Genomic DNA, 56,975 nt, shown 5'->3' with positions numbered 1-56,975 from the left:
CCGCGGTAGAGCGCGAGCAGTTCCCGCACGATGATCGGCACCGACCAGCCGTCGCGGACCGCGTGGTGACCGGTGATCGCCAGTCGCCACCGCCCCTGCCCCTGCCCCAGGCTGATCAGCGTGAATCGGATCAGTGGCGGCCGGCCCAGGTCGAAGCGCCGGTCCCATTCCGCGGCCAGGACCACGTCCGGTGCGCCGGTGTGCACGGTGAAGTCCAGCGGCGGGTCGGCGAGCACGACCTGCACCGTGACGCCGTCGACGGTGCGCCGGAATCCGGAGCGCAGCGCGGTGTGCCGCCGTACCACCTCGGCCGCGGCCGTCCGCAGCCGTGGCACGTCCAGGTCCCCTTCGAGGTCGGCGACCAACTGGGTCAGGTACGGGTCCCGCTCGCCCTCCCGCTGCGCGCTGTGGAAGACCAGGCCCTCTTGCAGCGGTGCGAGCGGCAGCAGCGCCGCGACGTCACCGTCCGCCTCCAACTCGTCGATCTCCGCCTGGGTCAGCGGAACCAGCAGGTCGGACGGGGTATGCCCGGCCCGCGGCGGGGCGCTGGCGAGCGCCCGCAGCGCGGTGAACCAGTGGTCGGCGAGTCGTTCCATCCGCTCGCTGTCCAGCGCCGCGCCGTCCCAGGTCCAGGTCGCGACGAGTTCGGGGCCGTCCGGCCCCTCGTGGGTGGCGGCGTTGAGCTCGACCAGATGGCCGAGGACGCGTTCCGGATCGTCGGGCGCGCCCGGATGCGTGTCCAGGGCGAACTCTCCGGCGCCGCCGCTGGTGAGCCGGCCGAGGTAGTTGAACGCGAGCCCGGGATGGCCGCGACCGGCGAACTCCGGCGCGGTGACCGGGTCGAGGTAGCGGGTCACCCCGTACGCGAGGTCCTGTTCGCCGGCCGCCCTCAGCTGCTCCTTGACCGCCTTGAGCAGTCCGTGGCCGCCACGCCCGGTGAGCACCTCGGTGGCGCGTACCGCGCCCAGGCGCAGCCGGACCGGTTGGACACCGGTGAACCAGCCGACCGTACGGGACAGGTCGGTGCCCGGCACCAGCCAGTCGGCGCGGCCGTGCCGCTCGGTGTCGACCAGCACGCCGTCGTCGTCGCCGCGCCAGGCGGAGACCGCCACTGCCAGCGCGGTCAGCAGCACGTCGTCGACATCGCCGTGCACCGCGGCCGGAATCGTGGTGAGCAGGGGCACGGTGGTGGCGGTGGCCAGCCTGCGGGTGAGCCGGCCGGCGCCGGCCACGGTGCCCGGGTCGGCACCGTCCGGATCGACGGCGAGCCCCGGCTCGTCGTCCAGCAACGCCAGCCAGGGCGTGGCGCCCGCGGCCGGCAGCCGCGTCGAGCGCGCCGCCCAGGTGCGGAACGAGGTGGACGCCGGGTCGAGCGGAGCGCCCGGGTCCCGCCAGGCCGCCGCCAGGTCGGACAGGATGATTCGCCAGGACACGCCGTCGACGGCCAGGTGGTGAACGACCAGCAGAAGTCGTCCCGGAGCGTCGTCGGCATCGAACCAGACCGCCCGGACGATCACGCCGGATGCCGGGTCCAACTCGTCGCGAGCGGCCTCGCCGGCCGCGGTGAGCTCGGCGTCGGTGCCCGGGCCGGCGATCCGGCGCAGGCAGGTCGTGGCGTCGACCGAGCCGGGCGGGGTGATCTCCAGCTCGGTGTCGTCGATCAGCCGCAGGCGCAGCGCGTGGTGATGGTCCAACGTGGCCTGCAAAGCGGTGGTCAGCCGGGCCTCGTCGGTCGGCGGAACGGTCACCACGACGGACTGGTGGTAGCGACTGGTCCGGCCGCCACGCTCGGCCAGCCGCCGCATGATCGGGGTGGCCGGCATCCGCCCGAAGGCGGCGGCCACGGGTTCGGTGACCGGGGCGGCCGCGTCCGCGGCGACGGCGAGCAGGGCAGCCGCCGTACGGTGCTCGAACACCTGCCGGGCGGTGAAGTGCAGACCGGCCGTACGGGCTCGGCCGACCAGCTGCATCGACATGATGCTGTCCCCGCCCAGCGTGAAGAAGTCCTGGTCGGGTCCGACGTCGTCACGGCCGAGGACCTCGCCGATCAGCCGGCACAGGCGCTGCTCGTCGGGGGTGGCCGGGGCCCGCCCGGCCACCGCCGCGGTGAAGTCGGGCGCGGGCAGGGCGGCCCGGTCGACCTTGCCGTTCGCGGTGGTCGGCAGTTCGGTGAGGGAGACCAGAGCCGACGGCACGAAGTGTTCCGGGAGGGTGGCACGCAGAGTGGCCAGAACCGTGTCGTGCTCGGCGACGCCCACCAGGTAACCCACCAGCCGGCCGTCCCGGACGGCGGCGACCGCGCGGACCACGCCGGGCTGACGGCCGAGCGCGGCCTCGACCTCCCCGAGCTCGATGCGGTGCCCGCGGATCTTGATCTGCTCGTCCGAGCGGCCGAGGTAGACCAGGGTGCCCTCCGGCGTCCAGCGAACCAGGTCGCCGGTGCGGTACATCCGGGTGCCGGGCGCGTCGTACGGGCTGGGCACGAACCGCTCGGCGGTGGCGCGCGGCGCGTTCAGGTAGCCGCGGGCCACCCCGGCGCCGGCCACGTACAGTTCACCGACACCACCGACCGGGACTGGGCACAAACCGCTGTCCAGCACGTACGCGCGGGTGTGCGGGAACGGACGGCCGATCGGCAACGGCCCGGCCGGCAGCTGTTCGCCCGGCTCCACCCGGTGGTCGATGCAGTTCACCGTGGTCTCGGTCGGGCCGTACGAGTTGATCACGGTGACGTCCGGGTGGGCCTTCCGCCACTCGTGCAGCCCCTCGGCGGTGAGCTGCTCGCCGCCGAGCATCAGCAGCCCGGTGGGCGAGACGTCGATCCTCTGGTTGACCAGGACCGGCAGGTGGCTCGGCGTGCCCTTGAGGAAGGTCGGCCGCTCCACCGCGTCGGCGAGCTCGTCGAGCTGCGCGCAGCCACCGGTCACCAACGGGCCGAACAGTCCGGTGACGGTCAGGTCGAAGGCCGGCGAGGAGTGCACCAGGCTGGTGCCACCCACCTCCGGGTACGCCTCGCGGCTGCGCAGCAGGTGGGCGGCGAGCGCGCCGTGCGGCACGACCACACCCTTCGGCACACCGGTGGAGCCGGAGGTGAAGATCACGTAGGCGGCCTGCTCGGGGTGCGGGGCCGGGACGGGTGTGTCCGAACCGCCGGTGGCCAGGCCGGGCAGGTCCGCGGGACGGATCACCAGGGCCGGGCGGGCCTCGGTGAGGATCCGATCGATGCGGTCGGCCGGATAGTCCGGGTCGAGAGGCAGGTACGCGGCTCCCGCTCGGTGCACCGCCAGCAGCGTGGCGACCAGGTCGATGCCGCGCGGCAGCAGGACCGCCACCAGCGACTCCGGTCCGGCGCCGCGAGCCCGCAGTCCGGTGGCCAACTCCCGGACCCGGGCGTCGAGCTGCCGGTAGGTGAGCACGGCGCCACCGGCGCCGACCGCGGGACGGTCCGGGCCGGCGGCGACCTGCTCCGCGAAGAGCTGCGGCAGACTGGTGCGCGGCCGCTCCGGGCGGGTGCCGTTCCAGCGGGTCAGCACTCGGTCGCGGTCCTCGTCGCCGATCAGGTCGAGCCGGCCGACGGCGCGGTCCAGCCTCGTGCTGAAGGCCCGCAGGGCCCGCAGGAACAGCTCGGCGACTCGGGCCGCGGTGTCCCCGTCGATCTGTGCGGGCTGGTGGTGCAGCCGGAACCGCAGCCGCTCGCCGGGCATCGCCATCAAGCCGAGCGCGTAGTGGCTGGCATCGGTGACCCGGGCGTCGGTCAGGCGAAGCCCGGTGGTGGCGGCCAGGTCGTCGAGGGCGTCGTGGTCGAACGGGAAGTTCTCGAAGATGACCGCGGTGTCGAAGAGCTCGCCGAGGCCGCGGTCGCGCTGAATGGTGGTGAGCGCGACGTGCTGGTGGTCCAGCAGCCCGGCCTGCTCCACGGCCAGGCGGCCGAGCAGGGCGGTGACCGGCTCGGCCGGGTCCAGGCGGACGGCCAGCGGTACCGTGTTGATGAACAGACCGACCATGTCCTCGGCGCCGGCCAGATCGGCCGGCCGCCCGGCGACCGTGATGCCGAAGACCACGTCGTCGCGGCCGGTCAGCCGGCTCAGGGTGAGCGCCCACGCCGCCTGCACCAAGTTGTTGAGCGGGACCCGGGCCTCGTGCGCGCTCCGGACCAGTGCGCGCGTCTCGGCGACGGTCAGTGCCCGGTCGAGGCGGATCGGCTCACTGTCGACCACCGGGGTGACGCCGGTCCCGAGCAGTGTGGGCCGTTCCACGCCGGCCAAGGCCCGCTGCCACACCCGGGCCGAGCCCTCGTCCCGGGCCGCCAGCCAGTCGAGGTAATCGCGGTAGGGCCGGCGGGCCGGCAGCTCGGTCGCGCCGCCGTAGAGCTGGAGCAGCTCGCGGACCAGGATCGGCAGGGACCAGCCGTCGGCCACCAGGTGGTGCAGGGTGAGGACGATCGCCCGCTCGGCCAGGGCGACCCGGATCAGCGGCGGGTTCGCCAGGTCGAAGCGCTCGGCCCGATCGTGGTCGAGGAACGCGTCCAGGTCGGTGATCTCGCGCCACGGCAGACTGGCGGTCTCGTGCACCACCTGGGCCGGCTCGGGCAGCCCGGTGGAGACGAAACCGGTGCGCAGCACGGCGTGCCGGTCCAGCAGCGACGAGCAGGCGGCTCGCAGCCGCGCCGCATCGATCGGCCCGGCGACGTGGAGCACGATCTGGATCAGGTACGGGTCGCGCGTGCCGCCGTCGTAGGAGCTGTGGAACAACAGCCCCTGCTGGATCGGTGCGAGCGGCAGCACGTCGGCGACCCCGGGCCGGGCGAGCAGCTCGGCGTGCTCGGCGAGCGGGGTGGCCACCACGGTCGACTCCGGCGCCGTCCCGCGGTCACGGGTGAACGGGGCCAGCGCGGCCACCGTACGGCGTTCGAAGACGTCCCGGATGGCGAACGTGACACCCCGGACCCGGGCCCGGCTGAGCAGCCGGAAGCAGAGCACGCTGTCGCCGCCGAGCGTGAAGAAGTCGTCGTCGACGCCGACCCGCGGCAGGCCGAGCACCTCGGCGTAGAGCTCGCAGAGCAGCTGTTCGCGCGGATCGCGCGGGGCACGCCCGGCCGGTTCGGCGCGCTGCGGCGGTGCGGGCAGCGCTCGCTTGTCGACCTTGCGGTTCGGGGTCAGCGGGATCTCGTCCAGCGGCACCACCACCGCGGGCACCATGTATTCCGGCAGGGTGGCCGCGGCGTGCTCGCGCAGCACCCCCGGGTCGATCTCCACGTGAGCGCCCACGACGTAGGCGACGAGCTTGCGGTCACCGGGCCGGTCCTCGCGGACCACCGCGACCGCGCGGGTCACGTCCGGGTGGGTCGCCAGGGCGGCGGCCACCTCGCCCAGCTCGATCCGGAAGCCGCGCAGCTTGACCTGGTCGTCGACCCGGCCCAGGAAATCTAGGCGGCCGTCGGGACGACGCTGCACCAGGTCTCCGGTGCGGTACATGCGAGCGCCGGGCGGGCCGCCCGGGGCGGCGACGAACCGTTCCGCGGTGAGCGCGGCCCGGCCGTGGTAACCACGGGCCACACCGTTACCGCCGAGGTAGAGCTCACCGGGCACCCCGGCCGGGACGGGGCGCAGCGCGGTGTCGAGCACCCAGGCGACAGTGTTGAGCACTGGCGTGCCGATGTCCGGCCGGTGGTCGGTGACGACGCCGAGGGTCGACCAGACAGTGGTCTCGGTGGGCCCGTACATGTTGAGCACCACGTCGGCCGCGCCGGCCAGCACGGCCGCCAGATCGGGTGGCAGCGCCTCGCCGCCGACCAGGACCCGCAGCCCTTGCAGAGCCGCCGGGTCCTCCTCGGCCACGGCCCGCCACAGATTGGGGGTGGCCTGCACGACCAGAGCCGATCCGGAGCTGCGCGGCTGGCGCAGAGCCGCGCAGAGCGCGACCGGGTCAGTCACGACGTCGCGGGGCGCGAGGAGCACGGTGGCGCCGACCAGCAACGGCAGGAACAGCTCGAGGACCGCGATGTCGAAACCGATGGTGGTGACCGCGAGCAGGTGGTCGCCGGCGGTGAGACCGGTCCGGTCGATCATCGCGATCAGGAAGTTGTCCATCGCCGCGCGCGGGACGACCACACCCTTCGGCTTTCCGGTCGAGCCGGAGGTGTAGATCATGTACGCCGCGGCTCCGCCCGGCACGTCCACCCGTACCGGGGCGGCGTCGGTGACCGTGGTGTCCTCGACGTAGAACCGGGTGATCGGATGGTCCAGCTCGACGCTTCGGTTGGTCAGCAGCAGGACCGGTCCGGCATCGGAGATCATGTAGTCGACGCGGTCGGCCGGGAATCCGGTGTCGATCGGGACATAGGCGGCGCCGCACCGCAGCACCGCCAGCACGGACACCAGCAGGTCGGCCGTGCGGGGCAGGGCGACCGCGACGAACTGGCCGGGCTCGACGCCGGCCGACAACAAGCGCGAGGCCAGCGCGTTCGCACGCTCGTCCAGTTCCCGATACGTGAGCGTGGCGTCCGTGGCGACCAGCGCGATCCCGTCCGGGGTCCGCCGGGCCTGCTCGGCGAACCACCGCACGGTGTCGCCGACCGGCAGCTCCCCGGCCGGTCCGGTGAGCGCCGCCGGGCCGGTCTCGAGCGCGACCGCGCCGAGGGTTCGGCCCGGGTCCTCGGCGACGGCACGCAGCAGGGTGAGCATCCAGGCCAGGGCGTGCCCGGCCAGCGGCTCGGTGACCGGCTGGTGGTCCAGGCGCAGGCGCAGCTCGTCCCCGGGGAAGGCGTAGAGGGCGAGCGGGTAGTGCGTGGCATCGTCCACACCGGCGTCGAGAACCCGTAGCTCGTGGCCGGCGGCCGCCACAGCGGTGGGGTCGGCCGGGAAGTTCTCGAAGATCAGGATGGTGTCGAACAGATCGGCGCCGCCGGAAGTGGCCCGCTGCACGTCGATCAACGGCAGGTACTGGTGTTCCAACAGGTCGGCCTGCCGGTCCTGGATGTCCCGGGCGAGGCTCTCCAGGGTGTGCTCGGGCCCGACGGTGGCGCGCAGCGGCACTGTGTTGATGAACAGCCCGGCCATCTCCTCGACACCGATCAGCTCGGCCGGGCGGCCCGCGACGGTGACGCCGAAGACCACGTCTCCTCGTCCGGTGAGCCGGCCGACCACGGCGGCCCAAGCGGCCTGCACGAACGCGTTCACGGTGACACCGGCGGCGCGGGCGCGGGCGGCCAGGCGGGCGGTCTGCGCGGAATCCAGGTTTGCGGTCAGCCGCTCCGGGCGCTCCGGGGTGTGTGGCGCGGCGACCCGGGTCGGCTCGGCGCCGGACAGCGCGGCCGTCCAGGCGTCCAGTGATGCCCGCCGATCCCGGCCGGCCAGCCAGGCCAGGTAGTCCCGGTACGGCCGTGGCCCGGCGGCGGGCAGCTCACCGTGGTACGCCTGAAGCAGCTCGCGCAGCAGCACCGGCACCGACCAGCCGTCGAGGACCATGTGGTGACAGGTGATCGTCAACCGGCGACCTCCATCCGGCAACGCCTCCAGTGCGGCCCGCAGCAGCGGCGCGACGGTCACGTCGATCGGCCCGCCGGGCTCGTCGTCCCAGGGCACCTCCGGAGCTGTGTGCACGGCCAGCACGGGCCGGCTCAGACCCTCATGGCGTACCGCCGATCGCAGCACCGGATGCCGGGCGAGGACCGCGGCCAGTGCCCGGCGCAGCGCGGCCGGATCGACATCGCCGGCCAGATCGAGGTGGACGCGCATCACGTAGACGTCGCCCTCGGCGTACGCGCTGCGTGCCAGCAACCCCTCCTGCAGCGGCGTCAGCGGCAGCACCTCCGCGACGCCCGGTTCCGTCAGCACCGCTTCCAGTTCGCCGGCGGGCAACGGCGCGGGCAACTCGGTCTCCGCGGTGTGCACCGCGGTGCAGACGCCGACCAGCCGGGCCACCGTACGCAGCCGGAACAGCTGCCGGATGGGCACGTCCACACCGGCCCGGTGCGCGGCGGCGACCACCCGGGTGGCCAGCAGGGAGTGACCACCGAGCGCGAAGAAGTCGTCGTCGATGCCGACCAGGCCGCTCTCCAGCACCTCGGCGAAGATCCGGCAGAGGAGCGACTCCAACTCGGTACGCGGCGCCCGGCTGCCGGCCGTCCCGGTGTGCACGGGCGCGGGCAGGGCACGCCGATCGAGCTTGCCGTTCGGGGTCAGCGGCAGCGCGTCGAGGGCGACGATCGCCGCCGGGACCATGTATTCGGGCAGCCGGTCGGCCACGTGGCGGGCCAGGTCCGCCTCGGCGCCGACGACGTAGGCGACGATCCGCTTGTCACCGGGCGAGTCCTCGCGCACGATCACGGCAGCGCGCTCCACAGCCGGGTGAGCGGCGAGCACGGCCTCGATCTCGCCGAGCTCGATCCGGTGGCCGCGGACCTTGACCTGGTGGTCGACACGGGAGATGAAGAACAACCGGTTGTCGTAGCCGACCCGTACCAGGTCGCCGGTGCGGTAGAGGCGACCAGTTCCGTAGGGGTTGGCCACGAACCGCTCGGCGGTCAGCGCCGGCCGGCCCAGGTAGCCGCGGCCCACGTTGCCACCGCCGATGTAGAGCTCGCCGGCGTGGCCGGGCGGCACCGGTTGCAGCGCCGCGTCGAGCACGTGGACCTGGGTGTTGAGGATCGGCTCCCCCAGGTCGGCGGCGCCGCCGCGAACCGCGCCGGCGGTGGCCCAGACCGTGGTCTCCGTCGGGCCGTAGACATTCGTGACCTCATCCGCCGCGGCGACCAACCGAGTGGCCAGGTCGTCGGGCAGCGCCTCACCGCCGGCCAGCACGCGCACGCCGGCCAGATCGTCGCCGCCGGCCAGGAACATGTCCCACAGGCTCGGCGTGGCCTGCATGACGGTCACCCGCTCACGGGCGATGAGGGCACGCAGCTCGCTGGTGTCGAGAACCTGGTCACGGGTCGCGATGGCGGTCGAGGCCCCCGACAGCAGCGGCAGGAACAGCTCCAGTACGGCGATGTCGAAACTGATCGTGGTGAGCGCCAGGACCACGTCGTCGGTGGTCAGCGGGACGCGGACGACCATCGCTTGCAGGAAGTTGGCCAGGTTGGACCGGCTGATCGCGACACCCTTGGGCCGCCCGGTGGAGCCGGAGGTGTAGATGACGTAGGCCAGGCTCTCCGGCGCCTGCGGCATGCCCGGGTTCCCGGCCGGACCGGCCGGCACTTCGGACAGCAGCATCACCGGGGTGTCACCGGCCGCCGCCGGGCGGGTCGCGTCGTCGGTCAGCAGCAGGGCCGGCGCGGCGTCGGCCAGCACACCGGTGATCCGGTCGGCCGGGTGGTCCGGATCGAGCGGCAGATAGGCGGCGCCTGTCTTGAGCACACCGAGCAGGGCGGCCAGCAGGTCAGCGGATCGGGACAGGGCGACGGCCACCAGACGCTCCGGGCCGGCGCCGTGCCGCAGCAGGGCGTGCGCGATCCGGTTGGCCCGCTCGTTGAGAGCGGCGTAGGTCAGGGTCCGCTCACCACGCACCGCGGGCGCGTCCGGGTCGGCCGCAGCCTGCCGCTCGAAGCGTTCGACCAGGCCGGCCGGCACCGGACCGGACGGGCCACGGCCGAGCCGGAGCAGAACGCTACGGGTGTCGTCGGGGAGCAGATCGGCGGCACCGATGGGCGCGTCCGGCCGGGCGGCCAGCGAGGCGAGCAGGGTGAGGAAGCGGCGCTGGTGCGCCATCACGTCGGTGTAGCGGTAGGAACGCGGGTTGCCGGCGAGCTCCAGCTGCACGTCGTGCGTCGCCGGGTCGCCGAAGCTCTGCAGCATCAGGTCGTTGACCGGCCCGTTGGCCAGCTGGACGCCGGTCGCCACGGTGTCGCCGAAGCGAACCTGGGCGCCGAATGCCAGCGCGTTCACGAGCAGGCCGGACACGGCGCCGGTGGTGCCGGCCCGGCGCAGCTCGGTGTGCAGTTCCTCACGGCGGAACCGCTGCGCGCGCAACGCCTCGCCGAGTCGCTCGCGGACCTGCCTCACCACGTCGGCGAAGCTGTCCTGGGCGGTGACCTTCAGGCGCAGCGACACGTCGTTGGCGAGCATCGCCGGAGTGCGCAGCGCCGCCGGGGTGCGACGGGCAGCGACCGGCATGCCGATCACGATGTCCGACTCGGAGAGCAGACGATGCTGGTAGACCGCGGTCGCGGCGGTCATGACGACGGGCCAGCGCTCCATCGCATTAAGCGCGGCAACCAGGGGCGCGTCGAGCGTGGCCCGGCTGCGCAGGGCGTCCGGCGCCGGGTCCGCGGGACGCTCGGCGAGCGCCTGGCCGGCGGTCTCCTCCGCGAACGTGTCCAGCCAGTAGCGCCGATCCCGGTGGTACTGCTCCGACCCCGGATATGCGGCATCCTCGCCGGTGACGGTGCCGAGGCTGTCCCACTTCGGCTCGCCGATGCCGGAGCCGGACGCCAGCGCCGTGTAGATCTCGGCGAGTCGTGCCACGTACTGGCTCTGCCCGTAGCCGTCCAGCAGGATGTGGTGGTAGCGCAGGTAGAACAGCCAGCGAGTGTCGCTGACGCGCAGCAGCGCGTGGTGGAAGAGTGAGCCGGTGGTCAGGTCGGCTACGGTGGCGCGGTCGTGATCCATCCAGTCGATCACCGCGGCGGCCGGATCCGGCTCGTCCCGCAGATCCAGCACCTCCAGACCGGCCTCGACCCGCGGGCGGATCAGCTGGTGCACCTCACCGTCGTCGCCGAAGACCGCGCGCAACGCCTCGGTCTCCCCGACTGCCCGGTCAACCGCGGTGGCCAGCAGGCGCTCGTCGATCGGCCCGTCGCCGTCGTAGCGCGCGGCGCACTGATACATCGGACTGTCCGGCTGCAGCCGCTGACTCACCCAGACGCCGAGCTGGGCGGCGGTGACGGGCAGCCGGACGGCTTGCAGGTTGGGGACCTCGGTGACTGCCAATCGACTCACACTCCATGGGAGGGTTCACGGCTACTCCCCAGAAGGTCGGTCGTCGCACTACTCGGGGCCTATATGGCCGTCACATAGAGCAGGCATAGACGGTCACCTCAGCGTCGACCGAAATCCGCCCGATGTCTGTGAGGTTCTGTTGCCTGCGACCATCGATATCGTCTGCCCGGCCTTCAACCGGTCCGTGGCCATCAAGAACACCATCGATAGCGTCGTGGCGCAGACCATGACGGACTGGCGGCTGCTCGTCGTTTCCGACGGCAGCACCGACGACACCGACGAGGTGGTCCTCTCCTACGCCGACTCCCGCGTGCGGTTGATCCGCGCCGAGCGGCACGGCCACCCCGGCGGCCCCCGCAACATCGGCCTGGCCGCCGCGACCGCGCCCTATATTGCCTATCTGGACAGTGACGACCGCTGGCTGCCGGAACATCTGGCGGTGTTGCGCCGGGAGTTCTACCGTGGCGCGCGGCTGGTGGTCACCGCCAGCATCGGCATGAACAGCCAGGATGAGGAGCAGTATCGCTCCGATCTGCTGAACCACGTGTGGCACCCGGATCTGCAACTGCTCTGGGCGCTGTACGAGCCTTCCCGCGTCGGGCACGTGCGCGGGCTGGCCGAGGCGGCCGGCGGCTGGACCACCGAGCACACCGGCATGGAGGACTGGGATCTCTGGCTGCGGATGGCGGACCAGGGAGAACGCTTCACCACGGTGTCCGACCGGACGGTGCTGATGTACCTGTCCGACTCGTCCCGGCGCAAGACCATGGAGGTCCAACACCGCATCGAGCTGGGCCGCACCGCTGAACCGGAGGCGCTGCTCGCCAAGGTGCGCTCCCCGGAGGTCCAGGACGAGCTACGGGCCGCGTTCGGCGAGCAGATGCTGCGCTTCTACGAGTCCAAGGCGCAGGCCGGCGAACTGGTCTTCCCCACCGAGGTCTCCGCCGGTGAGGTGCTGGCCCGGGTGACCGAGTTCGTCCGCGAGCCGGCGACACCGATGTACCGCGAGCTCAGCGTTGACCCGGACGGCACCGTCTATCTGCCGCTCCAGGTCAGCAGCGGCGCCCACGCCGCACGATTGCGAACCTTCTTGCAGGTCCACGACAGCGGCCGGCACCACGTCGTGCGCCGCCTGATCGACGGAGGCAACCGATGACCAGCACCAGCCCGCTGCGCGCCCCGATCACGCACACCGTCGCCTCATCCGACTTCCGCGCCACGCTCGGGCACTACTGCACCGGCGTCGCCGTGATCGCCGGCTACCACCAGGGCCCGGCCGGTTTCGCCTGCCAATCCTTCGCCGCGCTCTCACTGGACCCGCCGCTGGTGACGTTCTCGGTGGCCAACACCTCGCGCAGCTGGCCGCGGATTGCCCGCTCCGGCGCGTTCTGCGCCAGCATCCTCGGCGGGCACCAGATCGACGAGTGTCGCATCTTCGGTACCTCCGAGGCCGACAAGTTCGGCACCACCGACTGGACTCTGGCCACCATCACCGGCTCACCCCGGCTGACCGACGCCATCGCCTGGGTCGACTGCGAGGTGACCAACCTGCTGCCCGGCGGCGACCACACCATCGTCGTCGGCCGGGTGGTCGCCGTGGACCACACCGGCAGCGACGACCCGCTGGTCTACTACCGCGGCGGCTTCCACACCGACATCAGCCGATGATCCTGCGGACCAGCCACATCCAGGCCATGTCCACCGCCGTCGAGGCCCGCAACGGACAGATCCGAGCTGGCGGCAGCGACCCAGCCCCGGTCATGGTGTGGCGGCCCGGACAGGCCGGCAGTCCCTCGACTACGCCCAACGCCACGACGCCGTGCTGTACCCGTTGTTCGAACTGATCCTGCGCCGCAGCGAAGCCGCCTGACCGCGGGCACGCAAAAGCTCCGCGGTGCGCGGACAGCCCGCCGTGCATCCAGCGCGGCGGGCTCTCCGGTAAAGCGCCGAACGGGATCAGCGGCCCGAGCAGTTCGGAGACGTCAGGCCGGCGGCGCGGTGGCGACCGTCTCGCACCCGGCCATCACGTGCTGAGCGTTCTGCGGGAGATAACAGCTGTCGCCCGGAGTGTCGGTGTCGTTGGGGCCACCGTTCACGATTTCCCGGTAGCCCGTGTCAGAGCCGGCCGGTTCCGCCCAGAGACTGTCGTCGCCCTCGTCGCCGGAGAGGTAATCATCGCCGACGCCGGCGAACACGGTGTCGTTGCCGGCACCGCCGTAGACGGTGTCGTTGCCCGAGCCGGTTCGGATGACGTTCGCCGCAGCGTCGCCCCGGATGAAGTCGTTCCCCCTACCGCCGATGATGTTCTCGGTCTTGAAGATCAGTTCGTACTCGGTCTGCCCACCGGTGCCGGCATCGCTGACCCGGGCATAACCGGCATCCGAGTAGTAGTCCAGTTCGATCCGCAGCCCGTAAGCGGCGGTCAGGTAGCCGTAGTCGGCAACGTCGGTCCCGTCACCGCCGTCGAGGGTGTCGCTGTCCGTCCCGCCGATCAGGGTGTCGTCACCCGACTCACCGCTGATGACGTCCTTACCCGCGCCGCCGTTGAGCCGATCGTCGCCGTTGGCCCCGTGAAGCTTGTCGGCGTCCCGCCCGCCGCTGAGGCTGTCGTTGCCGTCACCGCCGTCGAGGGTGTCCGTCCCGTAGTCGTCGGTCAGGATGTCGTTGCCGGCCGCACCGATGAGGGTGTCGTTGCCGTCACCGCCGGACAGCAGGTCGTTACCGCTGTGCCCGCTGAGTGTGTCCACGCCGGACCGGCCGTAGAGCTTGTCGTTGCCGGTGTCGCCACCGAGGACATCCCTGTTTGCACCACCGGTGAGGGTGTCGTTGCCGGGTCCGCCGCTGACGGTCGAGGCGATCGGCTTCGCGGTGGCGGTCTTGTTGATGAAGGTGTCGTTGCCGTCCCTCAGGGACACCTTGATGAGCTTGATGTTCTTGGTAGCGGTGCACTTGACTCGAGTCTTGTCGCCGGAGACCCGCTTGCATCCGGCACCCGGCTTGAGAGCGACCCGGTCGTCGATGACGATCGTCTTGCCGGACCCGGTGACGACGACGGCGTTGGTGACGCCGGCCCCGGCCGTGAACGTCACCGTGGTGCCGGAGACCTTCGCGGTACCGGTCGTCGCAGCGAAAGCGAACCCGCTCGTCGACGCCACCGCCCCCGTTACCACAGTGGCCATCACACCGGCCCTGAGCAGCCAGAACTTACGAGTCATCGTTCTCCCCGTTTCGCAACGATCCCGTCGCGTCGAAACGATACCGTTTCACTCGCGTCGCGGGAAGGCCGCCGAGAAGTGGGCGCTCGAGTACAGCCAGAACACCACCCGCCGGTTGCGGGACATGGCGGACTGGACCGGCCGGTGGCCGGCGTACCGGCGCGAGTCCGGGAATGCCTCACACTTCGAGACAGCGAAGACCCTCATCCATTGAGCCTGGCGACTCCTGCAGCTTCAACTACGCCTGCCGCCCCGCCTACAGTTTTCCAAATATGTCAGTTCGGTGAGGATTCCGTGGTCACCGTAGTAGTCAGCACCGAATTGCCCCGCTGGACGGCGTTGACCTGCACGACCGTACGGCCGTCGGCGTCGGCCAGCCCCGGGACGGCGGTGATGTAACAGGGCTGGTCAAGCTCGACGTACCGAACAAACTGCGTGTCGAACGCGCTCGTGAGCACAGGACCGGGCAGGCACGCCTGGGCGGCCTGGGCGGCGGCTTCGAGCAAGACCATGCCGGGCACGTGATCGTGCGGGTGGTCGAAGAGCACGCCGTTGCCGGTGTCCACGCGCAGCTGCCAGTGCCCCGGGCGCTCGGTCGGCGAGAGCACCACATTGGCGGGGTCCCGCCGGCCCACAAGCGCGGGCGAGACCGGCGGGGTGAGCGGGAGCGCGCGGGCGAACGCTTCGGGCGCGGAGGCGTACTGGCCGCGCAGCCGGTTGTAGATCGCCGGTGGATAGGCGCTCCAGTGCAGCTCGGCGCCACCGACGGCCTGGCCGGACTTCAATGCGTAGACGTGCGAGACCAGGTGGGCCGATCCCATGCGTCGCCGGGTGACCGACGGGTGGCTGACCACCATGATTATCTCGGTGTCACAGTCCTGAACCTCCAGCAAGGAGGGGACGATCCAGGATCGGATTTGCTCCCAGCCCAGGCGGTGGCCGAGCGGGATCTGGTGGACCTGATTGCTGACCAGGGCCAGCGCCTGGCGCAGGCTCTCGGTGAATAGTAAAGGTGTGTAGTGGCTGCCCTCGCGGTAGAAGGTGTGGTGTTTCGGCCAACGCACGTTGACCTGCTGAACGAGGCCGGGTAACTCGGTCCAGCCGGCAACGAGTACCTCCCCCGGCCGATCCTTGCGGACCAGGCTCCGGATGTCGGTGGATATCTCGGCGGTCCTCGATGTCATGACTACTCCGCCAGTGGGACGACAGGCTCGGGGCATACGGAGCCTGGAGCCCCCGTCCCCTCACCTATAACATAATCAATATATTTCTTTTGGTGAACCGCCTTGGGGATGAATGAGGGATGTGAATGGCTGAACGGGTTGTGAAGCAAGCACGGGCCGAGCGGACCTCCGCAGCAGTGTTGCTGGCGGCTGCCGAGGTGTTCGCCGAGTACGGATTCACCGCCGCCACAGTCATGAAGATCGCCGACCGGGCTGGGGTGACGCTCGGCGCGGTCTACTTCCACTACCGCTCCAAGGAGGACCTGGCCCGGGCGATCGTGACCCGGCAGCCGGATTTCGTCGTCCCGCCGGACTCGTCGAAGGGGCTGCGCCGGGCGATCGACCTGACCCGCACCTGGGCGCGGCAGCTGGCGTCCGATCCGATGCTGCGCGCCGGTGGCCGGCTCGTATGGGAGCAGGACCGTTTCATGCATGACGCAGAGAACTCCCACCAGCAGTGGACCCGCCTGATCACGACCGACCTGCAGGGCGCGCAGGACACCGGCGAGCTGCGCCCGGGCGTGGATGTCTCGGCGATGGCCCGACTGGTGGTCAACGCCTGCACCGGGGCACAGATGCACTCCTATGTGGAGAGTCGCCACATGGACCTACCGTCCCGAGTCGAGGAGATCTGGCGCTGCCTGCTGCCCGGGCTGGCGGCCACCGGCGGGACCGAGGCGCTGGAACCGCGATGAGGCTGGCCGACAAGACGATCATGATCACCGGCGCGTCCAGCGGCATCGGTGCCGCAGCGGCCCGATACTTCGCCGCATGCGGCGCCGCCGTGGTCCTGATGGCGCGCCGCAGGGATCGGCTTGAACAGATCGTTGCGGAGATCCGTGACGCCGGCGGCCGGGCCGAGGCGGCACCGGGTGATGTCACTGATACGGCGGCGGTCGCGCGGGCGGTCGCGGTGGCCGTGGACGGTTTCGGCCGGCTGGACGGCGCGTTCAACAACGCCGGCTGGGGCACGGCCGGTCAGATGCTGCACGAGACCGACGATGCGGTGTTCGAGCGGATCATGGACGTCAACGTGCGCGGCGTCTGGAACTGTCTCAAGCACCAACTGCCGGCGATGACGGCGCAGGGCACGGGTGGTTCGGTGGTCAACACGTCCAGCACCGCCGGACTGTTCGCGACCGGCGCGCTCGCTCCATACGTCACGGCCAAGCACGCGGTGCTCGGCCTCACCCGGGCTGCCGCCGCGGAGTACGGCCGCCACGGCATCCGGATCAACGCACTGATGGTCGGCACGACCCGGACGGAGCTGATGGAGGCGGCCCTCCGCGTCAGGCCGCCCGACCGGCAGTCCGGCTCCCGGGGAATCCAGCGGCGGATGGCCGAGCCGATCGAGATCGCGCGGGCCGCGGCCTGGCTGCTCAGCGACGAGGCGTCGTTCGTGACCGGCGGCGCCGTCCCGGTCGACGGGGGTGCCAGCGCGGTTTGATCGCCACGGTGGGCGCGGATGCCGGCCACACCGCAGACGAACACTCGCTTTACATCTATCAACCAGCGTCGTACGTCATTGACCGAAAAAGATAGTCGTCACTATTATTTGCTGCTTAGCGTGATCGCTCGGTGATCGGCAGTGACAAGGGACGGAGAGAGTAGTCGTGTCACGGGGAGTAGTGCGCATCCTTGTCGTCGAGGGCGGCTCGACGCAGACCGAGGAGAGGCGACGGGATCTACGTCGGCAGGGGTACGCGGTGAGCAGCGTCGACACCGGGGCCAAGGCCTTACAAGCGCACCGGATATCCGATCTTGTTCTACTCGACCTCGACCTTCCCGACATCGACGGGCTGGAGGTGTGCCGCTCGATCCGGGCTGCCGGTAACAAGCCGATCATCTCCGTTTCCTCCGGTGATACCGAGACCGACCGCATCCTCGCCCTCAACGCCGGCGCCGACGACTGCCTGGTCGCGGGCTGCGGCTCGCGGGAGATGCTGGCTCGGATCGAGGCGGTGTTGCGCCGGGCGCTGCCGTGCCGCCAGCCCGACCGGATAATCAGCCTCGGCTCGTTGAGCCTGGACGGGCAGTCCCACGAGGCACGCCTGCGGGGCCACCCGGTCAAGCTGACCGGCAAGGAGTTCGAGCTGCTGCACAAGCTGGCCTCGCATCCCGACGAGGCACTGTCGCGCAAGCAGTTGATGGCCAGCGTGTGGGAGACGAGCTGGGCTGATTCCAGCCGGACCATCGACACGCATGTGCGCAGCCTGCGGGCCAAACTCGGGTCCCATTCCTGGATCATCACGGTCCGCGGGGTCGGGTACCGCATCGGACGCGGCTGAGGCCGGGCACCGGCCGCTGGCCGCGGCCCGCGCCCGGCCGGGCGGGGGAGAACGTCAGCGCAGGTCCGGGCGCCGAGCGGGGAACGCATGCTTGCGCGCAACCACGACAACCAGGAGCACCGGGATCATCAGGGCGAGCACGCCCCAGGGGAACGAGGTCGGCCCGAGCGTGGCGAGCAGGATGCCGCCGACCGCACCGCCACCGGCCATGAACGAGTTCCAGGTGGTGACCAGCAGCGCCTGCCCGCGGTCGCCGCCGGCGTCGGTCACAGCGGTCTGGAGCAGGGTCGTCACGCCGCCCCAGCCCAGTCCCCACAGCACCATCGACGCGTACACCACCAAATCGCTGCCGGCGGCCACCGCGAGCAGCACCGCGGCGACGACGAACAGCGCTGCCGAACCGATGGTCAGTGTTCGCAGTTTACGGTCGACCAGCGCTCCGGTGATCACGATGCTCACCACCGAGGCGATGCCGAACACGAGCAGGATGGCGTCGCGGTTACCGCCCATGTCGTACTCATCGAGGAACGTGGCGATGTAGGTGTAGAGGATGTTGTGAGCCAGCACGTACGCGGCAACCGTGAACAGCACCGCTACCACGCCGGGCAGTCGCAGCGCTTGGAGGATCGGCTCGCGCTGGCCCGCCTTCTGCCCGGGCGCGGCCGGCACCGAGACGCTGATCCAGAACAACAGCAGGCCGGAGATCCCGGCGACCAGCCCGAACGTCAGACGCCAGCCGAACACACTGCCAAGGAAGGTGCCGAGCGGGATGCCCAGCGCAAGGGCCAGCGGGACCCCGGCCATGGTGATCGAGATCGCCCGGCCTTGGAGGTGCGAGGGTGCCAGCCGGCGCGCGTAGCCCACCAGTTCGGCCCATACCGCGGCTGCGGCGATGCCCGCCAGCAGGCGGAAGCCCATCGTCAGGGGGTAGTTGGAGGACACCGCGGTGACGACGTTGGCCACGGCGAAGGTCGCGACGGCGAGCAGCAGCAGTTGCTTGCGGCCCCAGGCCGCAGTCGCCGCGATCAGCGGGATCGCCGACAGGCCGGTGGCGATCGCGTAGATGGTCAGCATCTGGCCGGCGGCCGACTCGCTGACGGACAGGTCGCGGGCCATCTCCGGCAGCACACCAGCCGGCAGTGCCTCCGTGAGGATGCCCATGAAAGCCGCGGTGCTCAGGGCGAGAAGTGGCGACCAGGGCAGTTTGTTCCCCGTGGCCGCCGCCTGCGGCACGGGAGTCTCGGGGACAGTCCGTGAAGTCGTCATGTCGGTATACTCAAACCTTTCCATTGATGTGATGGTCCAGAGCATTTCGAGTGAGGTGCATCACATGCGAATCGGATCTCTGGCGGAACGCACCGGGACGTCCCGGCGGTTGCTGCGCTACTACGAGGAGCAGGGGCTGATCGGCTCGCGGCGCTCCCCCAACGGCTACCGGGACTACGCCGAGTCCAGCGTGGACAAGGTGCTCCAGATCCGAGGGCTGCTGGACGCGGGCCTGCCGATCCGCGTCATCCGGGAGGTCCTGCCGTGCATGGACACCCCCCGGACCATCCGCATCTCGGCGGCCACCAGCGACACGATCGCGCTGCTGGAGAACGAGCGAGACCGGATGACCGAGCGCATCCGCTGCCTCGAGCGCAACCGCGACGCCATCGCCAGCTACCTTGAGGCGGTCCGCGTCGAGGCCCTGCGGGCCGCTCAAGACTCCGAGGAGCCCCAAGCGGTGAACCCGGCCGAGGCGGTCGCCTCGACCACCGGGGCGTAACGGACCTCGTTCGACAGCACCACGCCGTGACTGGCCAGGTCGAACGTGATCCGGTCGCCGTCGGCGATCCGGAAGCCCGCGTGCCAACTGGCCTTGTCCGAGCCGAGCAGCACGTAGCTGACCAAGCCCGCCCGCCGCAGCCCGGGAAAGCTGAACAGGTGGTTCACCATGTCCGGGACGCGCTGGAAGATCGAGTCCGCGCCGCAGGTGAAGTCGCCCTTCCAGGCGGCGGCGCCGCCGCGCTCAATGATGATCTGCCCGGTCACAGTCCGCGGCGGTTCGCCGAGGAACAGCCACGGAGTCATCGAGGTATCGCACAATTTCGCGTACGGCGTCCAGCCCCACGGGTTCTGCAAGTGCAGCCCGATGTCGTTGAGGTCGTTCGCGAAGGTGTAGCCGGCGTAGTGCGGAGCGCCGGACTCGTCGTTGACGAAGACCAGAGCCACCTCGGGCTCCTCCAGTAACGCAACGGCCGACGCGGTGACGTTCAGCGGCCCGCCGTTGGTCTCCAGCCACGATCCGTTGCCCTTGATCAGCCAGTTCGGTGCGCGAAACTCCTCGTCCGGGGCCGGCGGGGCGGGATACTTGGACCGATGGGTGCCCATGAAGCCGGTGATCAGCGAGTTTCCGGAGCCGCTCGGCAGCAGCGGCGGCAGATAATGGATCTCCGGGTCGTCACCGGCGACGGTGACCGTCTCGCGGCCAGAGGTGACCGACTGCAGCAGCGCTTGCAGTCCCCGGCCGGCCAGCACGGCCGCGCGCACCTGACCGTCGGAGACCGGGTAGAGCAGGACGGGTTCTCCGGGCTTGGGCAGACCGAGCCCGGCGTAACGCCGCCCCCGATACTCGCACTCGTACAGGATGGGCATCAGGGCCTCCTCGAAAGGTCGTTGAATACCTCCGCGACACGCTCGACGGAGGCCTGGATCCAAGGCAGGGCGAGGGGATCCGGCGCGGCCAGGGCAGCCGACTGCTCCGCGTCGGACTCGCCGTACAGGCGGCTGGTGGCGACACGCAGGCGCAGCGACCTGGGCGGCTCGCCGAACGCGGTGCCGGGCAGCAACGCCACGCCGTAGCGGGTGCTGAGCAGCGCGGCCAGTTCATCGCTGCCGTGGACGCCATGCCGGTGCGACAGCTCGTCGCGCTGCGGCTCGAAGTCCGGGTAGAGGTAGCAGGTGGCCCGGACCGAGGCCACCTCGGCGCCAGCTGCGAGTAGCTTCACCGCCACCGATCGGACCACCCGCTCGTGCAGTCGGCGTGAGGCCGCCACCCGCGCGGTCACCTCCGGCGGCTCGGCCAGCGCGTATGCCGCCGCAGCCTGCACGGGCGCGGCCGCGCTGGACCAGATCTGGCTGGCGACGGCGGCCAGCCGGTCGCGCAAGGACCGGCCGTCCGGACCGGTCGGCAGGCGGGCCACGCCCAACCGCCAGCCTCCCACGGCCAAACTTTTGGTGAGGCCGGTAGTCACCACCGTACGGTCGGGGGCGAAAACCGCCGGGGATATCGCCCGGTCGCCCGGAGCAAACACGAGGTCGCCGTAGATCTCGTCGGAGATGATCACCAGGTTCAGCTCCTGGGCTGCCTCGGCCAGATCGCGGACGGTCTCCGGCGAGGCGATCGTCCCGGTCGGGTTGTCCGGCAGGGTCACGATCACCGCCCGCGGGTCGCGTCCCCCGGCCCGGGCCGCGAGCACCCGCGCACGCAGCTCATCCGGGTCCGGCACCCCGCCCTCACCGGGCCGGGTGCGCACCCCGATCGCCCGGAGACCGGCCAGCCGGGCGTGCGCGGCGTAGCTGACCCAGCTCGGCACCGGCACGACCACATCGCCGCCGACCGCCAGAAGGAGCGCGAACAGCAACGGCTTGCTGCCCGGCCCGCAGACCACGTCGGCCGGGTCGGTGTCCAGGCCGCGCCGGCCCCAGTAACCGGCGGCCGCCTCGCGCAGCTCGGTCGAGCCGGCGACCGGCCCGTACGCGGTGCGCCCGGCCGCCCGAGCCAACCGCTCGGCCAGCTCGGGCAGAACCGGCAGCCCGATCTCGCCGGTCGCCAGGAACAGCACCCGCTCCCCGGCCCGCCGGCGCCGCTCGAACTCCGCGTCGGCGGCCAGGGTGGCCGACATGGGTACCTTCGCCGAGGCGGTCACGGCGTCTCCGCGTACCGGCGCCGCAGTTCGGCCTTACGGATCTTGCCGGTCAGCGTGATCGGCAGAGCGCCGGTGAGCTCCAGTCGCTCCGGGTGGAAGCGCGGATCCTGGCCCGCCTCCCACAGGTGCGCGTGGAGCTCGGACAGGGTCGGCTCGCGTCCGTCGCGGGGTACCACGACCGCGAGAATCGGGTCGTCCGGCCGCCCGTCCGGGCCGACCAGTGCCGCCGCGGTGACCTTGGGATGCAGGGCAAGAATCGCCTCCAACTCGGCCATCGGTACGACGTCGCCGTCGCGCACGATCGTGTCGGCAGCGCGCCCGAGGATCCGGATCCCGCCGCGGCCGTCCTCGCGGGCCAAGTCGCCGGTATCGAACCAGCCGTCCTGGGAAAGCTCGGCGTTGAACGCATCCTGCTGCTTGAAGTAGCCGAGCGCCCGGGAGGCGCCGCGCACCCGCAGGCGGCCGACCGAGCCACGCCGCGACGGGTCGTGGCACAGGTCGATGCGGATCTGCATCGCGTCGATCGGTCGGCCGTGGCTGTGCGCGGCCCAGTCCCGGTCGTAATCGAGCCGGCTGACCGTAATCGGACCGAACTCCGACATCCCCCACACCGAGTACGTTCGCGAGCCGAAAGTCGCCCGCATCTCCTCCACCAGCGCCGGCAGGACCGGGGAGGCACCGGCGATCGTGTGCTTGAGGCTGGACACGTCGTGCGGGACGTCACGCTGGGCCCGCGCTACCTCAGTCAGGGTGGAGGGCGGGCCGTAGAGCAGGGTGGCGCGGTAGCGCTCGATCAGGTCCAGCAGTCCGACCCGGTCGGGGCCGTCCTGGAACACCGCGGTGCCGCCGAGCAGTACCGAGGCGAGCACTCCCTGGCCGAAGCCCGAGTAGTGCACGAGCGGTGTGGTGATTGCGGCGACCAGGTCGTCGCCGAGCAGCAGCGCGTCCACATAGCCGCGGACACCGGAGTAGACAGTGTTCTGGCTGTGTACCACGCCCTTGGAGAAGCCGGTCGTTCCCGAGGTGAACAGCACGACAAACGGCTCGTCCGGAGTGAGCTGGCGCCCGGCCAGGGCGGCCGCCTGGTCGTCCGCCCCACTCGTACGGACGAAATGATGGTAGAAGTCACGGGCACCCTCCGGAGCCGGGCCGCCGACCACCATCAGGTGTTCCAGGGGCAGGTCGTCCTGAAGGGCACGGATCTCCGCGGCCAGCGGCCGGCCCTGCCAGTCGGCCATCGTGACGCAGACCTTGGCCTCCGTCAGCGCCAGCCGGTGCCGCAGCTCATCGCCCTGGCATTCCGGGGCTATCGGGCAGATGACCGCGCCGACCGCCATGCAGGCGAAGATCAGCGGGACGTTCTCCCAGCGGTTGGGCAGCTGCACGGCGATCATGTCGCCGCGCTGCACACCCAGCTCCAGCAGGGCGCCGGCGAATCGGTCGGTCAGTCGGGCCAGGTCGGCGTAGTCGAACGTGTCGGTACGGGCTTCGCCGAGCCGGCGGCCCACAATCGCAATCTTGCGCGGACGTTCGCGGGCCTGCCGGCGCAGATCGTCGAGGAACGTCCGGTCGCGCCACCAGCCGCGCTGCCGGAACTCCGCGGCGTCGTCGGCGGTCACCGGCCGCGCTCCGCGCGACGGGTCGTCAGCAGCTCGGGCAGCGGGTCGCCAGCGCCGGCCGCGGCGATCTCCAACAGGGCTCGGGTGTTGTGGCGAACCCGGTCGCCGACCCAGTCGAAGACCCAAGCCTTGCGCGCGTCGGCCGCCAGGTCGAACGGAACGACCCGGGTGACGGCGAGCGCGGCCGAGGCGGCGCCTCCGATGTTGGCGATCACGCCCGGCACCAGCGTGACCCCGGCCGCCCGGGCCTTCTCCTTGGCCTCGGCGCTCGAACTGAGGTTGCCGCCCTCGACCACCAACGGCGTACGCAGCCGGTGCACGTTGCCGTCGTTGAGCGCGTGCTTTTGTGCGGCCAGGATCAGCAGGTCGGCGTCCACATCGAGCCACGCGTCGGTGCCACTCGTAGCGGTGACGCCGGTCGGCAACCCGCGCCGGTCGATGCGCCCGAACTCGTCGGTGGCGGCGATCAGCTCGTCAACGGGCAGCCGGTTCGCACTGATCGTGCCGTCGATGTCGGCGACCCCGACGACCACGTGGCCGCGGGCTTCGAGGAACCGGGCGACAGCCCGCCCGACAGCGCCGAAGCCCTGCACGACGACCCGGGCCGCCTCGGTGTGGCCCCGGGCCTCCAGGGCGGTCACTGCGGCTACCCCGACGCCGTGGCCAGTACAGTCGATCAGGGGTTCGTAGTACGTACGCCAGTCGATCGGCATGTCCGGGGCGCCGCGCCGGAACCGCGGATCGTAGCCGGCCTCGTCGAAGAACACGGCCCGGTCGGCCGGGGTCACGCCCATGTCGATGCCCAGGTGGATGCCGCCGTGCAGCAGCGGCTTGACCGTGCGCCCGAAGGTACGGAAGGTGTTCTCGCGGTCGCCGCCCGCGGCGACGATGCCGGCCTTCGCGCCACCGATCGGCAGGCCGGCCAGGGTGAACTTCTGGGTCATGTCGTGGGCCAGCCCGGCCACCTCGGCCTCGGTGACACCCGGGGTCATCCGGGTGCCGCCCATCGCCAGGCCGTCGTAGAGCGAGTCGACGACGACCCAGCCAGTCAGGTCACCGCCGCTGCCGTTGAGGTGAACGGTGAAGGCAGGATTCTTGCTGTCGCTCATGAGTACGTCCTCCGAAGTCGCGGATTGTCACTGGTAGAGCTGGGCGAAGCCGCGCAGGATCTCGCGCCCGTCATCACGGAACTCCAGGTGCGCCTGGGCGCCGAAGACCCGGCTGTCGTCGGAGCGCAGGAACTCCACCGGCGCGTGCTCGGAGCGGCCGATCGACCGGAAACCCGGTGGGGCCGCCTTCAGGTAGAGGGTGTGACGGTGGAAGACCGTCACGGTCGGCTTGACGAAGGCGAACAGTGGCTCGTCGGTGTCCACCTCGGCCTGGTGGCCGCCGACCCGCTGGGGTCCCTCGGCCAGCTCGGCACCCTGCGAGACCGCGATGATCTGCATGCCGCCGCAGATCCCGAACACCGGGACCGGGGCGGTCATCACCAGATCGATCAGCGGTCGGTAGTACGCCGTGTCGAAGGCCCGGACCTTGGTACCGCTGAGCACAATCGCCTGGTAGCGGCCGTCGACCCGGTCCGGTACGGCGGTAGCCGCGACCACGTCGGTCGCCGAGCCCAGGTCCTCGAAGCGGCGACGGAGCTGCTTCAGCGAGAGTGTGCCGTTGTTGACGACGAGTACGCGGGGTTGTGTCACGATCGATGCTCCTCAACCTCGGGTGATGACGGTGCCGGTCCGGCCGGCCAGCAGCTCGGAGACCAGGCCGCTGCCCAGGACGACCTGGTGCACGCCCTGCTCCAGCGCCTCGCCGGCGGCCCGCAGCTTCTTGCGCATACCTCCGGTGGCTCCGCGGTCCCGAAACGACGCGGCCGCGCCCGCGTCGATTCGAGTGACCGGCTTGTTCTCGATGAGCAGGTGCGCCACGTCGGTGACCAGCACCAGCCCGGTGGCGCCGAGCGCGCCGGCGATGGCGGCGGCGGCCCGGTCGGCGTCAGTGTTGACCTCGTGGCCGTCGTCGTTGCGGGCCAGCGGGGTGACCAAGTACGCATGACCGGGCCGCAGGTTCTCCAGCCGGGTCGGCTCGACCTTGGCGATCGGGCCGACCCGGTTCTCCAGCTCGACAAGTTGCTTGCCCTGCCACCACCAGCGCTCTCCCGGACCGGCATGCACCAGCCCGTCGCTGCCGAGCAGCCGCTCGGCTGAGATACCGCGAACCGCGAGCCGGTCCATCACGTCGCGGGCCAGGACCGCGCTGACGGTCTTGATGTCGGCGATCACCTCAGGCGTCGTCCACCTGCTGGCGTTGCCGTAGCGATCGCGCAGGAACGCGCCCGGGTCGCGGTAGCGCGGGTGGAAGTTGCGCAGCGGCCTGGACCAGCCGTGGACCAGCACCAGCGGGTGGTCCACGGCGTGCGCGGCCAGGTCGTCCCACCACGGGCCGGCCAGGTCGTCAAGGCAGCTGCCGCCGAGCTTGACGACGGTCGGCACCGTCGTGTCGCGGCTCATGCCGGCATCACCGGCTGCATGGTCAGGCCGGTCTGCTCGGGCAGCCCGAAGCGCAGGTTGGCGGCCTGCACGGCCTGCCCGGCCGCGCCCTTGACCAGGTTGTCCAGCGCGGCCAGGGCAACGATTCGGCGGTTCTCCTCGTCGTAGAGGACGGTGACGTCGCAGTAGTTCGAGCCGAGCACGGCCTGCGGGTCCGGGACCGGCAGCAGCGTTTCATCGTGCCGGCGGACCCGGACGAAATGCTTGCCCTTGTAGAACCGGGTGTACGCACGATGCAGGTCGCGCTGGGTGGTGTCGACCTCGGCGTAGACGTAATTGCTGGTCATCAGACCGCGGACGTGCGAGACCCCGTACGCCGACATCGCCAGCGACCCGATCGTGCCGGGCTTGCTGCGCTCGAAGAAGTCGCGAACCTCGCCGGCGTGGCGGTGGCTGGTCGGGGCGTACGGCGCGATCGCCCCATTGCGCAGCGGGTGCAGGTCCGTGGTGCGCAACGACAGCCCGCCGCCACTGGAACCGCTCTTGCCGTCGACGACCACGGTCGTCAGGTCCAAGCCGAGCTCCAGCAGCAGCGGGGCCAACGCCAGCGTCATCGACGTGGCGTAGCAGCCCGGCAGCGAGATCAACGCGGCACCCGGCAGCTGGTCGGCGACCAGCTCCGGGACGCCGTACACGAACCGGTCGGCCAGCTCAGTGCGCCGGTCGACCTGCGGGTACCAACGGGCGTGCAGCTGCGGGGTACGGATCCGGAACGCACCACTGAGATCGATCAAGGCCGGGACCCGGTCGGCCAGCAACGCCGCCAGCTCGGCCGAGACCGGCGCCGGGGTGGCCAGGAACAGCACGTCGACCTGCTCGGCGACCTGCTCGGTGACGGGCTGCACGGTAAGCCCGAAGTCCAGGCGCAGTCCCGGGTGCAGCTCGGCCGGTCGGCGCCCGACATGCGAGGAGCCGCCCAGGAAGGTGAGCTCCAGCTCGGGGTGCTGGGCGATCAGCCGGATCAGGTCGCCCCCGGCCAGCCCGGACGCGCCGATCACGCCGGCCCGGATCACGACAGCACCTCGTGCACGTAGCGGCCGACCGCAGCTGCCACGTCGACCCCGGTGGCCTGGGCCACGGCCCGGAATCCGGGCGCATGGTTGACCTCGTTGACCACGAAACCGTCGGGCGTGTGGAACAGGTCGATGCCGTAGATGCCCGGACCGAGCACGTCCAGCACGCCGTTGACGAGCTTGGCGACCTCCTGGGTGTCGGCCGCCGGGCGGCTGGTGTTGCCCAGGGCGGCGTTGTTGCGCCAGTCATCGCCGCCGCTGGTGAACTCGGCGGCGCCGATCAGCTCGTCGCCGATCACCAGGCAGCGGGTGGAGGCCCCACCGGCCAGGAACGGCTCGACCAGGCAGGCCTGCTCGAAGGCATGCCCGAGGTCCTCGACGTAGTCGTAGACCGAGTGAGCGGTGTCGGCGTCACGGATCAGTGCGACCCGCTTGCCCATTCCGCCGTAGACCGGCTTGAGGACCACCGGCGTCCCGAAGTCGGCCAGAGCCCGGGTGAAGTCGGCGCGGGACAGCACCAGCCGGAACTCAGGGACCGGGACCCCAGCCGCCCGCAGGGTGGAGCGCAGCACCGCCTTGTTCTCGCACAGGTTGATCGCCCGGGCGGTGTTGACCACCCGGGCGCCGGTCTCCTCGGCCAGGCCGGCGATCAGGCCGCCCCGGGTATAGCTGCGGCTGCGCAGAAGGATCGCATCGTACCGAGCCAGCACGGGAGCGTCGGCCCGTCCCAGACACAACGACTCGTCGTTGATCCACTCGATGGTCAGACCGAGGCCGGGCGCGGCCGCGATGAGCTGCCGTTCCTCCCAGGCGATCCGGTCCGCCACGATCGCGACGGTGGCGGCCATCTCACTGGCCCCAGTCGCGCAGCTGCACCTCGACCATCGACAGCCGGAGCACGCCGGCGTCAACGGCCTCGACCCGCAGCGTCAGCATGCACTCGGGGCAGGAGAACGTCTCACCCTCGACCACGGGCGGCACGGTCAGATCGGTCTCGCACTCGGGGCAGACGCCAGAAAGGGTGGCGGTGGACATCTGATTTCTCCTTGTGAATTCAGAGTGACTGGAAGTCGACGGCGGCTTTACGAATGGCGTCCTGATCGAGCGGCGGGCGCCCGTTTTCCTCCTGTTGGCGAATTAGCCACGAGGTGAACGAATCGATGTCGACGGTGATACCGGAATCGAGCAACGCCCATTTCGTGAGCGCCGGGGTGAGCCGGGTACGCACCAGCAGTCCTCGCGCATTGCCGACGAGTTCGGCCGGCAGCGTCTCGTAGGCCTCGGGGTGGGTGAGCTGCCCTGGCAGTTCGTAGGCGAAAGCCTGCGGCGAAGTGGGCCCGGACTGGAACGCGGTGCCCAGGCCGGCGCCACGCAGCGCGATCCGGGACAGCTCGGTCAGGTGGGTGAGGTCGAAGCGTGTGTCGCCGTGCACCACCCGCAGCGCCATCAGCAGCTCGGCCAGCGGAGCGTTACCGCCGCGCTCGCCGATGCCGCCGACCGTGGCCGAGATCCACTGAGCGCCGGCGCGGACCGCGGCCAGCGAGTTGGCCACCGCCATGCCCAGCATGTTGTGCGAATGGATCTCGATCTCCGAGCCGTCGATGGCGGTCAGGTCGCCGATCACCGACTCCATCTGCCAAGGCGACAGGTAGGCGACGGTCTCGGCCAGCCGGAATCGGTCCGCGCCGGCCGCGAAACCCGACGTCACGTACGGGACCAGCCGCTCGCGTGGGGTACGGGCGCCATCCTCTCCGCTGAACGTCACGTGGAAGCCGCGTTCCTTGGCCTGGCTGATCGCGGAGCGGGCCAGCACTTCGACGAACTTGAGGCTGGACGAGCCGAGCTTGAGCCGGGCGTGCTCCTCGGAGGTGGGGATCGAATACATGATGTGCCGGACACCGAGCCGTTCGGCTTCGTCCAGCGCGCCGGTGACCTGCTGCCGGTCACGGACCATGACCAGCGACATGCTGCGGTGCGGGCCGATCGCCTCGTGGGTGGCTGAGATCAGATCAGCGTCCTTGCTGCCGGGCCCGGAGATCATGCCGACCTCGACCAGTTCGATTCCGGTGCGTACCAGCAGATCGGCGATGGTCGCCGCGTCGCGGGGCCCGAATTCGACACCAGCCATGTGTGCCGAGTCTCGCAACGTCGCATCAGAGAGGCGGGGTACGGGATTTACTGCGTTTTCCATTTCGATGACGCTCCCTCGATATCGGGTGGCTTCGCAGTCCCGCGGTCAACCTTGCGGCGAATAGCGACAGCACGGCAAGGGTGTCAATATCAAGAACTGTGAAGTCTCGTGGTGGGCCGCAAAGTCGCGTATCGAACCGTGCCGAACAGCTGGCCGTCTGTGATTTATCGAGATCGTCCACTAATTGGACGGATACCGTGGCTGGATTCGTCATGGACGAAGCGCAACAAAGGAAAGGGGAAATCACCGTGTTTCCGAAAGCCGAGGGTGACGACAGGTCCCTGGTCGAGCAGGCCCGGTACCTCGCCGCCCAGCTCGCCCAGCCCAGCTCGGCCGAGCGAGACCGGCCCGGCCGCTGGGACGCCAGCCTGTTCAAGGCCCTGACCGCCGCGTTCGCCCCCGGGCTGACCGGAACCCAGACCGCGGCCGTGCTCACCGCCCTGGGCGAGGGCGGCCGGGATCCGGGGCTCACGCTCGCCGTCACCGCGCACGCGGTGCTGACCACCGTGCCGATCCGGGCATTCGGGACCACCGCGCAGCGCGAGCGGTACCTGCCCCGGATCGCCTCGGGCGAGTGGCCCGGTGGGCTGTCGCTGCAGCAGACCCGGGGCACGGCCCTTGCGTGCACAGTCGCGGTCATCCCGGCCGCCGACGGCGCGAGCGGCTGGATGCTTTCCGGCCGGCTCGACCAGGTCGTGCTCGGCGTCGAGGCCCATCACTACCTGGTCGTGGCCCAGCACGACGACGGGTCGCGCACAGCGTTCCTGCTCGACCGCGACACTCCCGGCCTTCGGGCCGAGCCGGACGGCCCGGCTGCGCTGGCCAGCTGCGCGTGGGGGCGACTCACCTTGGACCAGACCCGAGTACCGGCGGATGCCGTACTCGGCACGGTCGGCGCGGCCGGCACCGAGACCGAGCCGTTGGTCGCCGCTCTCGACTGGGTGTTCACCAGCGCCGGGTGGCTCGGTCTCATGCGGGCACTGACCGACGACGCGCTGGCCGGTGCCCGCACACTCGAGCTGTTCGGCGCGCCGCTGGCCCACTCTCAGTCGATCCGGTTCCTGCTGGCCGACCTGGCAGTGCAGAACGAGCTCACGGCCGGACTGTTGCACCGGGCGGCCGCCCGGTTCGACGGCGACGCCACACCCTCGGCCCGGGAGGCCGCGACCGTACGGCACTTCACCGCCGGTGCTGTCCGCACCGTCGCCGAAGGCGCAGCCCGCCTGGCCGGAGCGACTGCGCCCGGGCTCGTCGAGCGTGCCCACCGCGACGCGCTCTTTTTCGCTTCCGCCGCGGGCGGTGCCGACGTGCTGCGTCCGGTGATCGCGGCTCCCCTGCTCGGACTCGGCTGACGTGAGGACGGACACTGGCATGTACTTCGACGTGGAATCCTTCGCCGCGATCGCGGCCCGCGCGGCCCAGACCGACGCCGCCGGGTCGATCCCGGAAGAGAACTGGCAGGAACTGGCCGACACCGGCTACCTCGGCCTTTTCCACCCGCGGCACCTGGGAGGAAGCGGCGCCGACGCGGCCATCCAGGTACGGGCCATGGAGGCACTCGCCCGTGCCTGCTCGGGAACGTACTGGGCGGCCACGGTCTCCTCACTGCTGTGCGGGAACCTGCTCGCCACATACGGCGACGAGCGGCACCACGACCTGATCCGCTCCCTGGCCACCGGCGAGCGGCTGGCCGCCTTCGCCATCGTCGAGACCGCGGCCGGCAGCGACGCCGGCACCTACCGCACCCTGGTGCGGCGGACCACCGGCGGCTTCACCGTCACCGGCGAGAAGTCCCGGATCACCAACGCCCCGCGCGCAGACCTCGCCGTCACCCTGGCCCGCCGGGACAAGCCGGCTGGGGACGACGGCCCGGACTGGTGCCTGGCCTTCGTCGACCTCAACCAGCCCGGCGTACGCCGCTACGACATCCCGCACATGGGCCTGCGCGGCATGCCGTGGGGCGGCCTCGTGTTCACCGACGCCCACGTCGATGAGGCCGACGTCGTCCCGGTCCCGTTCACCGAACTGGCCGAGGGCATGACCTGGGGCTGGCTGCTGGTCTCGGTGGCCGCCGTGGCCACGGCGGAATCGGCCCTGGCCGCCACGGTGCGCCACGCCCGGCAGCGCGTGTCGTACGGCCGCCCGCTGGCGCACATGGAAGGGGTGCACGCGCAGATCGCCGACTCGCGGACCCAGATCGACGCGGCCCGCGTGCTGGCGCAGCGCTGCGCCGCCCGCCGGGTCGCCGGTGACTCCGCCCGCCAGCTGATCGGCATGCTCAAGGTGTACGCCACCGAGATGGCGGTCGAGGTCACGCAGCGGGCCGTGCAAATCCACGGCGCGGCCGGGGTCACCTCGGGCCACGAAGTCGAGCGCCACTACCGCGACGCGCAGATGAACGTGGTGGGGGCATTCGCGACCAACCGGCTACGAGAACAGATCGCCGAAGGCCTGGGCCTCGGGCCTGCGGTGTATCGACCGTTCGACTGGCTGTCACCCGCTGGGCTCAGCCGACCGTAAGGCGGCGTCACTGCCAGCGACACTCGTCGTTCTTCTGGGCGTGAAGATCGGCGAACTGTCCCGACGGGCCGGTGTGAGCGTGCGAGCGCTGCGCCACTACGAGGGCGAGGGGTTGCTACGGCCCGGCCGCTGCGGCAACGGCTACCGCATCTACGACGACGGCGCCGTCGAGCTGGTCCGGCAGATCCGCATGATGATCGACAACGGGTTGCCGCTGCGGATCATCCGAGACGTTCTGCCCTACCTCGACGAGCCCGGCGACCTGATACCCGAGGTACCGTGCTCCTACCTGGTCGAGCAGGTGGCCGCGCAGCTGGCCCGCCTGGAGCAGCGCATCGACAGCCTGACCCGCCACCGGAACGCCATCGACGCGTACCTGCGGGCGGCCCGGACCGCCGCCGAGTCACGGCGTTTGACCCTGCCGTAGGCGTCAGGGTTCTAGCGTCGCGGCATGACCATTTCCACGACTATGCGCGCCCTCCGCCAGACGACCCTTGACGGCCCACAGGACCTGCGGCTCATCGACGACGTCCCGGTGCCAACCCCCGGTCGGGGCGAGGTGCTGATCCGGGTCGGCGCCGCCGGCGTCAACTTCGCCGACGTGATGCAGACACACGGTACCTACGGCGGAGGGCCGCAGGCGCCGTACCTGGCCGGCTTCGAGGCGGCCGGTACGGTCGTCGCGCTAGGGCCAGGTGTGACCAGTCGGACCATCGGCGACCGGGTGATCGGGGCCGGGCCCGGCGCGTTCGCCGAGTACATGCTGATGCCGGCGTCAGCGACACTGCCGGTGCCGGCCGGCTGGGCCGACGAGCAGGCACTCGGTCTGGTGCTGAACTGGGCGACGGCCCTGGCCGCGCTCAAGCCGCTGGGTCGCCTCACCGAGGGCGAAACCGTGCTGGTGACCGCGGCAGCCGGCGGGGTCGGCCAAGCCGCGGTGACGATGGCCAAACACTACGGGGCGACCGTGATCGCCACCGCCTCACCGAGCAAGCACGACACGGTTCGCGCGCTAAGCGCCGATCATGTCCTCGACCACCGTGCCGCCGACATTGCCTCCGAGGTTCGACGACTGACCGGCGACGTCGGCGCCGACCTCGTGCTGGAGTCGGTCGGCGGCAACACGTTCGGGGCGAGCCTGACCGCGGCGCGGCGGATCACCGGACGGGTCGTCGTCTACGGCAACGCCGCCGGCGCGGCCGCGCTCACCACCCACAAGCTCGTGTTCGAACAACAAGTCCAGGTGATCGGCCTGCACATTGGGGTGCTGGCCGAGGCTGCGCCGCAACTGTTCGCCGGGCTGATGGCCGAGCTGGACGCGCTGATCTCGGCCGGGGTGTACCGACCCGGCCGGCCCACCGTCTTCGACCTGGCCGACGGGCCCAGAATTCTCGCCCGGATGCAGAACGGGCTCACCGTCGGCAAGCTGGCGCTACGCCCGTGAACCCACTCGATGACACCACCGGTGACCGCCTCACCATCCGCGTCCACTCGGACCGTTGGAGAGAACTCGCGTGGACACCTGGTCGATGTGGGACCGGCGCGGCGGGGCTTACGGCACGCTCACGACAGCCCGAATATGGTCCGGCGGCAGCCACCGCCGGCGGTTCCGGCGCGGGCCGCCCGGAGAGCCTGGAGCCGGGAAGCAAAGCGCCTCTGGCGCGCCCGACGCGGTCCTACGACGCCGACGCGCTCGACAGGTGCAGCTCAAGAGCAGGCCTGGGCCCCGCACTCCTATCTGCTGACCACCCGCGGCCGCCGGACCGGGCAACCGCGCACCACCCCGGTCACCGTCGTCGAGCGAGACGGCCGGCGTTACCTGGTGGCCCCATATGGCCCGGTGTCGTGGGTGCTCAACGCGCGGGCCGCCGGCCATGTGACTCTCCGCCGCCGCGGACGCCGAGCCGACTACCAGGTGCGCGAGGTGGATGCCGACGAGGCCGGCCCGGTGCTCAAGCAGTACATCGGGATCGCCCGGCCGACCCGCCCGTACTTTCGGGCCGCTCCGGATGCTCCCGTGACGCAGTTCGTCGCGGAAGCAAAAAATCATCCGGTCTTCGAACTCACCAGGCAGGGGTGACCTGCTGGATGAGCGCAGCCCGATCGGGGTGCTCGTCCGTAGCCTCCGCCACGTCGTGACCGGAGATGCCGCCAAGGAAACGCCCACCCGCAGCGCGATACAGGCCCAGATCGACGAAGTCGACGCGATCGTCCACGACATCCGCGCCACCGTGTTCGCTCTGCACCCACTCAGCCCGCACCCGACACCGACCCGCCACCCGTGAGCCTGGGCGGCGCATCCTGAACCTGCAACATGCCGCTCGGCATCGACACCTGCGGGCCTTCACCCCTGCCGCGGCGTCGCGCGACCAGCACACCCCTCGCCGCACTGGCCGTGCTGCACGCGAAGACCGGAGGTCACCAAGCCAGCCCTGCGGTGTGAACTCCTTCAGAGTCCGAATGGCCCTTACCTCCGGGGCCTTCCGGCGACATGCTGAAGGACGACTCTGGTCATCAGAAGCCACCGGCGATGCCGGCCCGTGCGGGGCACTCTTGGAAGGCACGTCATGCTCATCGACAAAGCGACCATCGTCGCGACACTGCGCACCAGGGGATTAACGGAGCGGGCGGACTGGGTCGATCGGCAACTACCGCCACTCGTCGACACCGCACGAAACGCGTCCCTGTTGAGAATGCTCGGCCTCGACCCGGAGAAGATCGCGCACCAGACCAGCGCGGAACACCTCGAGGTCGTCTCATCGTGACGGCGTAGCGACAGGGGTCGAGCAGCCGCCACGGCCGGCGTCGACCGCTGATACGCAGTCGCCGGTCAAGTCGCGTGACCCCGGGGTTCGTGGCGTTGTCTCCTATGCCTGGCGTTCAATGCGCCGGAATATGAAGGGCCGCTGAGCCGGACCACCGTCCCTGACCTCGGTAACCAACGGCTGACTGCGACTGCGCACCGACGCCACCAGCGCGACTCGCGGCTATGAGAGTGAAGTCCGTCGTGCTCCGGCCTGGGCGAACGCGGTCGACCGGCAACATCGAACCGGGATGCTGAGCAATTTCGTCGCACCGCAGCGGCCGGCAGCCGGTACGCCTGCTCGACCTACGACACTGCGCTGACGCCCGCGGAGCCGTGTCTGCGCCTATCAATGATCGTTGTGGCGGTCGTGAGGGATAGGGCGGAAGCGATCGATGTCCTGGCGGGTTCCGTGAGCAGCTCCACCGATGCATGATCAGGCGGGCCGACGCCTTGTTCAAGCTGACGGACGCCTTGTTCAAGCTGACGGACGCCCTGTTGTGCACCGACGGGCCGGTCAAGACGCTGGCCGGGCTGTCTCCGGCGCCGAAGCACCGGCGGGGCCACGGCGCCATGTACGACGCGCTCAACGCGGGGCGCATCGGCGTCGAGTCGCTGCGCCGGCAGCTGGCCGGGTTGCCGTTACCACGGGCGGCGGACGGCCGCCTGTACCTGGGTACCGAATGCAAGCACCTCAAGCTGTAACCCATGGGTCAGAGAAGCGGGGGACCTCGGCCGGGAGCGACCATCGCAGCCTTCACCGCCCACTGCATCGGCATCGCCATCGCGCTGCGCACCACCGCCGCCTGAACAGCCGCTCGGTCGGTGATACGTACGGTCAGGGGAACGCGGGCCATGCGAAACGGTCCTTCTCTCATGATCGGAGAAGGACCGTGAAGGCGATCGGATCAGGCGGCGTCCGCCTGCTGTCGGTGCGGTTGGTTCCCGTTTCGTTGAAGAGCTTCCTCGAGCTGGTCCTCGAGGACGATGATCCGGCAGACGGCTTCCAGGGCGATGCCTTGATCGACCATCTCCCGGGCCCGTGCGGCGAGACGCAGGTGGTGACGCGAGTAGCGGCGGTGGCCTCCGGCCGACCGGGACGGGATCAACAGTTTCGCCTTCTCCAGGCGGCGCAGGAAATCCTGCGAGGCGCCGGTGATCTCAGCGGCGCGGCCCATCGTGTAGGCAGGGTAGTGCTCGTCGTCGAGCATGTCATCGGGTTGGGCCATCCACACACCTCTCCATGACGAGGGCCCCGGCGCAGAAGCGCCGGGGCCCAGGGTTACGGAATCACAACACCATCTACCGACATGTTTGTCGGCTTGCCTTTTCCGCACCTGCCGCCTCTCGCGGATTGCGGTGCGAGGATCGCATAAGCGTGACCGGAGACCACCTCACGTTCGATGGAAACTGCGGTGTCCACCCCAGAACCCGAGAACAGTTCTGACGGCGGGCGATCCAACGGTGCTCGTCCCTCCCTTTCCTCTGCTTCCATTTCCTGTGGTGCTGTCGTACTACCTGCCGGTGTCGGAGCCCCACGCAAACTTCACGGCCCCGCACACGTACGGCTGATCTCCTGCATCAGGTCGAGCCCTGAACCTGCACCGGCCCCACCTGCGTCTGCCCTGACCTGGAACTTCGTCAAGGTCTTGTCTCGCACTTGCCTTACTCGTTACTTCGACTGCTGTCCTGCGCCAGATGGAGCCCTGAAACCGCATCAGCCCCACCCGCTTGTGCCCTGACCTGGAGTTACGTCAAGGTCTTGTCGTGCACCTGCCTTACTGAATGCATGCGGTGATGCTGTGCCACCGCCGTGCCGAGCGAGCCACGAAAAGATCCGGGCCCTGCTTGACGCTCGGTCTTCGTCTGCGTCTTCAACGATCTCTGCTGTCAATGAGAGAAACACTAACCGGACTCGGCAAGGATGTCTAGTCCCGTCGCCATAGATTTTCTCGGCGAGCCGTGAAGATTTTCAGGTGCGTCGCCGATGGTCCGCTGAGTCCGCAGGTCACGGCCATCAAGCCGCCGCAGAGCCGAGCGCCCGCCACGCCATCGTCACAACGCCGGCCGGCGGGGCCTCGGCAAAGCGCGAATATTCGTGGCGCTCCCGGGCGCCTTCAGCAATTCGGGCTCGCGGGGCATCACGCCCCGTGCCCGCGGCATGCCGCACGATGCACTCAGGGGAGCGGGCGAACCCCGGAGAACCGGAGGAAGCCGCCCGAGCCCGGTCAGCGCCCATCGGACGGACGGCTTCTCGGCACCGGATCGCCACCGGATCACCAGGGTCCTAAAGACTGGGATTTCCAGCCCCGAAAGTGGGAACAAAAAGGGCCGTGATTCGCATTTCTGCAGGTCACGGCCCTTTTCTGAAGTGAGCCCGAAGGGACTCGAACCCCTAACCTTCTGATCCGTAGACAGCGCCCCAATCAGAAGGCTCAGGGTTTTCCGGGCAACACTCGGCGACGCTCCGCTTTGCTACCATCTGCCGACTTTCACCCCTTACGGGACGTCTCACATGTTGAGAAGTCAAGACCGCCGTCCAGCGGACCGATCGAACCGGGGAAGCGCCCCGGCCGCTCGGGCCGGGCGCCGCCGTCGCACCGGCCAGCCGCCGTCGTCGTCGGACCAGGCGCCGATGGCCCCGTTACGCGCGATTCGCGCCCAGCCGACCCGACTGCCGCCGTCGAGCTCGGGCATCGCCCGCGCCGCCCGTCCGTCCCCGCCGCGATCTTGCCGCGCCCAGTGGCGCGGCGAACCGAATGGAGGCGGGAGTCACGAAATCACCAGATCCGGCGGGCGTTGGCATCGGCGATCAGTTCCCGGATCGGGATGAGTTGTTTGGCGCCGATCGTGCCCAGCATCTGCTGAGACATATGGAAGCCGAAATCCTCGGCGACGAGCTTCTTAAACGGACGGGAGAGGATGTTGTGAGTGGCCCAGCGGGAGAAACGGGGGCGTTTCATGATGAACTCGGCTATCTCCCATGCTCGCGTGAGAAGCTGCTCGCGGGGCAGCACATCACTGACGATGCCGTATTCCAAGGCCTTGCGCGCTGGGATAGATTTACCTCCGTAGATGTGGTAGGCAGCCCGCTTCGCCCCCATCAGCGCCTGCAGAACGAGCGCTTGCCCGTCGCCGGGCGGGCTGCCGGCCAGGAAGTGCGGATCCATGAAGTCGGCGTCCTCGGCGGCGAGGGTGATGTCGCACAGCATCGCGAATTCGGTGTGGATGCCAGGGCCGTTGACGGCCGCGATGGTGGGGATGTCGAGGTTGTTCACGAAGCTCTCGATGAGCTTCCAGCCGTCGTACGTCTGCTGGAAGATGTAGTCCGGCTCCTCTTCGACGATCGGCTTTCCCCAGGTCTTCTCCGGACTGCCCTGGAACCAGGTGTCGCCGGTCGCGGTGATGATGAGGACCTGGTTCTCCGGGTCGTTGCCGACGTCCTGCCAGACTCGGCTCCACGCGTTGTGCGCTGCCCAGTTGTGGACGTAAGGACCGTCATCGGTGTGCAGGCGCAGTTCGATGATGCCGTTCTCGCGGCGCATCTTGAAGAAGGCCGCATACCTGTCTGAGTACTCGTCGAAGGGGGTGGGCGGCACCTGGCCGCCCCAGGTGTCGTTGTGCGTGTCGGACACGGAATAATCCCATCGCTTAATGAGACACTATCGTCTCATTAAGCGATGGGGGCGTCAAGCGTCAGCGCGGCATCAGCCCGTCCAGAACCGTCGTCACCACCCGCTGCGCGAACTCGCGCGTGACAGGGTGCCGGTCCCGCGTCATCGACAGGTAGACCGGTGCGACGAGCATGGTGTTGAGGAACCGCACGTCCATCGCCGACAGCTGACCCGACGCCACCGCCGCGTCTATACGCTCCTGCAGCGCGGCGAGTCGCGCCTCAAACACCTCTTGGCCGAGGTGGCGCACGGGGTCGTCGTCGGCCGCAGTGACGGAGGCGTTGATGATCGCTCGGCCGACCGGAGTGGCGAGCGTGTCACCGATGTCGCACAACAGGTCGACCAGATCCGCACGGATGTCGTGCGTGTCACGGGTGCGCACCGATGTCTCGGCGAATCGCAGGAGCGCGGACCGGATCAGGTCGTCGCGCTGCGGCCATTTGCGGTACAGGGTCGCCCGGCCTGTGCCGGACAGCTTGGCGATCGCCTCGTAGGTCACCGCGGCGACGCCGTGCCGGGCGATCAGCTCCACGGTGGCTTCCAGCACCTGCTCACTGACTCTCGCAGTGCGGCCGCCTGGCCGGGTCCGTGGCGTCGTTCCGGATACACCCTCGGTCACGCGGGCCAGAATACTGTTCACCGCACCGTCCACGGCGCGGCGGCCGGAACGCCACCGGCAGGAAGGTTCGCCGAACGCGGCGACGGAGGTGGCCAAGCCGAGACCGAACGCATGACCTTCAGGGACAAGACAGGCCGTTCATTGCCTTCTCCGAGGTCAAGGACCCGATCCACCATGACCGGCCGACCGCCGAACTACCCACCCCGCCCACGCGGGCGGCGGGTCCTGCGCCGCAGCGGCTTCGACGACTGCGATGCCGCCCGCACCGAGCTCGACCACGCCCGCGCTCTGCTCGCCCTCGCCGACGGCGACACCGGCCTGGCCGTGCAGATCGGTGACCTGCTGCACGCCTGCAAGAACGGCATCGCGCTGCCCGACCGTGACACCGTCGCCGCCCGCGTCCGCGCCGGCGTGCCCGCCACCATCCCGACCACCACCGGCGAATATCTGACCGGATGGCTGGCCGGACGGCGCGGCCTGTCGCCCAAGACCATCCGCGGCTACAGCGACCACCTGGGCGACATCCCGTTGCATGCGCTGCGGGCCAGCCACATCCAAGCCATGTTCATCGCCCTCGACACCCGCACCGGGCACGCCAGCAACGATCCGGCCGTCCACGCCCGCTTCCGCGGGATACGGCCGATGGGCGCCTCCAGCCTGCAACGGCTGTACGCGACCCTGCGCGTCGCCCTCAACGACACCGTTCGCCGAACCCGGCTCATCCCCACCAACCCGGCCCTGGGCATCGAACTCGAAACCGGCGCCCGCCCGAAAGCCCGGGTGTGGACGCCCAAGGCGATCGAGCATCGGCAAGCCACCGGGCAACGGCCCAGCCCGGTGATGGTGTGGCGGCCCGAACAGGCCGGGCAGTTCCTCGACTACGCCCAGAAACATGACGCCGTGCTCTACCCGGCGTCCAGCGCTGGTCCTCCCCCCAACCTGCTGCGGTCGGCCCCTACCGCTTGACCCTGTTTTGCGCGCGGAAGCTCACGTGACGCTCCTGGGCGGCTTCATTCGACGAAGTCGGTGGAGCGGCTGAGGTCCTCCCAGGCGTCGATGTCGTGATCGACGGCGTCGCGACCGGCCCGGACCACGCGCAGGGCGTCCGAGCCGAGCACGAGGTGCTGCGGCGGTTCAGGAGCGTCGAGGATGCGCAGCACGGCCTCGGCCGCGCGGTCCGGGTCGCCCAGTTGCCGGCCGCTCGCCGTGCGGCGGGCGTCGCGGATCGGCTCGAACAGGGCGTCATAGTCGGCGATGGTGCGTTCCGCGCGGGTCATCGAGCGTCCGGCCCAATCCGTACGGAAGGAACCCGGTTCGACCGCTGTGACCCGGATGCCGAAGCCGGCGATCTCCTTGGCCAGCGACTCGAGGATGCCCTCGAGCGCGTACTTACTGCCGCAGTAGGCGGAGACTCCGGGGAAACCGGCGAGGCCACCCATCGACGTGACACCCACCAGGTGGCCCCGGCGGCGCTCGCGCATGTGCGGCAGGACGGCCTGGATGGTCGCGGCGGCCCCGAACACGTTCACCTCGAATTGGGCTCGCAGCGCCGACAGCGGGGTCTCCTCGAAGGTGCCCTCCAGGCCGTATCCGGCGTTGGCGATCAGCACGTCGATCGGACCGACATTCTTCTCGACGTCGCTCACCACGGCGAACACCGCCTCGTCGTCGGTGACATCGAGGATCCGTGCGTGCGCCCGCTGCGGGTGCAGGCCGGCGAACGACTTCGCGTCCGCATCCGCGCGGACCGTGCCCACGACGGTGTGCCCGGCATTCAGAGCACCGGCTGCAAAGGCACGGCCGAGGCCGCTGCTGACTCCGGTGATCAGAAATATCTTGGCGGTTGATGTCATGCGCCCAGCCTCCGCGCTACCGCCGCAGCCAACCAGGACAAGCTTTCCCTGGGCATCACACACCCAGGAAACCCCGCCCGGTCACGGCCTAACCTCATCACGTGACCGGAAACGAACTCGGCGAGTTCCTGCGCGCGCATCGCTCCCGTCTACGACCGGACGACGTGGGCCTGCCCTCACACGGCCGGCGCCGGGTGAAGGGGCTGCGCCGCGAGGAGGTCGCCGTGCTGGCCGGCATGAACAGCGACTACTACGCCCGGCTGGAACAGGGCCGGGAACGCACCCCGTCGCCGCAGATCCTCGACGCGATCGGCAACGCCCTGCGGATGGACGACCAGGCCCGCGACCACTTGTACCGGCTGGCCGGTTCGGTTCCGGACGCCCGCCGCACGCCGCGGGAGATCGTCAGCCCGCCGCTGCGGCACCTGCTCGACGCGTGCACGAGCGCACCGGCGTTCGTCCTCAATCCGGCCAAGGATCTGCTGGCCGCCAACCCGCTGGCCGAAGCGCTGTTCGAGCCGTTCACCTCGATGGACAACCTGGCCCGGATGACGTTCCTCGACCCGGCCGCCCCGCGGTTCTTTGCCCGCTGGGATCACTTCGCCGAGTCGATCGTGGCGGGCCTGCGCCATGCCGCCGGCGCCCACCCCGGCTATCCACGCCTGCACCAGCTCATCGACGACCTCGGCCGGCGCAGCGAAGCCTTCCACGAGCTCTGGGGTTCGCACACCGTCTACGGCAAGGCTCAAGACGCCATCGAGTTCGACCACCCCGAGGTCGGCTCGCTCTCGCTCGTCTCGCTCTCTTTCGACGTACGCGCTGCGCCCGGCCAGATCCTCGTCGTCTACCAACCCGAGCCCGACAGCGTGACCGCCCAGGCGGTCACCCTGCTCGGCACGCTCCAGGCCACCCGGCACCGTTCACCGGAGGCCAAATAGGGCGTCGACTGAGGTGAACGCGAGGAAGAACGACAGCCTGTTCTACGGCAAGAAGCACATGTCCGGGCGACGTGCGGACCGGCTACCACCGCACCATGACGAGCTTCCCCGATGTGTTACGCACCGTCACCGCCGTCGTCCGGTGGCGCACCCGCAGGTGGTGGCCGGCACGCACGGCCGGCCGCGCACAGCCGTGATCTGCCGTCCCGCCGAACGCCCGGCGCGCGCCTGCGTGCCGGGCGTGGCGACGGCCATCAATCAGTCGTTGCCGTAGCCGGCGATGGCCTCGCGGAACGCCTCGCGCTCGCATGCGTCCTGGTCCTCGTCGGCCCTGATGAACTCGGCGGTGCTCGCGTAGGCGATCTTCGGGCCGTCCGGGTCGACACGCGCCTGGTAGCCCTTCCCCTTCAGGCAAGCGACGGCAGCACGCAGCCGGTCGGCGAAGTCCGGGTCAGTGCGCCGTTCCCGATCCAGCCAGCTCTCCGGCTGTTTGACCGCGCACTTCTTCGCGGCGGCCCCGTTCAGGTCACCGCTGGCTTTGCCGTAGTTGCCCGCGTCGTCCTTGGCGACCTTGAGGCCGGCCTCCTCCAGGCACTTGCCATAGGCATTCGTCAGCATCCTGATGTCGGCCTCGGTGGCGTCCGGCCGGATGACCGGTCGTTCCTCGCCCGCCGCCGGGGTGGCGGCCTTGGTGGTGGACGGCGATTCGAGAGTCACCACGCCCGGTGTGGAGGGTTCCTCGGCGCTGCAGGCCGTGAGGGACAACGCGGCCACCATCAAAAGAACAATTCGTTTCATAATGTACGATCCTTCTCGTTAACTATGTGAATCTTGTGATCACGCGGACGCCAGCGCCTCGACCGGTGTGAGACGGGCGGCCCGGGCCGACGGATAGACCCCGGCCAGCGCGCCGACCAGCAGCGCTCCGCCGAGCCCGGCCACGGTCGCCGGCACCGGGATCACCACCGGCCAGCCGTGTTGCAGCGCCCACCCGGCCCCGGCCAGGACGCCGAGCGCGGTTCCGGCGACGCCCCCGAGCGCGGAGAGGGCCACCGCCTCGGTGAGGAACTGGGCGCGGATGTGGCTGCGGCTGGCGCCGAGCGCGCGGCGCAGACCGATCTCGCCCCGCCGTTCCAGCACGGACACCACCATCGTGTTCGCCACTCCGACCCCACCGACCACCAGCGCCACCGCGGCCAGACCGAGGAACAGCCCGGCGTACGTGTTCTCGGTGGCCCGTTTCGCCGCCAGCGCATCCGACGGCCGGGTGACCTGCACGTTCCCCGGACTCTGCGGGTTGACGGTGGCGGGCAGCACGGCCCGGACATCCTCGATGGCGGCCTCGTGCGCGCGCACGTAGAGCACGGTCGGGTGTCCGTCGAAGCCGAGGTAGGTCCGGGCGGCCGGCCAGCCGACCAGCGCCGCACGGTCGATGTCCGGGGACAGCGGGGTGGTGTCCAGGATCCCGGTGACGGTGAAGAGCCGGTCGCCCACCATGATCTGCACGTCCGGAGCGGTCACGCCGAGCCGGGCGGCGGCGACCGAGCCGAGCACCACGGACGGGAACCCGGCGGTCGCCTCGGTCAGCCAGGCGCCCCGGTCGACGCCGACGTCCAGCACCTCGGGCACGTCAAGGTGTGCGGCCAGCACGGTGAGACCGGCGCCGTCACCGATGTCGGAGCGATCGGAACGGCGTACCACCGCGTGGGTGTTGGCGACCGCGCTGGCCGCCAGGACCGGGGCGATGCGCTCCACCATGGCCACCGACTCCTCCGGCATCGGCGCTTGCCCCTGCGGGGCGGTGGCCTGCAGCATGTTGGTGCCGAGGGCGGACAGCTCACGCATCAGCGCGGCGCTGCTGGAAGCCGGGATGCAGGTGACCACGACCATGGTGGCGATGCCGATCGCGATGCCCAGCGCGGACAGCACGGCACGGGCCGGCCGGGTGCGCAGCCCGAGCAGACCCAGACCGAGGAGATCCAGAGCGGTCATCTCGTACGGTCCGAGACCAGGCGCCCGTCACGGATCTCCACGCAGCGCGGCATCGACGCGGCGATCTGCCGGTCGTGGGTGATCACCGCGATGGTGGTGCCCTCCGCGTGCAGCCGTTGCAGCAGCGCCAGCACCGCGTGACCGTTCTTGGTGTCCAGCGCGCCGGTCGGTTCGTCGGCCAGCACCAGCGCCGGCTCGTTGGCCAGCGCGCGGGCGATCGCCACCCGCTGCCTTTCCCCGCCGGAGAGCTGGTGCGGGTGGTGCCCCGCGCGGTGGGACAGGCCGACCCGGTCGATCGCGGCCAGGGCCATCGACCGCCGTAACCGCCGGGGTACACCCGCGTAGAGCAGCCCGGCGGCCACGTTCTCAGCCGCGGTCATCCCGTCGGTGAGGTGAAATCGCTGGAAGACGAAGCCGAGCCGCCGGGCCCGCAGCCGCGACAGCTTCGCGTCGGAGAGCCCGGCGACGTCCTGGCCGTCGATACGAACCGTGCCGCCGGTCGGGCAGTCCAGGGTTCCCATGATGTTGAGCAGCGTCGACTTGCCGGAGCCGGACGGGCCGACGATCGCCAGCAGCTCGCCCTGGCCGATGCGCAAGGACACCTGGTCGAGAGCGACGACCCCGCCCGGGTACGTCATCCGGGCACCGCACACCTCGATGACGTTCATGACGACGTCACCACCGTCGTCCCCTCGGCCAGCCCTTCGCCCTCGACCTCGACCAGGCCGCCGGCGAAGATGCCGACCTGTACGGCTACGGTCGGGCCGTCGGCGAGCTGCACCGCGTACCCGCCCTCCCGCAACGCCAACAGCGCGCCCACCGGAACCGCGAGGACTCCTTTACGAGTCTCGATGTTCAGGTCGACGGTGACGTCGGCGCGATCGAGCCGGTCGGCTGCCTTGGGGTCCTCGGTGACCACGGTGACCGCGATCTTCGGCCCGCCGGACCCGTCCTCGGCCGGGGTGGTGCCCCGCCCGACCGTGGCCACCTGCCCCGGTGCGACCGTGCCGTCCGGCAGGTTCACGCTGACCGGGTCGCCGCGGCGGATCGTGGAGGCCCGGGCCGGGTCGGCCAGCAGGGTGATCACTTTGCGGGTGGCGGTGACGGTGAGAAGTTCGGAGGCGGCCGGGTCGCCGCTCTGCGCGGTGACCGAGTCGACGCGCACTGCGCCGCTCTGCACGGCGATGTCGCCGGCCGCGAGGGTTCCGGTCTCCGGCAGTCCGGTGTCGCGTTGCCAGAGGCGGACCACTTTGCTCAGTTGCCCGGTCCAGACTCTGGTCCTGCCGTCCTTGGACTCCTGGTCACCGACCCGGTAACCCAGTGCGGCCAGGTTGTCGGCGACGATCTTCACGTCCCGCCCGGTGATGCCGGGCTCGCCGAGCGGCCGGTAGAGCGGCAGGGCGCCGTAGAACAGCGGCACCGGCAGGTCGTCGACCCGGTAGAGCGTCTTGCCGCGGGTGATCGTCACCCCGGCCGCGGGCAGCCAGGTGATGATGCCGGTCCGGGTGCTCTTCACCGTCCGGGACGGGCCGAAGCCGAGGGCGCCGGACAGTTGATCGCGGGCCGACAGGTCGGTGCGCACGATCTCCTGCCGGGCGGGAGCCGGCTTCGTGTCCGCGACCGGCGCCGGTGCGTCGTTCAGGTGGTAGGCGACAGCGGCGGCGCCCGTCAGGACCACGGCCAGCGCCGCGGCGGCGACTTGTCGAACGGTTGACATGCTCGCCGAGCATCACTACGGATTGTGTGAATCCTGTGCGATCAGGCATGTGAGTTCAATCGAAGATCAGAGCAGCTCTCGTCGCTTACCATCTCCGGCCATGTGCGCGAACGTGCTGGTAGCAGAGGACGACCCCAGGCAGGCGGAGGTCCTGCGCCGCTACCTGGAGGCCGAGGGCCACCACCCCATCATGGTCGCCGACGGTGAACAGGCGGTCGCCGCGATCCGGGCCGGGAACGTCGATCTGGCGGTGCTGGACGTGCTGATGCCCGCCCTCGACGGGGTGGCCGCCTGCCAGCTCATCCGCGCCCGCTCCGACGTACCGGTACTGATGCTCACCGCGCTCGACGAGGACGACGACGTGCTTCTCGGCCTGGACACCGGCGCCGACGACTACGTGACCAAGCCGTACAGCCCGCGGCAGTTGATGGCCCGCATCCGGACCCTGCTGCGGCGTGCGCCGGCCGCCCCGCGTGACATCCGGCGCGTCGGCGCGCTCAGCGTCGACATGGACCAGCACCTGATCCAGCTCGACAGCCGCGACATCGCCTGCACGCCCGACGAGTTCGGCATCCTGGCCGCGCTCGCCGGCGCCCCGGACCGGGTGTTCAGCCGGGCGCAGCTGCTGACACACACCGCCGGCCTGCACCGCGAATCCACCGAGCGCACCATCGACTCGCACATCAAGAACCTGCGCAAGAAGATCGAGGACGATCCGCGCCGGCCGGCCCGGCTGCTGACCGTGTACGGCGTCGGCTACAAGCTGGTCGCGTGAGACTGTCCTGGCGGCGCAGTCTCGTCGTCCGCCTGCTCGCCACCTCGATCGTGATCGCGGTGTGCGCCATCGCGGCCACCGCCTGGCTCGCTGTGCAGACCACCACCCGCACCCTGCGCCAGGAGCAGGGCCAGGTGCTGGCCGACGACCGGGCCCTGTACGACCTGCTGCTCGCCCACGCCGCCACCGCCACCACCTGGGACGGCGTGGAGAGGATTCTGCAGACCGGCCGCCGCGACCGGCGCATCACGCTGCTGGCCGAGGACGGCGCCCTGATCGCGGAGACCGCGCCCGGCCCCTCCCTGCGCGACGTCCGGCCCTCCGCCCTGGTCGACCCGCTCAACGTGGACCTGAGCATCGCGGGCGGCAGCCAGCGGATCGACCCCCGAGTGGTCGGTCCGTACCAGCTGACCGACACCGAGATCGCCGGCTCTGACAAGGGCGCCAACGTCTACCTGTGGTGCCTGTTCCAAGCCGGGATCACCGGAAGACGCAGCACCCCGCCCGCTGCCGGCTGAGCGGCGCGATCAGGCCGACCGAGCGGAAACCGCTGCGGGAACTGACCGCGGCGACCGCACGCTGCGCCGGGCTCACGGCTGTGAAGGGGGCTATCTGGTTCAGCCCCGTCGACTTCGCGCTCACCGACGCCGCCCCGGCCGGCGGTCAACGATTGCACGAGTGCGCCTTCCAGGCCCGGCAGGCCCAACTACGGCCGTACGTCGCCCCGGCAGCTCTGCTGTACGTGACCGATCCGTCCTCCGCGGCCGCGCCTGCAGCCTACGACCTGTCCCGGGACAACCTGACCCGGATTGCCGTCGTCACCACTGCGGTACTGGCCGCCGCGATAGTGATCACCATTCTGGCCGGCCGCCGTCTGGTCCGGCCGCTGACCCGGCTCACCGAGGCCGCCGTCAAGGCCGAAGGATTCCCGGTCGTCGCCGCCGAACGCCGCGACGAGATCGGCCACCTCGCCGCCGCCCTCGACGACCTCGACACCCGCCGCCGTGCGACGGAACGCCGCCGCCGCGAAATGATCGGCGACATCGCCCACGAATTACGCAGCCCGCTCACCAACATCCGCAGCTGGCTGGAGGCCGCGCAGGACGGGTTGACCCCGATCGACCGCCCGCTGGTCGACCTGGTCCTGGACGAGGCCGTCCTGCTCCAGCGGGTGATCAACGACCTGCGTGACCTGGCCGCCGCCGACGCCGGCCACCTACGTCTGCACCCGACCGACTGCGACATCGCGGAGGTACTGCGACAGGTGGCTGACTCCCACAACGGCACCGCCGCCCCCGCCGGCGTCACCCTGATCCTCCCCGACGGCCCACCCACCCGGGTGACAGCCGACCCGGAACGACTCCGTCAGATCCTCGGCAACCTGCTCTCCAACGCCATCCGGCACACTCCCCCCGGCGGAACGGTCACCCTGCGCCCCCTCCCGAACGGTGCCGAGGTGGCCGACACCGGCAGTGGCATCGCCCCAGATGATCTTCCCCGGATCTTCGACCGCTTCTGGCGCGCCGACAGCTCCCGCAGCCGCAGCACCGGAGGCAGCGGCCTGGGACTGGCCATATCCCGGAAACTGGCCCGGGCCCACGGCGGCGACCTGACCGTCCACAGCGTCCCGGGCGCCGGCACCGTCTTCACGCTCACCCTGCCGGCGCGCTGATCCGGGATCGGCGACACCGTCATCGTCGCCGGCCGGATCCGCGACGTCGAAACCTTCGCCGAACAAGTCGCTTCCTCCGACGCCGCCGGACCACACCGAGCCGAACGCTGATCCCCACAGCCAAGAACAACCAAGCCCCGCAGGTAGCAGGACGCCACGTTCCGCATCGGTTGTTGTTGACCACGACGACGAGGGCGACGAAGTAGCCGAGGATTCCGTCGACGGTCCGCAGTAGCGTGCGGACCATCGCTGAGACGAAGCCTGGACTGCTCGATCGTCGTGAGGGTCTCGTCAAGGTCGCGGTGCTGTCGTTGCACGTATCGACCCCAGGCCTCAGCGGCAGTCCCGAGCGCGGACACCGGTGAGATGAACTTCAAGTGGTCTCGCCCTCATGCAACCTTCCACCGCGCCGAAGGGTCAGGGTGGGTGTGAAACAGGACAGCAGCTCGGGCAAGTCCGAGCGCGACGAGCAGTTCCACGATTTCGTGGCCGATCGGCGCAAGTGGCTGCTGCAGACCGCGCGGCTGCTGACGGCCGGCGATCCGCACCTGGCCGAAGATCTGGTACAGACAGCGCTGACCAAGCTCTACGTCTCCTGGGCGGCGTTCCGGCGGGCGGACAACCCGGACGGCTATTTGCGCCGAGTGCTGGTCAACGCTTTCCTCAGGGAACGCCGTCGATCCTGGTGGCGTTTCGAGCGGCCGTCCGATCGCCTGCCGGACCGCGCCGAGGCGCAGTCGGTATCGGTCGACCTGGATCCGGAGCTGTCCCGCGCGCTGAGTCAGTTGCCGCGGCGGATGCGCGCCGCGGTCATTCTGCGCTTTTTCCACGACCTGGACGTCGCCGAAACAGCGGCGGCACTGAGCTGCTCGACCGGAACGGTCAAGAGTCAGACCGCCCGAGCTCTCGACAAGCTACGGGTGGCCCTGGGCCAGCCCGCAGCACCGCGTAACCCGCCTGCCCCGAACACCCGATTCAAGGAACAGGAACTCATCCGATGATGGATCTTCAGAGCCGCCTGCAGCACCTGGCCGGTCCCGCCGACGAGACACCGGCCGGCGTCATCGAGGACGACCTGGCTCGCGGACGCCACGCCGTCCGGCGCAACCGCGTTGTCCGAGTGGCCGCCGGGTCAGTGTTCAGTATCGCGGCCGTCGCGGCTGCGCTGTCGCTGGGACCTGGGCTGGTCGGTGGACCGGCCCAGAATTCGCCGGCCTCGGCCCAGAGCACGAACGGTACGCCCGCGGGGATCAAGCTCGTCGGTTACACCGGGCAGCAGCCAAACCTGTTCACGATCGACATGGTGCCGGAGGGATTCTTCATCCAGGGTCAGAACGGCTACGAACTGGTCCTGGCACCGGAGAAAGCCAAGACACCCGACCCGGCCAAGCCTGACCTTTCCGACCCTAAGATTTACACCGACAAGATCGCGGTTTACCTGCAGAACAAGGACTTCACGGTCGAGCCCGGCGGTGACGAAAAGCTGACGATCAACGGTAAGCCGGCCGCGCTGCGATACATACACACCGGCGAGGGCACCCCGGACGAGGGAACCGCCGTGGAAGCGACCCAGATCTTCGTCGTTCAAGCGCCCCACGTCTACCTCACCGTCCAGTTCGACGCCAGCACCGGCCTGACAAAAGAACAGATGATCAAGGTCGCCGGTGGCATCAACCTCACCGCTGAGGCCGTCGCCAAGGCCGAGAAGGGTTACGCCGCACAGACGGAGAATTCCAAGACCGGCAAAAAGTAGGGCGCGATCAGTCAAGACCCGGCCGCGTCGGCGATTCGCCGACGCGGCCGGAAGCATAGGCCCAGCGACCGGCAAGCCCTGCTTCGCCGCCTGGTAGCGAAGGGAATGCGTCGGGTCCGTCAGCGGCGTGTTGCGGGGAGCAGCACCCTGTCGATGATCGAGGCCAGGAACTCCCGGTCGAACGGTTTGCGCTGGATGATGGCCCGATAGGCCGCCATGGACGGCAGGACCGAGGCCAACGTGTCCACGTCGGCGGCCGGGTCGACCTCGCCTCGACCGATGGCCCGGCGCAGCAGCACGCGGTTCGCCTCGGTCCACGGCTCGACTATCGCGTTGTTGGCCGCGTCAGCGAGCCCGAGGTCCTGGCTCAGCATCGAGGCCAGACCGGCCATGACCGCGAACTGGCGCTCGGCGTCCGCAGGTGACGTCGGGCGGAACAATGCCAGAAGGTCGCCACGCAGGCTACCGGTGTCGGCCGGCACGAGCCCGCCTTGCCGCCGCTGGAGCTGGGCCACCGCCTCGAGGACCAGCTCCGACTTCGACGGCCAGCGCCGGTAGAAGGTCGCCTTGCCGGCCCGGGCCCGCGCCGCGACCGCGTTCATCGTCATGCCCGCATAGCCGACCTCGGCCAGGACGTCCAGCGCGGCTTCCAGGATCGCCTCGTCGCGGTCGTGATCGCGCTTACGGCCCGGACGCGGGCGCTCGGTGTCCGGGCTCCCGGTGTTGTTCGCGGCCATGCGCTCTCCCTGTCGTGATACGCCCGTCGTTGTGACGCACGATACCAACGAGTTCCGGTACCCGCTGGTTTCGATATCCTTGCGAGAGGTATCTGGAAGACGAACGCGGGCCGGTCCGGGGCCCGCACGGACACCAGGAGTACGACAGTGACAATCACGATCACCGGAGCGACCGGAAGTGTCGGCGGCAAGACCCTCCGGCTCCTGCACGAGGCCGGCACCGAGGTGCGGGCGGTCGCTCGCCGCCAGGACCAGGTCGACCGGTTCGCCCAGCAGGGCATCGACGCGGCGCGGGCCGACCTCGACGACGTCGATGCGCTGACCAAGGCGTTCGCCGGCGCCGACCAGGTGATGCTGCTCGCCGCGGCCCGCCCGTCGCAGGCACCGCACGGCGCCAACGTCGTCCGGGCGGCCCAGCGGGCCGGTGTCCGAGCCATCGTGCAGATCTCAGCGTCGGACGCGACGGCGACGTCACCGATCCCCTGGGCGCAGGCCAACTGGCACACCGAGCAGTACGTCAAACTGTCCGGGCTGGAGTGGACGATCCTGCGCCCGTCGGCGTACATGGACAACCTGACACAGTCCGCCGCCGCCATCGCACGTGGCTTCTATCCTCAGACCACCGGCTCGGGCGCCATCGCCTGGACCGACACGCAGGACGTGGCCCGGGTGGCCGCGACCGTTCTGCAGGCTGGCCGGCACACCGGGCAGACCGCGCTGATCACCGGACCCGACCTGCTCACCTCGACTCAGGTCGCCGCGACCTTCTCCCGCGTTCTCGGCCGCCCGGTCCGCTACGTGCCCCTACCGAGCCGGGTGTTCGCCACGGCCGTGCGGCTGGGCGGCGCCGACGCCTGGATGGCCGAGGGCCTACGGCAGCAGTTCGCCCGGGTGGTGCGTGGGCGGCTCGACAACGTCGACGCCTGCACCGACGACGTACAGCGCATCACGGGCCACCCGGCAACCTCCCTGGCCACATGGATCGAAGCCCACCGGGACCACTTCGACCGGCGCCGGTGACGTCCGTCCGCAGCGTGCCGGCCATCCAAGCGTCAGGCGGACGCCGGCGAGGCTCACATGCCCCGGGAAGCTCGCGTCACCATGGCCGAGTGACCACCCGTTCTCCGGTCAGCCGGAGATAATCGCCAACCTGTCCTAACGCGGCCGGAGTTAGCACGGTCAGTCTCCGGCGGCCGCGGATGCAGCCCACTCACGGGTCGGATCGGAGGCTAGGTGGCCGGAGGCCGAACCATCGGGTACACGCGGCAATGCCAGACCAGGAGCGCGGGTATAACCAACAGTTCGACGGCCATGGACACCCGGAACGGAACCGGCGGTGGGCCGGCCAGAATGACGCCCAGCAACCGCGCCACGCCGCCGAGCACCATGACACCGAGCAGTGCCCGGGTCACGGCGGCCCGTCGCTGCGGCACGCGCAACGACCACCAGAGCAGTACACCCGCCGCTGTCCACCACACTCCCAGAAAACGGTATTCGCTGTCGAGGTAAGCAGTGCCACTCGTGTCGTCGGGGCTGAAGCTCAAGCCTCCTACGACCGCGGTCACCCCAGTGGCTATCGGGATGGCACCCAGTACAGCCAACAGGGTGAGCAGAATCCTTCGGTTCATGATCTCAATGATGGTCGGCTGCGGGAATGTGCAACGCGACCCGTTGGCCGCCTCTACGGGTACCCAGTCGTCCCGATCGACATCGTCCGGCAGCGACTGTGGGCTTTCCCAGGCGGGATGACGGCGGCTCATGTGCCCGAAGCCCGGGCACATGAGCCCGCGTCACTCAGCCGGCGTTGAAGGCCTTGTCGACGATCAGCGTGTCCTCGTAGAGGTTCAGCCGAACGATCTGACCGTTCTCGATTGTCAGATGGATCGCCGCCGGGGTGGTGAACTCCTTACCGGTGGCCACGACGGTGTGCGTCCAGACCGCCAGCACGATCACGTCGCCACCGTCGGCGATGATGCCCTTGAGATCGACCACGCTCTTGCCGGGCACGAAGTGCGGCCACATCGTGGTGAAGTACGGCGCGACCTCCTCCCGGCGAGAGCGGCGTCCGGTCCACGGCAGCGTGTCACTGCCGGGGACGTACCAGTCGATCTCTTGGCTGAACAGCTCCTGGATGCCCTCAGGGTCCTGCTCACCCAGGCGTTGCAAGAACTTCTGGGCCACGGTCCGCGAGGTCTGTGTGTCTGCTCTCATCGGTCTCGTCCTTTGTCCAGGCACTGCAACAGTGCGAAAGATGTAACAAAGTTTGTTACAACAAGAGGCGTGAAAAGCCCACACCCACGTGGAAGGGTCAGGCGACTTCGAGGGTGTCCCGCAGCACGTCTTCCAGGTTGGTCTTGGCCAACTCTTGACGCAGAGCGGCCTCAATGCCGCCGTAGATGCCTTTCAGCGCAGGTGCGATGCCGTGACCCACGACGCATCCAGGGTCAGGCGTCGCGGGATGCATGGCAAAGACCGGCCCCGGCTCGATGGCTTCATAGACGTCCAGCAGGGTGATGGCTGCGAGATCCCGGCCCAGCATCCAGCCCGCGCCGGCCCCGCGCCGCGAGACGACCAGACCTGCCCGGCTCAGCAGGGAGAGCAGGCGGCGGATCACCACCGGGTTGGTGTTGACGCTCGTCGCGATCTGCTCGGAGGTGGCCACCTCGTGGCCGCGCTGCTGATACAGGCCGATCCAGGTCAGTGCGTGTGTAGCTATGGTCAGTCTGCTGTTGGCACTCACATCGCCTCCCACTCGCTTCCAGTCGTAACTATACCCGTTACGACTGAAGGGAGTCCTTGGCCAAGAAAATGGGCACGATTCCCTGAGGCCCGTGGTCCTTCCCGACGGCGAGGCAGGTCAGGGCAGGCCGATCGGGCGCAGTACCCGGTCGACGCCGTGGACAATCCGGCGATTGTCCTTGCTGCCCGCAAAGTCCAGGTGCCGCGTCTGAAGGCCCGGCCTTGCGGGCGCCTGCGTAGTTGGTGTTCGACACCATGTACACGGCGAGCGCGCGGTACCAGATCTGCGCCGCCTTGTCGTTGCCGATGCCGGTGACAGGGCCGGCACTGCCGCACGGGGTGCTGGTGCCCCACTCGGTCGTCCCGCTGCCACCGCCAGGTTGTAGAAGAACCTGTTACCGATCCCGGACAGGCGGTGCACGTCGGGTTTGAGGTCCTTGAGATCCTCGCTCCAGCAGGAGACCGACTTGCCGTCCAGGCTCGGCTCGTCCATCCGGCGCAGGGCTGGGCCGCGGGTCTCGGTCTTCTCTCCGACCAGGTAGTCGGCCGGGTCGGCGGGATTCTGCGCGGCGAACTCGACGAGCGTGCCGAAAATGTCGCTGCTGGCCTCGTTCAGCCCGCCGGACTCGCCGACGTAGGTCAGGCTCGCGGTCGCGTCGGTGAGGCCGTGCGCCACCTCGTGCGCCACCACATCCAGCGAAGTGAACGGCCTGGCGCCGGGTGCCCCGTCGCCGAACATGAGGCAGTTGCACTGGCTGGAGAAAGACGCGTTGGCCTCGTCGACGTCGTAATACACGTACGCCGGGAGGCCTTTCCCGTCGTCGCCGACGCCGTTGCGACCGAACGTGTCGCGGAAGTAGTCCCAGGTGCGGGCAAGGCCGTAGTGCACGTCGACGGCATCGGACGCCCGGTCGGCGCGGGTGAAACGACCACTATCGCGATACGCGTACAAAGCCTCCGCGTCGACCGACGCACCTACCAAGCCGCCCTCGAAATCACCGCCTTGACGCCCGCCGACGGCCCGCAACTTCACGGCCGTGGGCTTTAGACCGCTTCGACACCATGACTTCCCGATCACTCAACCCAACAGCGCCGCCTGGCCTCACAGTGGCCAGGTGCGGAGATCGCCGTCGCTGCCTCCGGTCACCGCGACCAGCATGCCGTCGACCTCGGCCAGGGCGGCTGCGCGGACCTTGCCGATGTGGCCGATTCGTGGCCCGCCGATCGCGGTTGCTGCGCTCAGGTCCCAGAATCGGACGGTGCCGTCGAGTCCACCGGTCACCGCCACGGTCCGGCCGTCGAGTTCGGCGGTGGCCAGGGCGTTCACCTGGCCCTCGTGCCCGGCGAGTGCGACGTCGACCGGGTTCTCGGCACCGAACTCCCGCAGTCGCAACAGGCCGTCCACTCCGGATCCGGAGACCAGGGTGGGCCGTCCGCCGACCGCGGTGACGGTGACCGGCTTGCGCATGACGATCCCGCCGAAGCCGCCGCCGACCAGCGGCTCGCCGAGCTTGTCACCCTCGGCCAGGTCCCAGACCTGCAGAGCGATTTCATCCTGGTCGTAGTCGCCGTACCCATCCTCCGGGTGGTCCTCCAGCACGGCGTAGAGGGTGCCGTCCAACGCGGCGAACGCGCAGGAGGCGGCCCAATCGTCGAGCGGTCCGGCGACGAGTTCCCCGGTGGTCAGATCCCACACGCGGGTCCGGTTGTCGGACTGTTTACCGATACCGACCGTCATGCCGTTCCAGTGAGCGATGGTGAACACGTCGGTCGAATATCTGGTGTCGATCGGGTCGCCCACGATCTCGCCGGTGGTCAGGTCCCAGCGGCGCAGGGTGCGGTCGGCGGCCGAGACCGCGACGGCCCGGCCGTCGAGTTCGGTGATCCTGATGGAACGAACCCAATCGTCATGGCCGTGCAGCGTCGTGCCGGCCTGCGTCAGCCCGTCGGGTCCCAGATCCCACAGGCGAAGCGTGCCTGCTTCGTCGCCGCTGATCACGAATGGGAGCCCGTGGAGTCGTCCGGTCGCCACGGCGGTGATCGGGACGCCCGTGGCCGACGGGGCCGGCGTGCCCAGGGATGCCCCAGACCGTAGATCCCACAGCCGTACCGACTCGTCGATACCAGCGGTGACCAGAATGTTCCCGAGAATGGCGACTGCGTCGACGCGTTGTTCGTCGGCGACGACGGTCAGGATCTCCTCGGTGGTGGTGAGGTCATGGACGGTGACGGTGGTTCCGGATGCGACGGCCACCACCGGCCGGCCGTCGATCGTGGTGACGGCGGCACCACGTGCCCAGCGGTTCGGCAGGGCCACAGGCACCCCGACGGGTTCGCCTGTGGCACGGTCCCTGACAGTCAGCACGGTGTCGGCGAGTTCGACGGTGTACGGCGGCAGCGTAGCCCGTACCAGACTGTCCTGATCTTGATCTTGATTTTGCGTGATCGAGGTCCAGGCGCCGGTTTCCAGGTCGATGGCACGCCGGACGCTCGCGCCGGTGACGATCGCACCGGGCCGTCCGTCCAGATCTGCCGCAACGAGCCGAAGCGCATGGTCGATTCCGGTCGGCAGGGTGCATAGGCGGGTCACGGTGCCGGGGTCGATCACCTCCAGGACCGGGCCCTCACAGGCGACGACGAGAGGACGTTCCGGGCTTCCGGCAGCGACGACGAACATTCGCGGAACCTTAGTCACCACTCGCGGGCCGGAAGTTGTCTGCCCCAGAATTGGGCGCTGTTGCGTTGTTCGACCGGGAGACGTGTCCGGCCTGGTCCGGCCGCCGGGTCAGATCGCGGTGGCGAGTTCGGTGAACGCGGCGGCCACGCCTTGCCGGGCTGGAGTTTCAGTGGCGATCTCGTAGTGTCCGCGGCGAAGATTCTGGACGAAGGCGTGCCCGGCGATCACGGTCTGGGCGGTCCGGTCGATGCGTAACCCGCGCATCGATCGGAGTCGCTGTTTCAGTCGGCTGCGACAGGCCTCGATCGCTCAACGCAACAGAGCCGCTCGGCACGGCCGAGCAACCCGTCGCTCACGCCGCCTCCAGATCACGAGCCGACAGATAGACCCCGTGTTTACGGAACGCGGCCGGCGCCGGCACCAGGGCCTCCATCCGCTTGGACGGCAGCGACGACGGGAACCATGGCGTGTCCAAGATCCGGTGCCGCGACCACGACGGCGGCGCCAGATCCAGCCCCGCGGCCAGATGCTCGGCCATCGCCGCCAGTAATACGCCCCACTCCCGGTCGCCGATCACCGGCGGCTCCTCGGCGACCAGCAGAGGCCGATCCTCGACCGGAGCCCACCGGAGTTCCTCGAAGAACTCCACACAAGCTTCCAGCGAACCTTCGCGTCACCCTCACGGGCGAGTCGGCCGGCCAGAACGACCAAGGTCATCGGCTGATAAGTCATGCCCGGAAACGCCATTCCACCGCGGATCGACAGCCGAACGACACGCGATCACCCAGGGATCACCCACCGTCCACATTCTGGGACAGTGCGGCTCGAAGATGGGAAACGAAAAGGCCGTGACCACTATATCCGCAGGTCACGGCCTTGATCGTTGGTGCGCCCGAAGGGACTCGAACCCCTAACCTCCTGATCCGTAGTCAGATGACTAGTAGTTTCTAGTACACTCCGTAACCACTCGGACCCCGAACCGTTCAAAAGGCATTCTCGCAGCTCAGAGGCGCTTTACGTTCCAGCAGGTCAGGGCCGAGTTTATGATTCCAGGCCCGCCGCTAATCCTTCGGACCGCTCGAACGTGCTGATTTAGTCGCGCCCGTGCTGGAACGGTCGCCGACATCCAATCACCCACGGATCACCCAGCAGCGCCGTCACTCTCGTTAGAACACAGACGGAACGCCGCTGGTCAGGCCGAACCGTGAGGCCCATTCCGCCGAGCAGATAGCGTCGATGCTGCTGTCAAGGCAACATTCGATCACCGGCGGATCCGCCACCGGCGACAGCACCGCGGCGCGGCTATCCGCCGAGGCCGCCACATCGCTTCGCCGAGGAACGCGAAACGTCGACGCGGCCGGCCACGGTGCCCGGACAGCGGCAGAAGAGGGCGCTGCTGCACCTCAAGTGCGGCGCGGCTAGTCTCTTTCCTCACGCGCCGGGTGAAAGCAAATGGGAAAGTGCGCTAGTACGGCAGCCGCCATTCGTGAGGTGACCTCGGGTCCCGCGGGAACGAGGACGGCCACCGCATGATCGTCTGTGCGTTGTGGACACAACATT

General features: G+C 69.8%; 53 protein-coding genes and 1 pseudogene (1 of these 54 running past the window's edge). 22 read left to right on the top strand and 32 right to left on the bottom strand.

The features are described from left to right. Window positions 1–10,928, bottom strand: the 5' portion of a protein-coding gene (locus tag ACH442_RS31050) for a non-ribosomal peptide synthase/polyketide synthase (RefSeq protein WP_396341671.1). The gene continues 10,279 nt to the left of window position 1, outside the view; 10,928 of the gene's 21,207 nt are visible here — the first part of the coding sequence; it begins with the start codon at window positions 10,926–10,928; its stop codon lies beyond the left edge, outside the window. 148 nt (window positions 10,929–11,076) lie between these two features. Here ACH442_RS31050 and ACH442_RS31045 point away from each other — a divergent pair, with 148 nt between their 5' ends. Both ACH442_RS31045 and ACH442_RS31040 read left to right on the top strand, forming a co-directional pair. Further along, window positions 11,077–12,093 carry a glycosyltransferase family 2 protein gene (locus ACH442_RS31045; protein WP_396341670.1) on the top strand — a complete coding sequence of 339 codons (1,017 nt, stop codon included), beginning with the start codon at window positions 11,077–11,079 and terminating at the stop codon, window positions 12,091–12,093. Then, the gene (locus ACH442_RS31040; RefSeq protein WP_396341669.1) at window positions 12,090–12,605 is read left to right on the top strand and encodes a flavin reductase family protein; all 516 of its coding nucleotides are present in this window, start codon (window positions 12,090–12,092) and stop codon (window positions 12,603–12,605) included. The genes ACH442_RS31045 and ACH442_RS31040 overlap by 4 nt, the downstream gene beginning before the upstream one ends. A gap of 314 nt (window positions 12,606–12,919) precedes the next feature. Here the strand turns inward: ACH442_RS31040 and ACH442_RS31035 are convergent, their stop codons facing one another. The 3 genes from ACH442_RS31035 to ACH442_RS31025 form a co-directional block, all read right to left on the bottom strand. Beyond that, a complete protein-coding gene (locus tag ACH442_RS31035; protein ID WP_396341668.1) occupies window positions 12,920–14,152 on the bottom strand; it encodes a calcium-binding protein in 1,233 nt (410 codons plus the stop codon). 48 nt (window positions 14,153–14,200) lie between these two features. Next, window positions 14,201–14,359 (bottom strand): hypothetical protein, encoded by a 159-nt coding sequence (locus ACH442_RS31030; protein ID WP_396341667.1) that lies wholly within the window; start codon window positions 14,357–14,359, stop codon window positions 14,201–14,203. A 68-nt stretch (window positions 14,360–14,427) separates the two neighbouring features. After that, window positions 14,428–15,336: a ScbA/BarX family gamma-butyrolactone biosynthesis protein gene (locus tag ACH442_RS31025; RefSeq protein ID WP_396341666.1), complete on the bottom strand. Its 909-nt coding sequence runs from the start codon at window positions 15,334–15,336 to the stop codon at window positions 14,428–14,430. Window positions 15,337–15,461: 125 nt separating this feature from the next. On the opposite strand from ACH442_RS31025, the gene ACH442_RS31020 reads away from it, so the two are divergent. The 3 genes from ACH442_RS31020 (at window position 15,462) to ACH442_RS31010 (ending at window position 17,663) form a co-directional block, all read left to right on the top strand. After that, the gene (locus tag ACH442_RS31020) at window positions 15,462–16,070 is read left to right on the top strand and encodes a ScbR family autoregulator-binding transcription factor (RefSeq protein WP_396341665.1); all 609 of its coding nucleotides are present in this window, start codon (window positions 15,462–15,464) and stop codon (window positions 16,068–16,070) included. Further along, window positions 16,067–16,822, top strand: a complete 756-nt coding sequence (locus ACH442_RS31015; protein ID WP_396341664.1) for an SDR family NAD(P)-dependent oxidoreductase — start codon at window positions 16,067–16,069, stop codon at window positions 16,820–16,822. Before ACH442_RS31020 ends, ACH442_RS31015 begins: the two co-directional genes overlap by 4 nt. A gap of 166 nt (window positions 16,823–16,988) precedes the next feature. Then, the gene (locus ACH442_RS31010) at window positions 16,989–17,663 is read left to right on the top strand and encodes a response regulator transcription factor (protein WP_396341663.1); all 675 of its coding nucleotides are present in this window, start codon (window positions 16,989–16,991) and stop codon (window positions 17,661–17,663) included. Window positions 17,664–17,717: 54 nt separating this feature from the next. Here the strand turns inward: ACH442_RS31010 and ACH442_RS31005 are convergent, their stop codons facing one another. Next, the gene (locus tag ACH442_RS31005; RefSeq protein ID WP_396341662.1) at window positions 17,718–18,929 is read right to left on the bottom strand and encodes an MFS transporter; all 1,212 of its coding nucleotides are present in this window, start codon (window positions 18,927–18,929) and stop codon (window positions 17,718–17,720) included. Between the two features lie 64 nt (window positions 18,930–18,993). Here ACH442_RS31005 and ACH442_RS31000 point away from each other — a divergent pair, with 64 nt between their 5' ends. Then, entirely contained in the window at window positions 18,994–19,431 is a 438-nt protein-coding gene (locus ACH442_RS31000; RefSeq protein WP_396341661.1) for a MerR family transcriptional regulator, read from the top strand. On the opposite strand, the gene ACH442_RS30995 is transcribed toward ACH442_RS31000, so the two are convergent. The 10 genes from ACH442_RS30995 to ACH442_RS30950 are packed head-to-tail and all read right to left on the bottom strand — an operon-like array spanning window position 19,365 to window position 28,946. After that, window positions 19,365–20,300, bottom strand: a complete 936-nt coding sequence (locus ACH442_RS30995) for a hypothetical protein (protein ID WP_396341660.1) — start codon at window positions 20,298–20,300, stop codon at window positions 19,365–19,367. The genes ACH442_RS31000 and ACH442_RS30995 overlap by 67 nt on opposite strands. After that, window positions 20,300–21,574 (bottom strand): pyridoxal phosphate-dependent aminotransferase, encoded by a 1,275-nt coding sequence (locus ACH442_RS30990; protein WP_396341659.1) that lies wholly within the window; start codon window positions 21,572–21,574, stop codon window positions 20,300–20,302. Before ACH442_RS30990 ends, ACH442_RS30995 begins: the two co-directional genes overlap by 1 nt. Continuing rightward, on the bottom strand, window positions 21,571–23,193 hold the full coding sequence (locus ACH442_RS30985; protein WP_396341658.1) for an AMP-binding protein: 1,623 nt from the start codon (window positions 23,191–23,193) through the stop codon (window positions 21,571–21,573). Before ACH442_RS30985 ends, ACH442_RS30990 begins: the two co-directional genes overlap by 4 nt. Beyond that, window positions 23,190–24,302, bottom strand: a complete 1,113-nt coding sequence (locus ACH442_RS30980) for a Glu/Leu/Phe/Val dehydrogenase dimerization domain-containing protein (RefSeq protein ID WP_396341657.1) — start codon at window positions 24,300–24,302, stop codon at window positions 23,190–23,192. The genes ACH442_RS30985 and ACH442_RS30980 overlap by 4 nt, the downstream gene beginning before the upstream one ends. A gap of 27 nt (window positions 24,303–24,329) precedes the next feature. Then, the gene (locus ACH442_RS30975) at window positions 24,330–24,893 is read right to left on the bottom strand and encodes a gamma-glutamyl-gamma-aminobutyrate hydrolase family protein (protein ID WP_396341656.1); all 564 of its coding nucleotides are present in this window, start codon (window positions 24,891–24,893) and stop codon (window positions 24,330–24,332) included. 12 nt (window positions 24,894–24,905) lie between these two features. Continuing rightward, window positions 24,906–25,703, bottom strand: coding sequence for a hypothetical protein (locus ACH442_RS30970; RefSeq protein ID WP_396341655.1), 798 nt, complete (start codon window positions 25,701–25,703; stop codon window positions 24,906–24,908). Continuing rightward, window positions 25,700–26,755: an N-acetyl-gamma-glutamyl-phosphate reductase gene (argC, locus tag ACH442_RS30965; protein WP_396341653.1), complete on the bottom strand. Its 1,056-nt coding sequence runs from the start codon at window positions 26,753–26,755 to the stop codon at window positions 25,700–25,702. Before argC ends, ACH442_RS30970 begins: the two co-directional genes overlap by 4 nt. Then, a complete protein-coding gene (locus ACH442_RS30960) occupies window positions 26,752–27,603 on the bottom strand; it encodes a RimK family alpha-L-glutamate ligase (RefSeq protein ID WP_396341652.1) in 852 nt (283 codons plus the stop codon). Before ACH442_RS30960 ends, argC begins: the two co-directional genes overlap by 4 nt. A 1-nt stretch (window position 27,604) precedes the next feature. Beyond that, window positions 27,605–27,790, bottom strand: a complete 186-nt coding sequence (locus ACH442_RS30955; RefSeq protein ID WP_396341651.1) for a hypothetical protein — start codon at window positions 27,788–27,790, stop codon at window positions 27,605–27,607. Between the two features lie 19 nt (window positions 27,791–27,809). Continuing rightward, window positions 27,810–28,946 (bottom strand): hypothetical protein, encoded by a 1,137-nt coding sequence (locus tag ACH442_RS30950; RefSeq protein WP_396341650.1) that lies wholly within the window; start codon window positions 28,944–28,946, stop codon window positions 27,810–27,812. 248 nt (window positions 28,947–29,194) lie between these two features. Between ACH442_RS30950 and ACH442_RS30945 the strand changes: the two genes are divergently transcribed. The 8 genes from ACH442_RS30945 to ACH442_RS30910 all read left to right on the top strand — a co-directional run bounded on the left by ACH442_RS30945 (window position 29,195) and on the right by ACH442_RS30910 (window position 34,974). Further along, window positions 29,195–30,298 (top strand): acyl-CoA dehydrogenase family protein, encoded by a 1,104-nt coding sequence (locus tag ACH442_RS30945; RefSeq protein WP_396341648.1) that lies wholly within the window; start codon window positions 29,195–29,197, stop codon window positions 30,296–30,298. 1 nt (window position 30,299) lies between these two features. Continuing rightward, window positions 30,300–31,466 (top strand): acyl-CoA dehydrogenase family protein, encoded by a 1,167-nt coding sequence (locus ACH442_RS30940; RefSeq protein WP_396341647.1) that lies wholly within the window; start codon window positions 30,300–30,302, stop codon window positions 31,464–31,466. Between the two features lie 40 nt (window positions 31,467–31,506). Next, on the top strand, window positions 31,507–31,893 hold the full coding sequence (locus tag ACH442_RS30935; protein ID WP_396341646.1) for a MerR family transcriptional regulator: 387 nt from the start codon (window positions 31,507–31,509) through the stop codon (window positions 31,891–31,893). Window positions 31,894–31,917: 24 nt separating this feature from the next. Next, window positions 31,918–32,910 (top strand): NADPH:quinone oxidoreductase family protein, encoded by a 993-nt coding sequence (locus tag ACH442_RS30930; protein WP_396341645.1) that lies wholly within the window; start codon window positions 31,918–31,920, stop codon window positions 32,908–32,910. Window positions 32,911–32,919: 9 nt separating this feature from the next. Beyond that, entirely contained in the window at window positions 32,920–33,546 is a 627-nt protein-coding gene (locus tag ACH442_RS30925; protein WP_396341644.1) for a nitroreductase family deazaflavin-dependent oxidoreductase, read from the top strand. A 55-nt stretch (window positions 33,547–33,601) separates the two neighbouring features. Beyond that, on the top strand, window positions 33,602–33,751 hold the full coding sequence (locus tag ACH442_RS30920; protein ID WP_396341643.1) for a hypothetical protein: 150 nt from the start codon (window positions 33,602–33,604) through the stop codon (window positions 33,749–33,751). Between the two features lie 282 nt (window positions 33,752–34,033). Continuing rightward, the gene (locus ACH442_RS30915) at window positions 34,034–34,231 is read left to right on the top strand and encodes a hypothetical protein (protein WP_396341642.1); all 198 of its coding nucleotides are present in this window, start codon (window positions 34,034–34,036) and stop codon (window positions 34,229–34,231) included. A gap of 470 nt (window positions 34,232–34,701) precedes the next feature. After that, a complete protein-coding gene (locus ACH442_RS30910; RefSeq protein WP_396341641.1) occupies window positions 34,702–34,974 on the top strand; it encodes a transposase in 273 nt (90 codons plus the stop codon). Window positions 34,975–35,177: 203 nt separating this feature from the next. Here the strand turns inward: ACH442_RS30910 and ACH442_RS30905 are convergent, their stop codons facing one another. The 3 genes from ACH442_RS30905 to ACH442_RS30895 all read right to left on the bottom strand — a co-directional run bounded on the left by ACH442_RS30905 (window position 35,178) and on the right by ACH442_RS30895 (window position 38,562). After that, entirely contained in the window at window positions 35,178–35,498 is a 321-nt protein-coding gene (locus tag ACH442_RS30905) for a MerR family transcriptional regulator (RefSeq protein ID WP_396341640.1), read from the bottom strand. A gap of 1,551 nt (window positions 35,499–37,049) precedes the next feature. After that, a complete protein-coding gene (locus ACH442_RS30900; protein ID WP_396341639.1) occupies window positions 37,050–37,904 on the bottom strand; it encodes an enoyl-CoA hydratase/isomerase family protein in 855 nt (284 codons plus the stop codon). Between the two features lie 61 nt (window positions 37,905–37,965). Next, window positions 37,966–38,562 carry a TetR/AcrR family transcriptional regulator gene (locus tag ACH442_RS30895; protein ID WP_396341638.1) on the bottom strand — a complete coding sequence of 199 codons (597 nt, stop codon included), beginning with the start codon at window positions 38,560–38,562 and terminating at the stop codon, window positions 37,966–37,968. Between the two features lie 174 nt (window positions 38,563–38,736). Here ACH442_RS30895 and ACH442_RS30890 point away from each other — a divergent pair, with 174 nt between their 5' ends. Next, on the top strand, window positions 38,737–39,528 hold the full coding sequence (locus tag ACH442_RS30890; protein ID WP_396341637.1) for a hypothetical protein: 792 nt from the start codon (window positions 38,737–38,739) through the stop codon (window positions 39,526–39,528). Between the two features lie 44 nt (window positions 39,529–39,572). Here ACH442_RS30890 and ACH442_RS30885 read toward each other — a convergent pair whose 3' ends face one another. After that, a complete protein-coding gene (locus ACH442_RS30885; protein WP_396341636.1) occupies window positions 39,573–40,415 on the bottom strand; it encodes an oxidoreductase in 843 nt (280 codons plus the stop codon). A 101-nt stretch (window positions 40,416–40,516) separates the two neighbouring features. On the opposite strand from ACH442_RS30885, the gene ACH442_RS30880 reads away from it, so the two are divergent. Next, complete coding sequence (locus ACH442_RS30880; RefSeq protein ID WP_396341635.1) at window positions 40,517–41,353, top strand: helix-turn-helix transcriptional regulator; 837 nt, start codon at window positions 40,517–40,519, stop codon at window positions 41,351–41,353. A 258-nt stretch (window positions 41,354–41,611) separates the two neighbouring features. On the opposite strand, the gene ACH442_RS30875 is transcribed toward ACH442_RS30880, so the two are convergent. Genes ACH442_RS30875 through ACH442_RS30860 form a run of 4 tightly spaced genes read right to left on the bottom strand, consistent with a single transcriptional unit; the run spans window position 41,612 to window position 45,062 of the window. After that, window positions 41,612–42,151 (bottom strand): hypothetical protein, encoded by a 540-nt coding sequence (locus ACH442_RS30875; RefSeq protein WP_396341634.1) that lies wholly within the window; start codon window positions 42,149–42,151, stop codon window positions 41,612–41,614. A gap of 39 nt (window positions 42,152–42,190) precedes the next feature. Further along, window positions 42,191–43,345: an ABC transporter permease gene (locus ACH442_RS30870; RefSeq protein ID WP_396341633.1), complete on the bottom strand. Its 1,155-nt coding sequence runs from the start codon at window positions 43,343–43,345 to the stop codon at window positions 42,191–42,193. Further along, window positions 43,342–44,013 carry an ABC transporter ATP-binding protein gene (locus ACH442_RS30865; protein WP_396341632.1) on the bottom strand — a complete coding sequence of 224 codons (672 nt, stop codon included), beginning with the start codon at window positions 44,011–44,013 and terminating at the stop codon, window positions 43,342–43,344. The genes ACH442_RS30870 and ACH442_RS30865 overlap by 4 nt, the downstream gene beginning before the upstream one ends. Further along, on the bottom strand, window positions 44,010–45,062 hold the full coding sequence (locus ACH442_RS30860; RefSeq protein WP_396341631.1) for an efflux RND transporter periplasmic adaptor subunit: 1,053 nt from the start codon (window positions 45,060–45,062) through the stop codon (window positions 44,010–44,012). The genes ACH442_RS30865 and ACH442_RS30860 overlap by 4 nt, the downstream gene beginning before the upstream one ends. 100 nt (window positions 45,063–45,162) lie before the next feature. On the opposite strand from ACH442_RS30860, the gene ACH442_RS30855 reads away from it, so the two are divergent. The 5 genes from ACH442_RS30855 (at window position 45,163) to ACH442_RS30835 (ending at window position 49,262) form a co-directional block, all read left to right on the top strand. Further along, entirely contained in the window at window positions 45,163–45,837 is a 675-nt protein-coding gene (locus ACH442_RS30855; RefSeq protein ID WP_396341630.1) for a response regulator, read from the top strand. Beyond that, a complete protein-coding gene (locus ACH442_RS30850; RefSeq protein WP_396341629.1) occupies window positions 45,834–46,355 on the top strand; it encodes a hypothetical protein in 522 nt (173 codons plus the stop codon). The genes ACH442_RS30855 and ACH442_RS30850 overlap by 4 nt, the downstream gene beginning before the upstream one ends. A gap of 80 nt (window positions 46,356–46,435) precedes the next feature. Further along, entirely contained in the window at window positions 46,436–47,509 is a 1,074-nt protein-coding gene (locus ACH442_RS30845) for an ATP-binding protein (RefSeq protein ID WP_396341628.1), read from the top strand. A gap of 422 nt (window positions 47,510–47,931) precedes the next feature. Further along, on the top strand, window positions 47,932–48,510 hold the full coding sequence (locus tag ACH442_RS30840; RefSeq protein ID WP_396341627.1) for a SigE family RNA polymerase sigma factor: 579 nt from the start codon (window positions 47,932–47,934) through the stop codon (window positions 48,508–48,510). 134 nt (window positions 48,511–48,644) lie between these two features. After that, window positions 48,645–49,262, top strand: coding sequence for a hypothetical protein (locus tag ACH442_RS30835; protein ID WP_396341626.1), 618 nt, complete (start codon window positions 48,645–48,647; stop codon window positions 49,260–49,262). A gap of 119 nt (window positions 49,263–49,381) precedes the next feature. On the opposite strand, the gene ACH442_RS30830 is transcribed toward ACH442_RS30835, so the two are convergent. After that, window positions 49,382–49,999, bottom strand: coding sequence for a TetR/AcrR family transcriptional regulator (locus ACH442_RS30830; protein ID WP_396341625.1), 618 nt, complete (start codon window positions 49,997–49,999; stop codon window positions 49,382–49,384). 147 nt (window positions 50,000–50,146) lie between these two features. Between ACH442_RS30830 and ACH442_RS30825 the strand changes: the two genes are divergently transcribed. Beyond that, window positions 50,147–51,019 (top strand): SDR family oxidoreductase, encoded by an 873-nt coding sequence (locus tag ACH442_RS30825; RefSeq protein ID WP_396341624.1) that lies wholly within the window; start codon window positions 50,147–50,149, stop codon window positions 51,017–51,019. Between the two features lie 209 nt (window positions 51,020–51,228). Here the strand turns inward: ACH442_RS30825 and ACH442_RS30820 are convergent, their stop codons facing one another. The 8 genes and pseudogenes from ACH442_RS30820 to ACH442_RS30785 form a co-directional block, all read right to left on the bottom strand. Continuing rightward, the gene (locus tag ACH442_RS30820; protein ID WP_396341623.1) at window positions 51,229–51,759 is read right to left on the bottom strand and encodes a DUF4345 domain-containing protein; all 531 of its coding nucleotides are present in this window, start codon (window positions 51,757–51,759) and stop codon (window positions 51,229–51,231) included. 34 nt (window positions 51,760–51,793) lie between these two features. Beyond that, window positions 51,794–52,210 carry a nuclear transport factor 2 family protein gene (locus ACH442_RS30815; RefSeq protein WP_396341622.1) on the bottom strand — a complete coding sequence of 139 codons (417 nt, stop codon included), beginning with the start codon at window positions 52,208–52,210 and terminating at the stop codon, window positions 51,794–51,796. A 97-nt stretch (window positions 52,211–52,307) separates the two neighbouring features. Then, on the bottom strand, window positions 52,308–52,739 hold the full coding sequence (locus ACH442_RS30810; RefSeq protein WP_396341621.1) for an Rrf2 family transcriptional regulator: 432 nt from the start codon (window positions 52,737–52,739) through the stop codon (window positions 52,308–52,310). 37 nt (window positions 52,740–52,776) lie between these two features. After that, window positions 52,777–53,022, bottom strand: a complete 246-nt coding sequence (locus tag ACH442_RS30805; RefSeq protein WP_396341787.1) for a hypothetical protein — start codon at window positions 53,020–53,022, stop codon at window positions 52,777–52,779. 95 nt (window positions 53,023–53,117) lie between these two features. Continuing rightward, a pseudogene (locus tag ACH442_RS30800) lies at window positions 53,118–53,771 on the bottom strand (M4 family metallopeptidase); the annotation flags it as partial. Window positions 53,772–53,840: 69 nt separating this feature from the next. Next, window positions 53,841–55,415 carry a WD40 repeat domain-containing protein gene (locus tag ACH442_RS30795; protein WP_396341620.1) on the bottom strand — a complete coding sequence of 525 codons (1,575 nt, stop codon included), beginning with the start codon at window positions 55,413–55,415 and terminating at the stop codon, window positions 53,841–53,843. Between the two features lie 108 nt (window positions 55,416–55,523). After that, window positions 55,524–55,721, bottom strand: coding sequence for a DDE-type integrase/transposase/recombinase (locus ACH442_RS30790; RefSeq protein ID WP_396341786.1), 198 nt, complete (start codon window positions 55,719–55,721; stop codon window positions 55,524–55,526). Between the two features lie 46 nt (window positions 55,722–55,767). Further along, on the bottom strand, window positions 55,768–56,064 hold the full coding sequence (locus ACH442_RS30785; RefSeq protein WP_396341619.1) for a hypothetical protein: 297 nt from the start codon (window positions 56,062–56,064) through the stop codon (window positions 55,768–55,770). Window positions 56,065–56,975 lie beyond the last annotated feature (911 nt).

This window comes from Actinoplanes sp. NPDC020271, from assembly GCF_044388125.1.
Classification (GTDB): Bacteria; Actinomycetota; Actinomycetes; order Mycobacteriales; family Micromonosporaceae; genus Actinoplanes.
Note: the sequence above shows the minus strand (reverse complement) of the source record. Positions and strands in the feature narration are given on the sequence as shown.

What these genes read in the sequence shown, in the direction of transcription:
- ACH442_RS30970 (WP_396341655.1), bottom strand. Translation starts at nt 25,703, where the DNA reads ATGAGCCGCGACACGACGGTGCCGACCGTCGTCAAGCTCGGCGGCAGC.
- ACH442_RS31035 (WP_396341668.1), bottom strand. Translation starts at nt 14,152, where the DNA reads ATGACTCGTAAGTTCTGGCTGCTCAGGGCCGGTGTGATGGCCACTGTG.
- ACH442_RS30830 (WP_396341625.1), bottom strand. Translation starts at nt 49,999, where the DNA reads ATGGCCGCGAACAACACCGGGAGCCCGGACACCGAGCGCCCGCGTCCG.
- ACH442_RS31005 (WP_396341662.1), bottom strand. Translation starts at nt 18,929, where the DNA reads ATGACGACTTCACGGACTGTCCCCGAGACTCCCGTGCCGCAGGCGGCG.
- ACH442_RS31015 (WP_396341664.1), top strand. Translation starts at nt 16,067, where the DNA reads ATGAGGCTGGCCGACAAGACGATCATGATCACCGGCGCGTCCAGCGGC.
- ACH442_RS30855 (WP_396341630.1), top strand. Translation starts at nt 45,163, where the DNA reads ATGTGCGCGAACGTGCTGGTAGCAGAGGACGACCCCAGGCAGGCGGAG.
- ACH442_RS30885 (WP_396341636.1), bottom strand. Translation starts at nt 40,415, where the DNA reads ATGACATCAACCGCCAAGATATTTCTGATCACCGGAGTCAGCAGCGGC.
- ACH442_RS30960 (WP_396341652.1), bottom strand. Translation starts at nt 27,603, where the DNA reads ATGGCCGCCACCGTCGCGATCGTGGCGGACCGGATCGCCTGGGAGGAA.
- ACH442_RS30890 (WP_396341637.1), top strand. Translation starts at nt 38,737, where the DNA reads ATGACCGGCCGACCGCCGAACTACCCACCCCGCCCACGCGGGCGGCGG.
- ACH442_RS30865 (WP_396341632.1), bottom strand. Translation starts at nt 44,013, where the DNA reads ATGAACGTCATCGAGGTGTGCGGTGCCCGGATGACGTACCCGGGCGGG.
- ACH442_RS30875 (WP_396341634.1), bottom strand. Translation starts at nt 42,151, where the DNA reads ATGAAACGAATTGTTCTTTTGATGGTGGCCGCGTTGTCCCTCACGGCC.
- ACH442_RS30915 (WP_396341642.1), top strand. Translation starts at nt 34,034, where the DNA reads ATGCTCATCGACAAAGCGACCATCGTCGCGACACTGCGCACCAGGGGA.
- ACH442_RS30795 (WP_396341620.1), bottom strand. Translation starts at nt 55,415, where the DNA reads ATGTTCGTCGTCGCTGCCGGAAGCCCGGAACGTCCTCTCGTCGTCGCC.
- ACH442_RS30925 (WP_396341644.1), top strand. Translation starts at nt 32,920, where the DNA reads ATGACACCACCGGTGACCGCCTCACCATCCGCGTCCACTCGGACCGTT.
- ACH442_RS31000 (WP_396341661.1), top strand. Translation starts at nt 18,994, where the DNA reads ATGCGAATCGGATCTCTGGCGGAACGCACCGGGACGTCCCGGCGGTTG.
- ACH442_RS30815 (WP_396341622.1), bottom strand. Translation starts at nt 52,210, where the DNA reads ATGAGAGCAGACACACAGACCTCGCGGACCGTGGCCCAGAAGTTCTTG.
- ACH442_RS30995 (WP_396341660.1), bottom strand. Translation starts at nt 20,300, where the DNA reads ATGCCCATCCTGTACGAGTGCGAGTATCGGGGGCGGCGTTACGCCGGG.
- ACH442_RS31030 (WP_396341667.1), bottom strand. Translation starts at nt 14,359, where the DNA reads ATGAGGGTCTTCGCTGTCTCGAAGTGTGAGGCATTCCCGGACTCGCGC.
- ACH442_RS30955 (WP_396341651.1), bottom strand. Translation starts at nt 27,790, where the DNA reads ATGTCCACCGCCACCCTTTCTGGCGTCTGCCCCGAGTGCGAGACCGAT.
- ACH442_RS30820 (WP_396341623.1), bottom strand. Translation starts at nt 51,759, where the DNA reads ATGAGCCGCCGTCATCCCGCCTGGGAAAGCCCACAGTCGCTGCCGGAC.
- ACH442_RS31040 (WP_396341669.1), top strand. Translation starts at nt 12,090, where the DNA reads ATGACCAGCACCAGCCCGCTGCGCGCCCCGATCACGCACACCGTCGCC.
- ACH442_RS31025 (WP_396341666.1), bottom strand. Translation starts at nt 15,336, where the DNA reads ATGACATCGAGGACCGCCGAGATATCCACCGACATCCGGAGCCTGGTC.
- ACH442_RS30950 (WP_396341650.1), bottom strand. Translation starts at nt 28,946, where the DNA reads ATGGAAAACGCAGTAAATCCCGTACCCCGCCTCTCTGATGCGACGTTG.
- ACH442_RS30980 (WP_396341657.1), bottom strand. Translation starts at nt 24,302, where the DNA reads ATGAGCGACAGCAAGAATCCTGCCTTCACCGTTCACCTCAACGGCAGC.
- ACH442_RS30930 (WP_396341645.1), top strand. Translation starts at nt 31,918, where the DNA reads ATGACCATTTCCACGACTATGCGCGCCCTCCGCCAGACGACCCTTGAC.
- ACH442_RS30870 (WP_396341633.1), bottom strand. Translation starts at nt 43,345, where the DNA reads ATGACCGCTCTGGATCTCCTCGGTCTGGGTCTGCTCGGGCTGCGCACC.
- ACH442_RS30905 (WP_396341640.1), bottom strand. Translation starts at nt 35,498, where the DNA reads ATGGCCCAACCCGATGACATGCTCGACGACGAGCACTACCCTGCCTAC.
- ACH442_RS31020 (WP_396341665.1), top strand. Translation starts at nt 15,462, where the DNA reads ATGGCTGAACGGGTTGTGAAGCAAGCACGGGCCGAGCGGACCTCCGCA.
- ACH442_RS30910 (WP_396341641.1), top strand. Translation starts at nt 34,702, where the DNA reads ATGATCAGGCGGGCCGACGCCTTGTTCAAGCTGACGGACGCCTTGTTC.
- ACH442_RS30860 (WP_396341631.1), bottom strand. Translation starts at nt 45,062, where the DNA reads ATGTCAACCGTTCGACAAGTCGCCGCCGCGGCGCTGGCCGTGGTCCTG.